The sequence below is a fragment of the Streptomyces sp. NPDC029151 genome (genome assembly GCF_055564315.1).
The window spans coordinates 672,225-727,141 of record NZ_JBVHWQ010000002.1 but is presented as its reverse complement, the minus strand read 5'-3'; the positions used below and the strand labels follow the sequence as shown (position 1 = coordinate 727,141).

53 protein-coding genes, 1 other RNA gene and 1 pseudogene are annotated in these 54,917 nt (G+C 74.5%); 28 read left to right on the top strand and 27 right to left on the bottom strand.

What is annotated here, in order from left to right; translation table 11 throughout:
- Positions 1-48 precede the first annotated feature (48 nt).
- The 6 genes from ACZ4VF_RS11005 to ACZ4VF_RS10980 form a co-directional block, all read right to left on the bottom strand.
- Complete coding sequence (locus ACZ4VF_RS11005) at positions 49-936, bottom strand: ECF transporter S component (RefSeq protein ID WP_467924908.1); 888 nt, start codon at positions 934-936, stop codon at positions 49-51.
- The gene (locus ACZ4VF_RS11000; RefSeq protein ID WP_467924907.1) at positions 933-2,759 is read right to left on the bottom strand and encodes an ABC transporter ATP-binding protein; all 1,827 of its coding nucleotides are present in this window, start codon (positions 2,757-2,759) and stop codon (positions 933-935) included. The genes ACZ4VF_RS11005 and ACZ4VF_RS11000 overlap by 4 nt, the downstream gene beginning before the upstream one ends.
- The gene (locus tag ACZ4VF_RS10995; protein ID WP_467924905.1) at positions 2,756-3,853 is read right to left on the bottom strand and encodes an energy-coupling factor transporter transmembrane component T; all 1,098 of its coding nucleotides are present in this window, start codon (positions 3,851-3,853) and stop codon (positions 2,756-2,758) included. Before ACZ4VF_RS10995 ends, ACZ4VF_RS11000 begins: the two co-directional genes overlap by 4 nt.
- On the bottom strand, positions 3,840-4,544 hold the full coding sequence (locus ACZ4VF_RS10990; RefSeq protein ID WP_467924904.1) for an SCO2322 family protein: 705 nt from the start codon (positions 4,542-4,544) through the stop codon (positions 3,840-3,842). The genes ACZ4VF_RS10995 and ACZ4VF_RS10990 overlap by 14 nt, the downstream gene beginning before the upstream one ends.
- Complete coding sequence (locus tag ACZ4VF_RS10985) at positions 4,541-5,749, bottom strand: prenyltransferase/squalene oxidase repeat-containing protein (RefSeq protein WP_467924902.1); 1,209 nt, start codon at positions 5,747-5,749, stop codon at positions 4,541-4,543. Before ACZ4VF_RS10985 ends, ACZ4VF_RS10990 begins: the two co-directional genes overlap by 4 nt.
- A gap of 590 nt (positions 5,750-6,339) precedes the next feature.
- Positions 6,340-7,398 carry a hypothetical protein gene (locus tag ACZ4VF_RS10980; RefSeq protein WP_467924900.1) on the bottom strand — a complete coding sequence of 353 codons (1,059 nt, stop codon included), beginning with the start codon at positions 7,396-7,398 and terminating at the stop codon, positions 6,340-6,342.
- A 251-nt stretch (positions 7,399-7,649) separates the two neighbouring features.
- On the opposite strand from ACZ4VF_RS10980, the gene ACZ4VF_RS10975 reads away from it, so the two are divergent.
- On the top strand, positions 7,650-8,243 hold the full coding sequence (locus tag ACZ4VF_RS10975; RefSeq protein WP_467924898.1) for a helix-turn-helix domain-containing protein: 594 nt from the start codon (positions 7,650-7,652) through the stop codon (positions 8,241-8,243).
- Between the two features lie 145 nt (positions 8,244-8,388).
- Here the strand turns inward: ACZ4VF_RS10975 and ACZ4VF_RS10970 are convergent, their stop codons facing one another.
- Together ACZ4VF_RS10970 and ACZ4VF_RS10965 are read right to left on the bottom strand one after the other, a co-directional pair.
- Complete coding sequence (locus ACZ4VF_RS10970) at positions 8,389-9,414, bottom strand: MBL fold metallo-hydrolase (RefSeq protein WP_467924896.1); 1,026 nt, start codon at positions 9,412-9,414, stop codon at positions 8,389-8,391.
- A gap of 147 nt (positions 9,415-9,561) precedes the next feature.
- Positions 9,562-9,945, bottom strand: coding sequence for a hypothetical protein (locus ACZ4VF_RS10965; protein ID WP_467924894.1), 384 nt, complete (start codon positions 9,943-9,945; stop codon positions 9,562-9,564).
- Positions 9,946-10,159: 214 nt separating this feature from the next.
- Here ACZ4VF_RS10965 and ACZ4VF_RS10960 point away from each other — a divergent pair, with 214 nt between their 5' ends.
- The 4 genes from ACZ4VF_RS10960 (at position 10,160) to ACZ4VF_RS10945 (ending at position 13,722) form a co-directional block, all read left to right on the top strand.
- Positions 10,160-11,611, top strand: a complete 1,452-nt coding sequence (locus ACZ4VF_RS10960; RefSeq protein ID WP_467924893.1) for an aldehyde dehydrogenase — start codon at positions 10,160-10,162, stop codon at positions 11,609-11,611.
- Between the two features lie 3 nt (positions 11,612-11,614).
- Positions 11,615-11,848: a ferredoxin gene (locus tag ACZ4VF_RS10955; protein ID WP_467924891.1), complete on the top strand. Its 234-nt coding sequence runs from the start codon at positions 11,615-11,617 to the stop codon at positions 11,846-11,848.
- Between the two features lie 125 nt (positions 11,849-11,973).
- Complete coding sequence (locus ACZ4VF_RS10950) at positions 11,974-13,050, top strand: NAD(P)/FAD-dependent oxidoreductase (RefSeq protein ID WP_467924890.1); 1,077 nt, start codon at positions 11,974-11,976, stop codon at positions 13,048-13,050.
- A 51-nt stretch (positions 13,051-13,101) separates the two neighbouring features.
- On the top strand, positions 13,102-13,722 hold the full coding sequence (locus ACZ4VF_RS10945) for a hypothetical protein (RefSeq protein ID WP_467924888.1): 621 nt from the start codon (positions 13,102-13,104) through the stop codon (positions 13,720-13,722).
- A 197-nt stretch (positions 13,723-13,919) separates the two neighbouring features.
- Here the strand turns inward: ACZ4VF_RS10945 and ACZ4VF_RS10940 are convergent, their stop codons facing one another.
- Entirely contained in the window at positions 13,920-14,540 is a 621-nt protein-coding gene (locus ACZ4VF_RS10940) for a TetR family transcriptional regulator (protein WP_467924886.1), read from the bottom strand.
- A 220-nt stretch (positions 14,541-14,760) separates the two neighbouring features.
- Between ACZ4VF_RS10940 and ACZ4VF_RS10935 the strand changes: the two genes are divergently transcribed.
- From ACZ4VF_RS10935 to ACZ4VF_RS10925, 3 genes are read left to right on the top strand one after another with little or no spacing between them, the layout of a single operon-like run.
- On the top strand, positions 14,761-16,185 hold the full coding sequence (locus ACZ4VF_RS10935; RefSeq protein ID WP_467924884.1) for a glycosyltransferase family 4 protein: 1,425 nt from the start codon (positions 14,761-14,763) through the stop codon (positions 16,183-16,185).
- Positions 16,179-16,955, top strand: a complete 777-nt coding sequence (locus ACZ4VF_RS10930) for a class I SAM-dependent methyltransferase (RefSeq protein WP_467924882.1) — start codon at positions 16,179-16,181, stop codon at positions 16,953-16,955. The genes ACZ4VF_RS10935 and ACZ4VF_RS10930 overlap by 7 nt, the downstream gene beginning before the upstream one ends.
- Positions 16,952-18,022 carry a prenyltransferase/squalene oxidase repeat-containing protein gene (locus ACZ4VF_RS10925; RefSeq protein ID WP_467924880.1) on the top strand — a complete coding sequence of 357 codons (1,071 nt, stop codon included), beginning with the start codon at positions 16,952-16,954 and terminating at the stop codon, positions 18,020-18,022. Before ACZ4VF_RS10930 ends, ACZ4VF_RS10925 begins: the two co-directional genes overlap by 4 nt.
- Positions 18,023-18,032: 10 nt before the next feature.
- On the opposite strand, the gene ACZ4VF_RS10920 is transcribed toward ACZ4VF_RS10925, so the two are convergent.
- Complete coding sequence (locus tag ACZ4VF_RS10920) at positions 18,033-18,326, bottom strand: hypothetical protein (RefSeq protein ID WP_014672411.1); 294 nt, start codon at positions 18,324-18,326, stop codon at positions 18,033-18,035.
- 173 nt (positions 18,327-18,499) lie between these two features.
- On the opposite strand from ACZ4VF_RS10920, the gene ACZ4VF_RS10915 reads away from it, so the two are divergent.
- Positions 18,500-19,093 (top strand): hypothetical protein, encoded by a 594-nt coding sequence (locus ACZ4VF_RS10915; protein WP_467924879.1) that lies wholly within the window; start codon positions 18,500-18,502, stop codon positions 19,091-19,093.
- On the opposite strand, the gene ACZ4VF_RS10910 is transcribed toward ACZ4VF_RS10915, so the two are convergent.
- The 5 genes from ACZ4VF_RS10910 to ACZ4VF_RS10890 form a co-directional block, all read right to left on the bottom strand.
- A complete protein-coding gene (locus tag ACZ4VF_RS10910) occupies positions 19,090-20,100 on the bottom strand; it encodes an LLM class F420-dependent oxidoreductase (RefSeq protein ID WP_467924877.1) in 1,011 nt (336 codons plus the stop codon). The genes ACZ4VF_RS10915 and ACZ4VF_RS10910 overlap by 4 nt on opposite strands.
- Positions 20,101-20,205: 105 nt before the next feature.
- A complete protein-coding gene (locus ACZ4VF_RS10905) occupies positions 20,206-21,006 on the bottom strand; it encodes a DUF5336 domain-containing protein (RefSeq protein ID WP_467924876.1) in 801 nt (266 codons plus the stop codon).
- Positions 21,007-21,089: 83 nt separating this feature from the next.
- Positions 21,090-22,067: an N-acetylmuramoyl-L-alanine amidase gene (locus tag ACZ4VF_RS10900; protein ID WP_467924874.1), complete on the bottom strand. Its 978-nt coding sequence runs from the start codon at positions 22,065-22,067 to the stop codon at positions 21,090-21,092.
- Positions 22,068-22,089: 22 nt separating this feature from the next.
- On the bottom strand, positions 22,090-22,740 hold the full coding sequence (locus ACZ4VF_RS10895; protein ID WP_467924872.1) for a class I SAM-dependent methyltransferase: 651 nt from the start codon (positions 22,738-22,740) through the stop codon (positions 22,090-22,092).
- Positions 22,741-22,928: 188 nt separating this feature from the next.
- Positions 22,929-24,674, bottom strand: a complete 1,746-nt coding sequence (locus ACZ4VF_RS10890; RefSeq protein ID WP_467924870.1) for an MFS transporter — start codon at positions 24,672-24,674, stop codon at positions 22,929-22,931.
- A 369-nt stretch (positions 24,675-25,043) separates the two neighbouring features.
- Here ACZ4VF_RS10890 and ACZ4VF_RS10885 point away from each other — a divergent pair, with 369 nt between their 5' ends.
- Positions 25,044-25,583 (top strand): SigE family RNA polymerase sigma factor, encoded by a 540-nt coding sequence (locus ACZ4VF_RS10885; RefSeq protein WP_467924868.1) that lies wholly within the window; start codon positions 25,044-25,046, stop codon positions 25,581-25,583.
- A gap of 26 nt (positions 25,584-25,609) precedes the next feature.
- Positions 25,610-26,401: a hypothetical protein gene (locus tag ACZ4VF_RS10880; RefSeq protein ID WP_467924866.1), complete on the top strand. Its 792-nt coding sequence runs from the start codon at positions 25,610-25,612 to the stop codon at positions 26,399-26,401.
- Between the two features lie 22 nt (positions 26,402-26,423).
- Here ACZ4VF_RS10880 and ACZ4VF_RS10875 read toward each other — a convergent pair whose 3' ends face one another.
- Positions 26,424-27,065 (bottom strand): response regulator, encoded by a 642-nt coding sequence (locus tag ACZ4VF_RS10875; protein ID WP_467924864.1) that lies wholly within the window; start codon positions 27,063-27,065, stop codon positions 26,424-26,426.
- Between the two features lie 104 nt (positions 27,066-27,169).
- On the opposite strand from ACZ4VF_RS10875, the gene ACZ4VF_RS10870 reads away from it, so the two are divergent.
- Complete coding sequence (locus ACZ4VF_RS10870) at positions 27,170-27,787, top strand: TOPRIM nucleotidyl transferase/hydrolase domain-containing protein (protein WP_467924862.1); 618 nt, start codon at positions 27,170-27,172, stop codon at positions 27,785-27,787.
- Positions 27,788-28,062: 275 nt separating this feature from the next.
- A complete protein-coding gene (locus tag ACZ4VF_RS10865) occupies positions 28,063-29,607 on the top strand; it encodes an alpha-L-arabinofuranosidase B (protein ID WP_467924861.1) in 1,545 nt (514 codons plus the stop codon).
- Here ACZ4VF_RS10865 and ACZ4VF_RS10860 read toward each other — a convergent pair.
- Complete coding sequence (locus ACZ4VF_RS10860; protein WP_467924859.1) at positions 29,585-30,868, bottom strand: sensor histidine kinase; 1,284 nt, start codon at positions 30,866-30,868, stop codon at positions 29,585-29,587. The genes ACZ4VF_RS10865 and ACZ4VF_RS10860 overlap by 23 nt on opposite strands.
- Positions 30,869-31,165: 297 nt before the next feature.
- Here ACZ4VF_RS10860 and ACZ4VF_RS10855 point away from each other — a divergent pair, with 297 nt between their 5' ends.
- The 3 genes from ACZ4VF_RS10855 to ACZ4VF_RS10845 are packed head-to-tail and all read left to right on the top strand — an operon-like array spanning position 31,166 to position 34,074.
- Positions 31,166-32,023 carry a MaoC/PaaZ C-terminal domain-containing protein gene (locus tag ACZ4VF_RS10855; RefSeq protein ID WP_467924857.1) on the top strand — a complete coding sequence of 286 codons (858 nt, stop codon included), beginning with the start codon at positions 31,166-31,168 and terminating at the stop codon, positions 32,021-32,023.
- Positions 32,024-32,046: 23 nt separating this feature from the next.
- On the top strand, positions 32,047-33,123 hold the full coding sequence (locus ACZ4VF_RS10850) for a Zn-dependent alcohol dehydrogenase (protein WP_467924856.1): 1,077 nt from the start codon (positions 32,047-32,049) through the stop codon (positions 33,121-33,123).
- A gap of 12 nt (positions 33,124-33,135) precedes the next feature.
- Positions 33,136-34,074, top strand: a complete 939-nt coding sequence (locus ACZ4VF_RS10845; RefSeq protein ID WP_467924854.1) for a 3-oxoacyl-ACP reductase — start codon at positions 33,136-33,138, stop codon at positions 34,072-34,074.
- Positions 34,075-34,408: 334 nt separating this feature from the next.
- Here ACZ4VF_RS10845 and ACZ4VF_RS10840 read toward each other — a convergent pair whose 3' ends face one another.
- Positions 34,409-35,662: a hypothetical protein gene (locus ACZ4VF_RS10840; RefSeq protein ID WP_467924852.1), complete on the bottom strand. Its 1,254-nt coding sequence runs from the start codon at positions 35,660-35,662 to the stop codon at positions 34,409-34,411.
- Between the two features lie 187 nt (positions 35,663-35,849).
- On the opposite strand from ACZ4VF_RS10840, the gene ACZ4VF_RS10835 reads away from it, so the two are divergent.
- Genes ACZ4VF_RS10835 through ACZ4VF_RS10825 form a run of 3 tightly spaced genes read left to right on the top strand, consistent with a single transcriptional unit; the run spans position 35,850 to position 38,787 of the window.
- Positions 35,850-36,695 carry a Nif3-like dinuclear metal center hexameric protein gene (locus tag ACZ4VF_RS10835; protein WP_467924850.1) on the top strand — a complete coding sequence of 282 codons (846 nt, stop codon included), beginning with the start codon at positions 35,850-35,852 and terminating at the stop codon, positions 36,693-36,695.
- A gap of 14 nt (positions 36,696-36,709) precedes the next feature.
- Positions 36,710-37,453, top strand: a complete 744-nt coding sequence (locus ACZ4VF_RS10830) for a zinc ribbon domain-containing protein (protein ID WP_467925609.1) — start codon at positions 36,710-36,712, stop codon at positions 37,451-37,453.
- A 20-nt stretch (positions 37,454-37,473) separates the two neighbouring features.
- Positions 37,474-38,787, top strand: a complete 1,314-nt coding sequence (locus tag ACZ4VF_RS10825; protein ID WP_467924848.1) for a bifunctional RNase H/acid phosphatase — start codon at positions 37,474-37,476, stop codon at positions 38,785-38,787.
- 209 nt (positions 38,788-38,996) lie between these two features.
- Here the strand turns inward: ACZ4VF_RS10825 and eda are convergent.
- Both eda and yaaA read right to left on the bottom strand, forming a co-directional pair.
- Positions 38,997-39,653, bottom strand: a pseudogene (gene eda / locus ACZ4VF_RS10820) (bifunctional 4-hydroxy-2-oxoglutarate aldolase/2-dehydro-3-deoxy-phosphogluconate aldolase); the annotation flags it as partial.
- A gap of 63 nt (positions 39,654-39,716) precedes the next feature.
- Positions 39,717-40,499 carry a peroxide stress protein YaaA gene (gene yaaA / locus ACZ4VF_RS10815; protein WP_467924846.1) on the bottom strand — a complete coding sequence of 261 codons (783 nt, stop codon included), beginning with the start codon at positions 40,497-40,499 and terminating at the stop codon, positions 39,717-39,719.
- Between the two features lie 74 nt (positions 40,500-40,573).
- Here yaaA and ACZ4VF_RS10810 point away from each other — a divergent pair, with 74 nt between their 5' ends.
- Positions 40,574-42,007, top strand: coding sequence for an RNB domain-containing ribonuclease (locus tag ACZ4VF_RS10810; RefSeq protein WP_467924845.1), 1,434 nt, complete (start codon positions 40,574-40,576; stop codon positions 42,005-42,007).
- On the opposite strand, the gene ACZ4VF_RS10805 is transcribed toward ACZ4VF_RS10810, so the two are convergent.
- On the bottom strand, positions 41,994-42,560 hold the full coding sequence (locus tag ACZ4VF_RS10805) for a hypothetical protein (protein ID WP_467924844.1): 567 nt from the start codon (positions 42,558-42,560) through the stop codon (positions 41,994-41,996). The two genes, ACZ4VF_RS10810 and ACZ4VF_RS10805, sit on opposite strands and share 14 nt — an antisense overlap.
- Positions 42,557-43,303 (bottom strand): MerR family transcriptional regulator, encoded by a 747-nt coding sequence (locus ACZ4VF_RS10800; RefSeq protein WP_467924842.1) that lies wholly within the window; start codon positions 43,301-43,303, stop codon positions 42,557-42,559. The genes ACZ4VF_RS10805 and ACZ4VF_RS10800 overlap by 4 nt, the downstream gene beginning before the upstream one ends.
- A 317-nt stretch (positions 43,304-43,620) precedes the next feature.
- Between ACZ4VF_RS10800 and rnpB the strand changes: the two genes are divergently transcribed.
- Positions 43,621-44,034: RNase P RNA component class A (rnpB, locus tag ACZ4VF_RS10795), an RNA gene on the top strand.
- 56 nt (positions 44,035-44,090) lie between these two features.
- Here rnpB and ACZ4VF_RS10790 read toward each other — a convergent pair.
- The 4 genes from ACZ4VF_RS10790 to ACZ4VF_RS10775 all read right to left on the bottom strand — a co-directional run bounded on the left by ACZ4VF_RS10790 (position 44,091) and on the right by ACZ4VF_RS10775 (position 47,809).
- Positions 44,091-44,612, bottom strand: coding sequence for an NUDIX domain-containing protein (locus ACZ4VF_RS10790; protein ID WP_467924841.1), 522 nt, complete (start codon positions 44,610-44,612; stop codon positions 44,091-44,093).
- A gap of 67 nt (positions 44,613-44,679) precedes the next feature.
- Positions 44,680-45,126, bottom strand: a complete 447-nt coding sequence (locus ACZ4VF_RS10785) for a hypothetical protein (RefSeq protein WP_467924839.1) — start codon at positions 45,124-45,126, stop codon at positions 44,680-44,682.
- 143 nt (positions 45,127-45,269) lie between these two features.
- Positions 45,270-47,612 carry a TOMM precursor leader peptide-binding protein gene (locus ACZ4VF_RS10780; protein ID WP_467924837.1) on the bottom strand — a complete coding sequence of 781 codons (2,343 nt, stop codon included), beginning with the start codon at positions 47,610-47,612 and terminating at the stop codon, positions 45,270-45,272.
- A complete protein-coding gene (locus tag ACZ4VF_RS10775; RefSeq protein WP_467924835.1) occupies positions 47,609-47,809 on the bottom strand; it encodes a hypothetical protein in 201 nt (66 codons plus the stop codon). The genes ACZ4VF_RS10780 and ACZ4VF_RS10775 overlap by 4 nt, the downstream gene beginning before the upstream one ends.
- 313 nt (positions 47,810-48,122) lie before the next feature.
- On the opposite strand from ACZ4VF_RS10775, the gene ACZ4VF_RS10770 reads away from it, so the two are divergent.
- Genes ACZ4VF_RS10770 through ACZ4VF_RS10760 form a run of 3 tightly spaced genes read left to right on the top strand, consistent with a single transcriptional unit; the run spans position 48,123 to position 50,553 of the window.
- Entirely contained in the window at positions 48,123-48,815 is a 693-nt protein-coding gene (locus tag ACZ4VF_RS10770) for a tryptophan 2,3-dioxygenase family protein (protein WP_467924833.1), read from the top strand.
- On the top strand, positions 48,812-49,738 hold the full coding sequence (locus ACZ4VF_RS10765; protein ID WP_467924831.1) for an alpha/beta hydrolase: 927 nt from the start codon (positions 48,812-48,814) through the stop codon (positions 49,736-49,738). Before ACZ4VF_RS10770 ends, ACZ4VF_RS10765 begins: the two co-directional genes overlap by 4 nt.
- Positions 49,735-50,553, top strand: a complete 819-nt coding sequence (locus ACZ4VF_RS10760; RefSeq protein WP_467924829.1) for a 4'-phosphopantetheinyl transferase family protein — start codon at positions 49,735-49,737, stop codon at positions 50,551-50,553. The genes ACZ4VF_RS10765 and ACZ4VF_RS10760 overlap by 4 nt, the downstream gene beginning before the upstream one ends.
- 14 nt (positions 50,554-50,567) lie before the next feature.
- On the opposite strand, the gene ACZ4VF_RS10755 is transcribed toward ACZ4VF_RS10760, so the two are convergent.
- Positions 50,568-50,729 (bottom strand): hypothetical protein, encoded by a 162-nt coding sequence (locus ACZ4VF_RS10755; RefSeq protein ID WP_467924827.1) that lies wholly within the window; start codon positions 50,727-50,729, stop codon positions 50,568-50,570.
- A 72-nt stretch (positions 50,730-50,801) separates the two neighbouring features.
- On the opposite strand from ACZ4VF_RS10755, the gene ACZ4VF_RS10750 reads away from it, so the two are divergent.
- From ACZ4VF_RS10750 to ACZ4VF_RS10735, 4 genes are all read left to right on the top strand, one after another.
- Positions 50,802-52,385, top strand: coding sequence for an amino acid adenylation domain-containing protein (locus ACZ4VF_RS10750; RefSeq protein WP_467924825.1), 1,584 nt, complete (start codon positions 50,802-50,804; stop codon positions 52,383-52,385).
- Between the two features lie 157 nt (positions 52,386-52,542).
- Entirely contained in the window at positions 52,543-52,764 is a 222-nt protein-coding gene (locus ACZ4VF_RS10745) for an MbtH family protein (RefSeq protein WP_467924823.1), read from the top strand.
- A gap of 38 nt (positions 52,765-52,802) precedes the next feature.
- A complete protein-coding gene (locus ACZ4VF_RS10740) occupies positions 52,803-53,741 on the top strand; it encodes an ATP-binding cassette domain-containing protein (RefSeq protein ID WP_467925607.1) in 939 nt (312 codons plus the stop codon).
- A gap of 45 nt (positions 53,742-53,786) precedes the next feature.
- On the top strand, positions 53,787-54,809 hold the full coding sequence (locus tag ACZ4VF_RS10735) for an ArsR/SmtB family transcription factor (protein ID WP_467924821.1): 1,023 nt from the start codon (positions 53,787-53,789) through the stop codon (positions 54,807-54,809).
- Positions 54,810-54,917 lie beyond the last annotated feature (108 nt).

Below are 54,917 nucleotides of genomic sequence, written 5' to 3'. Positions count from 1 at the left end.
GTCATGTGGGGTGCTTCACCGCCGCGGTCACCGAGGCGGTACGCGCCCTCACGTAGCGGGACCGTCGAACGTGACCGCCGTCTCGAACGCGGCCCGCCGTGTGGCCCGGCGCAGGGCCCGCAGCACCGCCGGGCCGAGGAGGAGGGTCAGCACGACCGTGCAGAGCGCCCGGCCCAGGTCCCAGCCGAGCGAGGTCGCGACGCAGTACGCGGCGAACCGCGCCAGGTTCACGGCGGCCGGGGCACCGGCGACGAAGGAGATGTTCGACGCGGCGCCGTCCATGAAGGTCCAGCCGGCCAGGTTCATCACGGTGCCGTACGCGAAGGCCGCGAGGAAGCCGTACCCGGCGAGCATCAGCAGCTCGCCGCGACCGCGCAGCCGCACCGCCCCGGGCAGCAGGCCCGCGCCCATGGTGAACCACCCCATCGACAGCATCTGGAACGGCAGCCACGGCCCGACCCCGCCCGTGAGCAGCGCGGACGCGAACATCGTCACCGAGCCCAGCGCGAACCCGAAGCCGGGCCCGAGCACCCGCCCGCTCAGCACCATCAGGAAGAACATCGGCTCGATCCCCGCCGTACCCGCGCCGATCGGCCGCAGCGCCGCGCCCGTCGCGGCCAGCACCCCCAGCATGGCCACGGCCTTCGGCCCCAGATCCGACTCCGAGATCGTCGCCGCCACGACCGCGACCAGCAGGACGAGCAGGCCCGCGAAGAGCCACGGCGCGTCCTGTGCGTGCGCGCTCACCTGCGAGGCGGGCGGGGTGACGAAGGGCCAGCACAGGGCGGCCACACCGACCGCGCTGGTCAGCGCCAGCGCGGCGAGCGAGCGGGGGCCGAGGCGGACGGCGTGCACGCGGGTGCGCGTGCCGTCGGGGGCGGGGGCGGGGGTCCCGGTACCGGTAGGGGGACGGACGCGGGTTCGCGGGCGGTTCATGCCAGGGCCTTCCGTACCTCGGCCACCGTCAGCCAGCGCTGCGGCGCCAGGATCTTCGTCACCTGCGGCGCGAAGGACGGGGAGGACACCACGATCTCGGCCGTCGGGCCGTCGGCGATCACCTCGCCCTCGGCGAGCAGCACCACCCGGTGGGCCAGCTCGGCCGCCAGCTCCACGTCGTGCGTGGCCAGCACGATCGCGTGCCCCTCGGCCGCCAGCCCGCGCAGTACGGCGACCAGGCGGGCCTTCGCCGCGTAGTCCAGGCCGCGGGTCGGCTCGTCCAGCAGGAGCAGGGGAGGGCGTGCGGTCAGCACCACGGCCAGCGCCAGCGCCAGGCACTGGCCCTCCGACAGGTCCCGGGGGTGCGTGTCGTCCGCGATGCCCGGCAGCAGGCCGGACACCAGTGACCGGCAGGTGCCGGGAGCGGCGCCCGCGTCCCGGTCGGCCGCCGCGCACTCCTCGGCGACCGTGTCCGTGTACAGCAGGTCGCGGGGGTCCTGCGGGACGAGGCCGACCTGGCGTACGAGGGCCTGCGGCGGGGTGCGGTGCGGGGTGAGCCCGCCGACGGTGACGCTTCCGGTGGTGGGCGCGAGCAGGCCGACGAGGGAGCCGAGCAGGGTGGACTTGCCGGCACCGTTGCGGCCCATGAGGGCGATGGTCTCGCCGGGGGTCACGGTGAGGCTCACCTGCCGGAGGGCCCGGACGCCGTCGCGGTGCAGGGAGAGGGAGCGGACGTCGGCGATGTGGGGCTGCGGGCCGGCCGGGGCGGCAGCGGCGCGGCGGCGGAAGAGGGAGCGGCGCGGGGAGGAGGCGTCGGGTGACCGGCGCGGGGGCCGGGCGGGGGCGCTTGCCGGGGCCGGCCGGGAGCCTCCCCCGGAGGGGGCACTCCCGGCGCCCGCCTGTGCGGTGGCCGCACCGCTGCCCGCGGCCACGGCGGTCCGAGCGCCCGCGGCCGCGGTGACCGGACCGGCCGCGCCCGACGTTGCCACGGCACGGGTCTCCGCGCGGGCGGACAGCCGTTCCCTCAGGCCGGCGGCCCTGCGGCGGGCGTCCCGTACCGTCAGGGGGAGCGGGGACCAGCCCGCCAGCCGTCCCAGGTCCACCACCGGGGGGAAGACGGGGGAGACGGCCATCACCTCGGCCGGGGTGCCGACGACCGGGGGTTCTCCGGGGCCGGGCAGCAGGACGACCCGGTCGGCGTACTGGATCACCCGCTCCAGCCGGTGCTCGGCCATGAGGACCGTCGTCCCCAGGTCGTGCACCAGCCGCTGCAGCACGGCCAGCACCTCCTCGGCCGCGGCCGGGTCCAGCGCCGAGGTCGGCTCGTCCAGGACCAGGACCCGCGGGTGGGGGGTGAGGACCGAGCCGATCGCGACCCGCTGCCGCTGCCCGCCGGAGAGGGCGGCGATCGGACGGTCCCGCAGCCCGGCCAGGCCCAGCAGGTCGAGGGTCTCCTCCACCCGGCGCCGCATCACCTCCGGAGCGAGGCCCAACGACTCCATGCCGTAGGCGAGTTCGTCCTCCACGGTGTCGGTCACGAAGTGCGCGAGCGGATCCTGGCCCACCGTGCCGACCACGTCGGCGAGGTGCCGCGGCTGGTGCGTCCGGGTGTCCCGGCCGGCCACCGTGACGCGTCCGCGCAGGGTGCCGCCGGTGAAGTGCGGGACCAGTCCGCTGACCGCGCCGAGCACGGTCGACTTGCCGACCCCGGACGGGCCGGCGAGCAGCACCAGTTCGCCCTCCGGCACCTCGAAGTCCACACCGGCGACGGTGGGTTCGGCGGCACCCTCGTACGTCACGCTGACATCCTCGAAGCGGATCACGGGTGCTCCCTGGGGACGAGGGCGGGCAGCAGGGCGAGCAGGACGGCGGCGGCCGGCCAGAGCGGGAGGGCGGGCGCGACGAGGGGCACGACCCCGGGGTGCAGCCCCTGCGGATCGCGGACGGAGGCGAGCGTGAGCAGCGCGGCCACCGCGGCACCGGAGCCGGTGACCAGCCAGGCGCGCGGCCCCCACGGGTCCGGGCGGTACCGGGTCCGCAGCGAACGCCGGCCCCCCAGCCGCAGTCCGGCGAGCGCGGCGGCGACCCCGGCGAGCAGGACGGGCAGCCCGTACGACCCCCCTTCCGCCGTCAGCAGCCCGTACGTCCCCGCGCACACGCCGAGCAGGCCGCCCAGGGTGAGCGCGGCCGTCGTACGGCGGACCCGGGCGGGAACCTCGGCGGTACGGCCGTAGCCGCGGGACTCCATCGCGGCGGCGAGCGCGACCGAGCGCTCCAGCGCGCCCTCCAGCACGGGCAGCCCGACCTGGAGCAGGCCCCGCACGCCCCGGTCCGGACGGCCGCGCAGGCGGCGGGCGGCGCGCAGCCGCTGCACGTCGGCGATCAGGTGGGGCGCGAAGGTGAGGGCGACGACCACGGCGACACCGGTCTCGTACAGCGCGCCCGGCAGGGACTTGAGCAGCCGGGTGGGACTGGCGAGGGCGTTCGCCGCGCCGACGCAGACGAGGAGGGTGGCGAGCTTGAGGCCGTCGTAGGCGGCGAAGACGACCGCCTCGGCGGTGACCCGGCCACCCAGCCGGATGCCCTGCGCCCAGTGCGGGAGCGGCACCTCCGGGAGGGTGAGGAGGGTGTGGGTGCCCGGGATGGGGGAGCCGAGCGCCACCGCGAAGACGACGCGGACGAGGAGGACGGCGACGGCGAGTTTCACGAAGGCCGTGTAGGAGCGGGCCCAGGGGGCGGGGGAGCGGTGCGTGGCCACGACGTAGCCGGAGGCGGCTATGAGGAGGCCGAGGAGGAGGGGGTTGGTGGTGCGGGTGGCGGCGGTGCCGAGCGACACCGCCCAGAGCCACCAGGCGCCGGGGTGCAGGGTGGTCCGGTGGGACCGCCCCGCACGGACGCGAGGGTCATCCCGACGCATCGCGCCGCCGCCGTGCCTGCCACACCGCCGCCGCGGCGAGGAGGGCGACCACCGCCGCGCCGACCGGCAGCCCCAGCGAGGGACCCCCGTCGTCCGCGTCCTTCTCCCCGGCCGCGCTCTTCCCCCGCGCCGTGCTCTTCCCCCCGGCCGCTTCCCCGGCGGAGACCTGCTCCCCGCAGCCCTGGCGCGGATACCCGGCGATCGCGCACAGCAGGGCGTTGGCGTCGTAGCGGAGCGGCTCGGCCACGGCGGCCAGCGCGTCGGCGCTGCTCGCGTCGGCCGGCACCCGCGCGCAGGCCGTGCGGCGGTCCGGCGGGGTCTCATCGGACGGGGCGTCCCCGGGCGTGCCGAAGTCGAGGACGAGGGCGACGCGTTTGCTGCCGGACGCGGCGGGCGTGTCCGCGCAGATGGTGTCGAAGTCCGCCGTACCGCGCGGCCGGCTCGCGTCCGCGGAGTCCGCGCTCACCGCGAACCGGAAGCCCTGGACCGCGCCGTCGTCGGGGCGTACGGTCGCCGGCCCCTGGGTGGCGTACGTCCAGTGGCCGCCGGTGCGCTCCCAGAAGGACCAGTAGCGGTACCCGGCGGCACCCGCCGGGTAGGCGGAGGCGAGGAGCAGCAGGCCGGCGACGAGTGCGGCGAGCACGACGAGCGCGGGCCCGGGCCTGGGCGCGGTACGGCGGACGACGGTCACGGCCGGCGCTTCTTCCGGCCGCTGAGCAGGAAGCCGATGCCGATGCCCGCGACGAGACCGACGCCGACGATCCACCAGACACCGCTCTGGGAGTCCTCCTCCTGCGCGGCCGGCTCGTGCGCGGCGGAGTCCATCCGCGGGGCCGGGCCGAGCGCGTTGAGGGAGCCGACCAGGCTGGTGCCGTCGAAGTCGCCCGGCTGCTCGCCGATCGCGTGGGCGGCGAGGATCAGCTGGGCGTAGGCGGCCGGACCGCTCTGGGTGGCCCAGGGGCCGGCGTTCTTCTCCAGCCAGGCGTACGCCTTCCTCGCGGGCTCCGTCCGGCCGTCCGCGGCGAGCGCGACGACGGCGTCGGCGGTGTTGCCGTAGTCGGGCTGGTCCTTGGCGCCGGGCAGGGAGGAGAGCAGGTGGCCGGTCTTCGCGACGGCCGCGCCCAGGTAGGCGCCGGCGTTGTCCGCGACCTGGGCGCGGGTGAGGTGGCCGGCCTCGGCGCAGGCGTCCTGGCCCGGGGCCTTGCCGGTCTCCGCCACGAAGCCCTTGCCGAGCGCGCCGAGCAGACCGGCCGCCGTCGCGTCCGCGTTGGCGAGCAGCTTGCCCTTCTTGTCCGGCTGGTAGGCGAGGGCGCCGCCGCCGTCCTGGTCGCAGGGGATGGACCAGGCGGGCAGCGCGTCGTAGGGGGACTTGCCGGACGTGCGGACGTCCGCGGGGTCGGTGCCGGCCGCGGCGAGCGCGCCGATGACGACGGAGGTGGAGTTGGTGTCGCTGGGGCCGCCCGGGTAGTAGCTCCAGCCGCCGTCCTTGTTCTGCACGGACTTCAGCCAGTCCACGGCCTTCTCCACGGCACCGCCGTGTCCGCCGGTCGCGGCCAGGGCCTGCACGGCGGCGGCCGTGCTGTTGGTGTCGGCCTTGACCGTGTCGTCGCAGGGTGCCTGGGGAGCGGCGCGGAAGGCGGCGAAGGAGCCGTTCGCGCACTGCTGTCCGGTGAGCCAGTCGACGGCCGCGGTGGCGGGCCGGTAGCCGAGCGTCCGCTGCGCGACCAGCGTGAGCGACTGCCGCCACACGCCGTCGTACGTCGGGTCGCTCTTGCCGTACAGCCCGGACGGGACCGTCACCTTGGGGGACGGGGACGGACCGGCGGCCGTGGCGGGCGCGGCGGCGGCCAGCACGCCTACGGCGGCGAGAGCCGCGGCACTGCGGCGGACGTTCATGGTCGGCGACTGCCTCTCCTGCGGGGAGCCGGGCAGCGCACGGGTGACAACCCGGGCGGCTCGGCTCCGTAGACCTCGACGGTGCCGTGCGCGGCGGGCCGCCGACGCACGCGAGCCGGTCACGTCCCGCCCGGGGCGCCCGGCTCACCGCCTGCGCGGCGGTACGCGGACCGGGGTACCCCTGTTCGAGCCAGGCCGAGAACCTGGCGAAGGACCGACGCCGATTTGCACCGGCTTCCCCCCGTACGGGTGTGATGACGACTCCCGCCACTTTACCGGCCGCCCCGGAGAGGCCGAGGGGTGGCCGTGGGCACAGGGGGGTGGTGAGGGGGGTCACGGTCGGACGGGCCGGGCGGGACCCGGCCGCGGGAGGCGCTCGTCCGTTCCCGCGACGTCCTCGCCGGGCCGGCCGGGGTGTGCCGGGCGCGTGGTGGTGAGACGCCGCCGGGCGCCTTCCGTGCGGGTGCGACGCGGGTGTCCCGCACGTCCGGCCCGCCCGCCACGCACGCCTCGGCCGACTTCCGCACGGGCGCATGCGCCGGCGTGCCGGAGGCACCGACGCCCCCTCACACCCGGTCGGCTGCCCCGGACTAGGCCGCGTGGACGTCCGGCGTCGGGGACACCGTCACCGTCAGGTGGTGGGCCACGCGGCGCAGGGCCGTGTCGCAGTCGGCGGGAGTCTCGGCCGTGACGACCCAGTGGGCCAGGCGGTCCGTGACGTGGGCGTGGGGGGCCGCCGTCACCGGGTCGCCGGGATGGCGGGTGAGGAGGATGTGGTCGATGGACGGGTCGTGTCCGGCGGCGGGGTCCAGGTGCAGGTGGGTCAGGCGGCCGGTCGCGGCCGGGTAGGCGAACTGGACGGCGGCGGCGCGCTGTCGGGTGGGGGTGAGGTCCGGGTGGTCGCCGGTGGCCAGGGCGACCGCGGCCGTGGCGAGGTCGACGCCGGTGGCCCGTTCGACCAGGAGCGGGATCAGGTCGCCGGGCAGGTGCGGGGCGACGGCCAGGACGCGGGGGCCGCGGGCGGTCAGCCGCAGCGTGACGTGCGCGACCGTGTGGGTGAGGCCCAGGGCCCGTACCGTCCGTTCCACGCAGGTGCGCAGGAAACGGTTGTGCAAGAGCCCGTCGTGGGCGTGCACGTGGTGCCGCAGCGGGCTGCGGGCGGGCGGCGGACCCGGCGTCGTACGGGTGAGCGCGACGATGCGGACCTCGTCGTCCAGCACGACCGTCTCGGCGGCCACCAGGGGGCCTTCGCCGCCCCGTACGTCCCCTGCGGGGCCCGTCGTCGGCAGTCGGCCGCGGTCCAGCAGCGTCCGCGACGCGACGGGATCGGCGCAGGCCGCGGCCGTCTCGTACGGCAGGCCCGGTAACCCCAGCAGGGCGGTGATCCGCGCGGCGGTGGTCAGGTGCGCTCCCGACCAGGTCAGGACGCCGGCCACCGGGTGCCCGGCCGCGTACCCGAGCACCGCCTCGGCGGTGGGCGCCTCCCGCGCCGGGTCGGCCGTCAGGTGCCCGGCCAGATACGGGCGGGTCCAGGCGGGCGGATCCGGGTCGACCAGGACCACCGGGCGGGCCGCGGCGATCCGCGCCAGCGGGAACTCGTCGCAGGGGTCCCGGCGGCCGGCCCCGAGGAGCACGACGGGCTGCGCCATGGATGCCTGGACCTTCCTCGGGAGAGGGCGGACAAGAAACACCCCGGGTGCCGCTCCCCCATCGGCGGCACCCGGGGTGGGTCGGATCTTGCTCTCCGTGCAGCGATCCTCACCCACAGCGGCCTCAACTGTCAACGATAGCTGCGTAATCAGGCAGGGAGCCTTGCCGCATCTGGTAGCCGAAGGGGCGAACGGGTAGCCTCGCGGTCAGCCAAGCCGTCGAACGGACGACACGCCCAGGGGGGACCTCGGTGAGTGACGCCTACGCCTCGCTGGCCGAAGTCCTCGACCGGCTGGGCGAGTTGACCGGTCGTCCCGGCAGGCTGCCGGAGGCCCTCGACGTGGCGGGCCTCTCCTACCGGACCGGCATCCCCGTCGGCGTCGTCGTGGAACTCCTCTCCGGCGGCCGTGCCCCGGAGGCCTGTCTGGCCCAACGCGTGCGCCAGCGACTGGACTTCATCCGGGAGAGCCGGCGCCGGCCGGACGGCAAGCGGTACTCGCTGGACGAGCTCGCCAGGATCGCCGGCACCAGCCGGCAGTGGCTGAGCGAGTGGCGCAAGAGCGGCATGCCGAGCCTGGAGCACGCCGACCGGCTGCGCCGCTTCTTCGGCCTCCCCGCGGGTTTCTTCACGGCGGACGAGTCGGAGGCGCTGCACGAGGCGCTGCAACCGGTGCTGCAGAGCCTGGAGGCGGAGGCGGACCCGTTGCTGCGGCTGCGCGAGAGCGGGCTGGTACGCCTGGCCGCCCGGGCCCCGCAGATGAACGCCCGCCAGCTCGCCACCCTCGCCGACCTGGCCGAGATGATCATCGCCTCGGAGCGGGCGGAGGGTGCCGGCGGCGCCTGAACGGTGGCCGCGTCTCAAGGGCCGCGGCGCGAACGGCCCGCCCGCCGGGCACTCCGGAGGCGGCGGCGACGAGCGGAAGCGGCCGTGGCCCCGGCGTTCCCGAGGCGCCGGAAGCGCCCGGGGGGCGAAGTGGACGGCGGGCTCCTCACACCGCCGTGTACGCCACCGGCTCGCTCCCCGGTACCGGCTCCGCGCGGCCCTGCTTCACCAGGCGGCGCAGATGGGACTCGGCCTCCGAGACCGCGATGGTGCGGGAGCCGTAGGGGATGTCGGACCAGGGGCGGTTCCACTGCATGCGCTCGGCGAGCTGCCAGGGGGTGAGGGGCTCGGCGAGGAGGGCGAGGAGGTGGGACAGCCGGCCCTCGTGGTGGTCGAGCAGCGCCCGCACCCGCGCCGGCGCGTCGGTGAAGGGGTGCTGGTGGGCCGGGAGGATCTCGGCGGGCGTGAGCCGGGCGATCCGCTCCAGGGAGTCGAGGTAGTCGCCGAGGGGATCCGTGACGGTGGCGTCGTCGGGGTCCTCGTACAGGCCGATGTGCGGGGTGATCCCGGGCAGCAGGTGGTCGCCGCTGAACAGGCGCCCGTGACCGGGGAGTCGGGCCGGGTGCTCCTCCTCCAGGTGCAGGCAGACATGGCCCGGCGTGTGCCCCGGCGTCCAGACGGCGCGCAGCCGGCGGCCTGGCAGGTCGAGGAGCTCGCCCGGGACGATCTCCCGGTCGGGCAGTGCGGGGGAGAGGCCCGGCAGGGTCCGGCCACGGGGTGTCCGCAGCGGCGCCACGTGCTCCTCGGGCGCTCCGGCCGCTGTCAGTTTGGCCGCCATGTACGAGAACCAGCGTTCCGGCCGGGTCTCCCGCGCCCGGCGCACGATCGCCGCGTCGGCCGCGTGCAGCGCCACCCAAGCACCGGACGCCTCACGCACCCGCGCCGAGAGGCCGTGGTGATCGGGGTGGTGGTGGGTGATGACGACTCCGTGGACCTCCCCGACCGCCGTACCGCACCGCGCGAGGCCCGCCACCAGCGTGTCCCAGGAGCCCGGGTCGTCCCAGCCGGTGTCGACGAGCACCGGGCCCCGGTCGGTGTCCACCACGTACACCAGCGTGTGACCGAGGGGGTTGTCCGGGATGGGCACCCGCACCGACCGTACGCCCCCGCCGTGATCGAACGTCGTCGCCATCCGGATCCCCGCCCTCCGCCCTCGGCCCCGGGCCACCGCCCACTATAACTAGAACAAGTTCCAGTAGGTGCCCGAATCGGCTGTCGCGGACGGCCGTTGGGCCGGTGCCGGCGCCTGGCCGAGCAGGCCGTCCAGTCCCGGCCGGCCTCACAGCCGCCGCTTGTCCCTGAGGTAGGGCAGTACCAGCAAGCGCGGCCTGTTGAAGACCCCGATCAGGATGATCAGCAGCCAGCAGAGCAGCATCCCGCCGATGGCGGCCAGTGACATCCCCGACCAGGGCTCGGTGGGCCGCCGTGTCGGTGAGGCCGCGAGTCCCACGACCAGCCCGGTCACCATGACGGACAGCAGGACGAAGTGCGCCGCGACGACCACGGCACCCCGCGTGAGGGCCCAGCCCGGCGCCCCTCTCGCACTGAACGACCGCGCGACATCGGCAGCGCGCTCGGGATGCCCCCAGAGCCGGGCGGCCACCACGACGTACCTGGCGGCCGGAGCCACGGACACGGCCAGCGCAAACAGGCCCCCGATCACACGCCGACTCCGCTCATCCGTCGCCCGCCCGCAGCCGGTTCAGGATAGGACCTCGTCCCCCCGCGGGACAGGCGCGCGGTGGGTCCAGCCGTGCCCCGCACGTCCGTGGACTCCTCGAACCGGAGCTGATATCAGTTCTGAAACAGCGTCAGAAACCCGTGCCGGGCCGCCGTACGCGGCGGGCGCGGCGCGGTGCGGCGGGAGGCAGTCGGTCATGACCGAGCTCGTGGAACACGGACAGCTGTTCATCGGCGGGGAGTGGACCGACCCGCTGGGCCAGGACGTCATCGAGGTGGTCTCGCCGCACACCGAGGAGGTCGTCGGCCGCGTGCCGCACGCCTCCCGGGCGGACGTCGACCGGGCCGTGGCCGTCGCGCGCCGTGCGTTCGACGAAGGGCCCTGGCCGCGCGCCACGCCGGAGGAGCGGATGGAGGTCGTCACCCGCATCAAGGACGGCATCGCCGCGCGGCACGAGGAGATCGCCCGGGTGATCTCGTCCGAGAACGGCTCGCCGTACTCCTGGAGCGTCCTCGCCCAGGCGCTCGGCGCGATGATGGTGTGGGACGCGGCGATCCGGGTCGCCCGTGACTTCACGTACGAGGAGCGCAGGGACGGTGTGCTGGGCCCGCTCCTGGTCCGGCGCGAGCCGGTGGGCGTGGTCGCCGCGGTCGCCCCCTGGAACGTCCCGCAGTTCGTCGCCGCCGCGAAGCTGGCGCCCGCGCTGCTGACCGGCTGCACGGTCGTCCTCAAGCCGTCCCCCGAGTCCCCGCTGGACGCCTGCCTCCTCGCCGAGATCGCCCGCGAGGCCGGTCTTCCCGAGGGTGTGCTGTCCGTCCTCCCCGCCGACCGCGAGGTCGGCGAGTACCTGGTCGGCCACCCCGGCGTCGACAAGGTCTCCTTCACCGGCTCGGTCGCGGCCGGCAGGCGCGTGATGGAGGTCGCCGCCCGCAACCTCACCCGGGTCACCCTGGAACTCGGCGGCAAGTCGGCGGCGGTGGTGCTGCCGGACGCGGACGTCGGGGCCGCGGTCGCGGGCATCGTGCCGGCGGCGTGGATGAACAACGGGCAGGCCTGCGTCGCCCAGACCCGCATCCTGCTGCCGCGCGCCCGCTACGACGAGTTCGCGGACGCCTTCGCGGCGGCGGCGAGCGCCCTGAAGGTCGGCGACCCGCTGGACCCAGCGACCCAGGTCGGCCCGCTCGTCGCCCGCCGCCAGCAGCAGCGCAGCCTGGACTACATCCGCATGGGCCAGGAGGAGGGCGCCAAGATCCTCACCGGCGGCGGCCGTCCGGCCGGGCTGGACCGCGGCTGGTACGTCGAACCCACCCTCTTCGGCGACGTCGACAACACGATGCGCATCGCCCGCGAGGAGATCTTCGGCCCGGTCGTCTGCCTCATCCCGTACGGCGACGAGTCCGAGGCCGTGAGGATCGCCAACGACTCCGACTACGGCCTCTCCGGCAGCGTGTGGACGGCCGACACCGGACACGGCGTCGACATCGCCCGGCAGGTGCGCACCGGCACCTACTCCGTCAACACCTTCAGCCTGGACATGCTCGGCCCGTTCGGCGGCTACAAGAACTCCGGCCTGGGCCGGGAGTTCGGCCCGGAGGGGTACGGGGAGTACCTGGAGCACAAGATGATCCACCTCCCGGCGGGGGCGTAGCCCATGGGCGACCGCTGGCACGTCGAGGTCGACCGGTCGGTGTGCATCGGCTCCGCCCAGTGCCTCCACCACGCCCCGGGCGGCTTCCGCCTCGACACCGCCCGTCAGTCCCACCCCGTCGAACCGGACACCGACGCGAGCGAACAAATCCTGGCGGCGGCCGAGAGCTGCCCGGTGGAGGCCATCCTGATCACTCTGCCGGACAGCGGGGAGGCGGTGTTCCCGCCGGAGGAGTAGAGGGGTGGACGGCGTCCCTCACAGCGGCCCGCCGCGATGTGACGGGGGTCACACACGCCTCGTGTCACGGCCCGCGGGGCCTTCCTCGTCTCGGGTGCGAAAGGTTGCTTCGACGGGAGGCTGACATGAAGGTCGTGGTGGTGGGTGCCGGTTACGCGGGGGCTTTCGCGGCGAACCGGGTGGCCAAGCGGGTGAAGGGTGCCGAGGTCACCGTGGTCAACGAGCGGCCCGAGTTCGTGGAGCGGATCCGGTTGCACCAGCAGGTCGCCGGGACCGCCGAGGCGGCCACGCCGCTCACGTCGGTGCTGCGGGCCGGGATCACGTCGCGGACCGGGACCGTGGAGAAGATCGGCGACGGTCTCGTCACCCTCGCCGACGGGGAGAGCATCGAGTTCGACCACCTCTTCCTCGCCGTGGGCAGCACGGTGCGGCCGCTGCCGGGCACCGTTCCGGTGGGCACCTGGGAGGGCGCGGAGCAGGCGCGCGCCGCGCTCGCCGCGCTTCCGGCGGGGAGCACCGTCACCGTCGTCGGCGGCGGGGCCACCGGGATCGAGACGGCGACCGAGGTGGCCGAGGCCAGGCCCGACCTGCGGGTGCGGCTCGTCGGGGCGGCGGTCGCCGACTGCCTGTCCGGCCGGGCGCGGCAGCGGGCCCTCGACGCCCTGCACCGGCTCGGCGTGGACGTCGTGGACGACGCGGTGGAGGAAGTGGCCGCGCGGGACGGGGGGTTCGGCGGTCCGCTGCGGCTGCGGTCGGGCCGGGAGATCGGCTCCGATCTGACCCTGTGGGCCATCGTGGCGGGCGTGCCCCCGCTCGCGGAGCGCAGCGGCCTCCAGGTCGACGCGGGCGGCCGGGTCGTCGTGGACGAGTTCCTGCGCAGCGTCAGCGACCCGCGGATCTTCGCCATCGGCGACTGCGCGGGCGTACCCGGCGCCCGGTTCGGCTGCCAGACCGCCGCCCCGCAGGCCGGTGCCGCGGTGGAAGCCCTGGCCCGGCTGGCCGAGGGCCGCGCCCCGGAGCCGTACGCACTGCACTATGTGGCCCGGTGCGTCAGCCTCGGCGGCAAGGACGCCGTGGCCCAGTTCACCGAGCGCGACGACACCCTCCGCGACCGGCACCTCAAGGGGCGCACCGCCGTGCTGTTCAAGAAGGCCGTCTACGTCGGCACGAAGTACGGCACCCGCAAGGCGGTCGGCGCCTGACCGGCGGGCGCGCTCCTCGCGGTTTGGGGGAAGGACCGGGTGGGGAGCGGCGTGCGCGAGTCCGAGGCCGGGCGGCTGACCGAGGTGGCCTGCGCGGCCCGGCACGTCCAGGACCGGCCGGCCGCGGCCGGGCCCCTGGAACGGGTGCTCGCCCGCCACCCGGACGCGCCGAAGAGCCCGGTGCGGTGGTACGACGCCGCGCTCGCCCACCCGTTCCGGCGCGACCGGGCGAAGGCGTACGAGTGGGGCCGCGAGGCCGCCGCCCGGGCCCCGCGCGGGGAGGGCGGCCCGGCGTGCCGGAACCCGGGCGTCGCGGCCACGGGCCGGCGGGACCGGGCCACCGCGCGGCGGACCCGGGAGGGGAGCGGCGTCCCGGGCCCGGACGGGGACGGCGAGACCGACGGGCGGTTCGGCGCCGCCTGTGTACGGCTGGACACGGGCGCGGAGCGGGAGGCCGTCCGGACCGACCGGCTCTGCCCCGCCCGTGGCCGGGTGACGAACGTGCCGGGGGCCCCGGGCGCCGCTTCGGCGAGGTCGTGGTGCACGACGGCGAACCGAAGGGCCGCCGGGTCGCCGACGGCCGCGCGACCGGCTGTTGGCAAATGGTGTGAATTGGACGGTTCCGTCAGGCGACACCCGTTCTATGCTGGTATCAGCCTACGAGGCGAGTGAGGGAGTCCGACCGGAGTAGCCGACTTGGGCGAGACGCTCAGGCATCCGCCCGTGCCGACAGCGACGGTAGGGCTGAGAGGCCGGAAGGCAGCAGTCAGGCCGGAAGGCGACCCCCATCACCTGATCCGGACCATGCCGGCGAAGGGAACCCGTCTCGTAGGTCTTCTTCTTGCCCTCGCGCCCCGGGGGCGGGGCGGTCAGGGACGGGTTCCCGGCTCCGTGAGGTCGATCAGGCGGCACACCGTCTCGATGTCTATCTTCACCTGGGCGATCGAGGCCCGGCCCGACAGCCAGGTGACCAGGGCCGAGTGCCAGGTGTGCTCGATGACCCGGACCGCGGAGAGCTGCTCGGCGGTCGGGTCCGCCAGGCCCATCGCGTCCAGGATGATCGCGGTGGTCTGCCGGGAGACCTGGTCGACCTCCGGCGAGACGCTGCGGTCGGCGAAGGTGAGCGCCCGGACCATCGCGTCGGCCAGGTGCGGCTCGCGCTGCAGGGCGCGGAAGGCGCGCATCAGGGTCTCGGCGACGCGCTCGGCCGCCGTCTCGCCCGTGGGCGGCTTCTTGCGCAGGGTGCCGTGCATGTGCTCCAGCTGGTCCTGCATCGTGGCGACCAGCAGATGCACCTTGGACGGGAAGTAGCGGTACAGCGTGCCCAGCGCCACCTGGGAGGACTCGGCGACCTCGCGCATCTGCACCGCGTCGAACCCGCCCCGGCTGGCCAGCTGGGCACTGGCGTGCAGGATCCTGCGCCGCCGGGCCTCCTGCCGCTCGGTGAGGGGGGAAGAGGCCGGGCGCGAGGTGCTGGCTTCCGCAGGCATGGGTCCCGTTCCGTGACAGTCGGTGAGGGTGTCGGCAGGGCTCGTGATCGGGCGGCGCGACAGGGCCGCACGCCGTGGCACGAATCACCTGATCCACTGCTCACAGCGCCCCTACCTGCCGGTAGATTCAGAGCCTCTCGAACGATCAAGTCTGAAACTTGTTCTAGATTAGCGTCCCGTCGTAGTCTCGCGGGACAGTGCAGGCAGAAGGGGGCACGGAGTGACCGCTGAGGCCCGGGAAGCGGGTGCCGGCCAGGAACCCGCTGCCGACGGCGAGCGACCGCTCGACATCGCGCTCCTCACCTACAAGGGGAACCCGTTCTGCGGGGGCCAGGGCGTCTACGTACGGCACCTCTCGCGCGAGCTGGCCCGCCTCGGCCACCGCGTCGAGGTGATCGGATCGCAGCCGTACCCCGTCCTCGACGAGGGCTACCCGAGCCTCACCCTCACCGAGCTGCCCAGCCTCGACCTCTACCGCCAGCCCGACCCCTTCCGCACCCCGAAGCGGGAGGAGTACCGGGACTGGGTCGACGCCCTCGAAGTGGCCACCATGTGGACCGGCGGCTTCCCCGAACCGCTGACCTTCTCGCTGCGCGCCCGCCACCACCTGCGCGCCCGGCGCGGCGAGTTCGACGTCGTCCACGACAACCAGACCCTCGGCTACGGCCTGCTGGGCGACATCGGCGCGCCCCTGGTCACCACGATCCACCACCCGATCACCGTGGACCGGCAGCTGGAGCTGGACGCCGCCGACACCTGGCAGCGCCGCTACTCGGTGCGCCGCTGGTACGCCTTCACCCGCATGCAGAAGCGCGTCGCCCGCCGGCTGCCCTCGGTCCTCACCGTCTCCGGCAGTTCACGCCAGGAGATCGTGGACCACCTCGGTGTCCGCGGCGACCGCGTCCACGTCGTCCACATCGGCGCCGACACCGACCTGTTCGCGCCGGACCCGGCCGTGCCGGAGGTGCCGGGCCGGATCGTCACCACCTCCAGCGCCGACGTGCCGCTGAAGGGACTGGTGTTCCTCGTGGAGGCGCTCGCCAAGGTGCGCACCGAGCACCCGGCCGCGCACCTCGTCGTCGTCGGCAAGCGCCCGCAGGAGGGCCCGGTCGCGCAGGCCGTCGCGCGGTACGGCCTCGAGGACGCCGTCGAGTTCGTCAAGGGCATCTCCGACGCCGAACTGGTCGACCTGATCCGCTCCGCCCAGGTGGCGTGCGTGCCCTCGCTGTACGAGGGCTTCTCGCTGCCCGCCGCCGAGGCCATGGCCACCGGCACCCCGCTGGTCGCCACCACCGGCGGCGCGATCCCGGAGGTCGCGGGACGTGACGGGGAGACCTGCCTGGCCGTACCGCCCGGGGACGCGGGGGCGCTGGCCGCCGCGCTCGGCCGGCTGCTGGGCGGTCCCGAGCTGCGGGCGCGGCTCGGGACGGCGGGCCGGCAGCGGGTGCTGGAGAAGTTCACCTGGGCCCGCGCCGCCGAGGGCACCGTGGCCCACTACCGCGAGGCCATCGCCCGCTCCGCGGGCCCCGGCCGCGACGCCCGTCCCGCGGCGGGCGACAGCCGTTCCGCGGCTCCCACCCCCGGCCGTTCCGCGGCCCCGGCAAGTGTTGCAGGCGTCTCCTCCGAAAGCAGGGCCTCGTGCTGACCGTCGACTTCTCCCGGTTCCCGCTCGCCCCGGGCGACCGTGTCCTGGACCTCGGCTGCGGAGCCGGCCGGCACGCCTTCGAGTGCTACCGGCGCGGCGCCCAGGTCGTGGCCCTGGACCAGAACGCCGAGGAGATCCGCGAGGTCGCCAAGTGGTTCGCGGCGATGAAGGAGGCCGGCGAGGCACCGGAGGGCGCCACCGCCACGGCGATGGAGGGCGACGCCCTCGCCCTGCCGTTCCCCGACGAGTCCTTCGACGTCGTCATCATCTCCGAGGTGATGGAGCACATCCCCGACGACAAGGGGGTGCTCGCGGAGATGGTGCGCGTGCTCCGGCCCGGCGGCCGCATCGCGATCACCGTGCCGCGCTACGGGCCCGAGAAGGTCTGCTGGGCGCTGTCCGACGCCTACCACGAGGTCGAGGGCGGGCACATCCGCATCTACAAGGCGGACGAGCTGGTCGCGAAGGTCCGCGAGGCGGGCCTGAAGCCGTACGGCACCCACCACGCGCACGCGCTGCACTCGCCGTACTGGTGGCTGAAGTGCGCGTTCGGCGTCGACAACGACAAGGCGCTGCCGGTGCGGGCGTACCACAAGCTGCTGGTCTGGGACATCATGAAGAAGCCGCTCGCCACCCGTGTCGCCGAGCAGGCGCTGAACCCGCTGATCGGCAAGAGCTTCGTGGTCTACGCGACCAAGCCGCACCTGCCGCGTGTCGACGGGGCCGGGGCTGGTGCCGGGGCCGAGACCTCCGAGGCGGCCGGCCGGTGACCACTCCCCGGACAGAACACCTGGTCCTGCCCGGGGTCCTCACCGCCGAGCAGGCCGCCGCGACCGTCGCCGGCATCCTCGCCGGGCAGCGGGAGGACGGGGCGATCCCGTGGTTCCGCGGGCACCACCTCGACCCGTGGGACCACACCGAGGCCGCCATGGCCCTGGACGCGGCCGGTGAGCACGAGGCCGCCGAGCGGGCGTACAGCTGGCTCGCCCGGCACCAGAACGAGGACGGCTCCTGGTACGCCGCCTACGCCGACGGCGCCCACGACGACGTCACCGACCGGGCCCGCGAGTCCAACTTCGTCGCCTACATAGCCGTCGGTGTCTGGCACCACTACCTGTCCACGGGCGACGACACGTTCCTGGACCGGATGTGGCCGGCCGTCTACGCGGCCGTGGAGTGGGTGCTGCGGCTCCAGCAGCCCGGCGGGCAGATCGGCTGGCGCCGCGAGGACGACGGCACGCCGACGGCGGACGCCCTGCTCACCGGCAGCTCCTCCGTCCACCACGCCCTGCGCTGCGCGCTCGCCATCGCCGAGCAGCGGGAGGAACCGCAGCCGGACTGGGAGTTGGCCGCCGGGGCGCTGCGCCACGCCATCCGCCGCCACCCCGAGCGCTTCCTGGACAAGGACCGCTACTCGATGGACTGGTACTACCCGGTCCTCGGCGGAGCGCTGACGGGCGCGGAGGCCAAGGCCCGCATCGAGGAGTCCTGGGACCGCTTCGTCGTCCCCGGCCTCGGTGTGCGCTGCGTGGTGCCGAACCCGTGGGTGACCGGCGGCGAGTCCAGCGAACTCGCCCTCGCCCTGTGGGCGGTGGGCGAGTCCGACCGGGCCCTGGAGATCCTCCAGTCCATCCAGCACCTGCGGGATCCGGACAGCGGCCTGTACTGGACCGGCTACGTCTTCGACGACGACGCCGTCTGGCCCCGCGAGCTGACCACCTGGACGGCGGGCTCCCTGCTGCTGGCCGTGGCCGCACTGGGCGGCCACGAGGCCACGTGCGCGGTCTTCGGCGGCGAACACCTGCCGGCGGGCCTGGACCCGGACTGCTGCGGCTGATCCGCGCCGCTCAGTGCCGGTGCATCCGGTTGGCTATGGCGTGGCCGACGAAGAGGTAGACGACGGCGGCGAGACCGTAGCCGGCGACGACCCGGGCCCAGGCCTCGTCGAACGTGAAGAGGTCGTGGGACCAGCCGGCCAGCCAGGAGGCCGCGTCATGGACGAACTGGACCAGGCTGTTGGCCCGGTTGGCGTCCAGCAGGTACATCAGAATCCACAGGCCGAGGATCAGCGCCATGATGTCGGCGACGACCGCGATCACCGTACCGGCCTGATTCGCGCCGTTGCGATATCGAGGGGACATGCCTATCGGATTGCCGGGCGGGGTGCGGTGAAACCCCCCACACGGCCCGGACACGGCCCGGAGAGGACCCGTACGGGACCCGGACGGCGTCCCCCGGGTGGCGCACCCGGCCGGTCCGGGTGAAGCTGCCGGGGGAAGCAGACCGCTCGGGGAGGACACGTTCGGAGGACCTCGTGCCCGTACCGATACGGCGCCTCATCGTGGCGCTCACCCTGTGCTGTGCCCTGGTGGCCGGTGCCACGGCCTGCGGCGGTGAGCAGGCCGGCAGCACCAAGTCCGGCACGAAGAGCAGTGCGCAGCAGGCCGGGGAGGCGCGGGCCGAGCCCGCCGCCGACACCCCCAGCCCGACCACGTCCGCGGAGAAGCGCAAGTTCGCCAAGACGCGCTTCGTGGTGGACGCGGGCCTCGCCGCCGGCGCGACCTACCAGTGGATCGTGAAGCCGTGGAAGGCCGGCAAGTTCAAGAAGGGCGCCAAGGGCCGCAAGCTGGCCCTGGTCAAGGCCGCCCTGGCCGGCGCCTTCGCCTACAACCGGCTCAAGGCGGCCCAGAAGAACGCCCAGGCCGACCCGACCCTCTCCAAGGCACTCGCGCCCCTCACCAGTGGCATCGAGGCCCTGAAGAACCTGCCGTCCAAGCTCCGCAAGGGCGACGAGAACGCGGCGAGTTCCTTCGACGACGTCATCGGCCAGGTCAAGGACGCGGGGAAGAGCGCCGGCGCCCCGGTCAAGGACCAGGTGCCCTCAGCCTCCCAGCTGACCAAGGGCTAGGAGTTCAGCTCCGCGAGCACCCGCAGGCTGTGCGGGTCCGGTGACAGGGCCAGCAGGTCCGTCACCGGGCCCGCGCGCCACAACTCCAGCCGCTCGGCGATGCGTCCACGGGGACCGACCAGGGAGATCTCGTCGGCGAAGGCGTCCGGCACGGCCAGCACGGCCTCCTCCCGCCGCCCGGCGAGGAACAGCTCCTGGATCCGCCGGGCCTCGGCCTCGTACCCCATGCGGGCCATCAGGTCGGCGTGGAAGTTGCGGGCCGCGTGCCCCATCCCGCCGATGTAGAAGCCGAGCATGGCCTTCACGGGCAGCAGCCCCTCGGCCACGTCGTCGCACACCCTCACCCGGGCCATCGGTGCCACCAGGAACCCCTCCGGCAACGTCCGCACCGCGTCGCCGTACACCTCCGGCCGGCTCGGTGCCCAGTACAGCGGCAGCCAGCCGTCGGCGATCCGCGCCGTCTGGGCGACCATGCGGGGGCCCTCGGCGCCCAGCAGGACGGGGAGGTCGCCGCGCAGGGGATGCGTGATCGGCTTGAGCGGCCTGCCGAGCCCGGTGCCGTCCGGGCCCCGGTAGGGGAGCGGGTGGAACCGCCCGTCCACCTCCACCGGCGCCTGCCGCCGCAGCACCTGCCGTACGGTCTCCACGTACTCCCGGGTCGCGGTCAGCGGCGACCCCGGGAACGGGCGGCCGTACCAGCCCTCCACCACCTGCGGCCCCGACAGCCCGAGCCCGAGCAGCACCCGGCCGCCGGAGAGGTGGTCCAGGGTGAGCGCGTGCATCGCGGTGGCGGCCGGGGAGCGGGCGGCCATCTGGGCAACAGCCGTACCCAGGCGGATCGTCGAGGTGTGCGCGGCGATCCAGGTCAGCGGCGTGAAGGCGTCCGAGCCCCAGGACTCCGCCGTCCACACCGAGTCGTACCCGAGCCGCTCCGCCTCCCGGGCGAGCGGCACATGGCGGGGGTCGGGACCTCGTCCCCAGTACCCGAGTGCGAGACCGAGCCGCATGCACCTGCCTCCTGACGGACCGTCAGTTCCGAGCGGTGCAGGCGACTGTACGACAACGGCCCCCCGCCCGGAAGGGCGAGGGGCCGTCGGTGACCTGCGTCCGGCTCAGCCGCGCTGGATGCCGGAGGTGTCCTGGAGCACCCCGCGGCGCCCGTCCTGGGTCTGCGCGACCAGGGCGGTACCGCGCTGCTCGACCGCCAGGTACCAGGTACCCGGCGCCAGTTCGGCGATCGGCGTCTGCGAGCCGTCCTCCGGGAACAGCGGACGGGTCACCGGCACGGCGAACCAGTACGGCGAGAAGTCCGCGGCCGGGGCCTGCGCCGCCGGGGCACCCGGAGCGGGGGCCTGGGCGGCCGGCGGCTGCTGGCCGAACGGCTGGCCCGGCTGCGGCTGCGCACCGTACGGCTGCTGCGGCTGGGCACCCGGGTAGCCGTAACCGCCGGGCGGCTGGGCGCCGTAGGGCTGCGGGGCGACCGGCTTGGCGGCGGGGACCAGGGGGGCCTGGAGCGCGGGGACCAGCGGAGTGGCGATGGCGGCGGCGGACAGCACGAGAGCGGAGATGAACCCGAGGACGAGACCGGCGCCGGCGTCCACGTTGTCGAGGTCGATCAGCGTCCACAGCAGGAACCAGGCGGCCATGACGGCGAACGCGGTACCGACCGCACCGAGGTCGAGTCCGGCGACCTTCCGCGGCTGCGGCAGGGAGCGGTTGACGACGATGAGGACGGCACCGATCACCGCGCCCATGTAGATGCCCAGGCCGATGCCCAGCGTGTCCCAAGCGTTCTGGCTGTACTCGCCGAAACCGGAGGACAGGCTGGTGAGGTCGAGGAACGACGCGATGAACAGCACCACCGCTGCTCCGATCACCACGCCGTCGCCTCTAGTGAGGGAGCGGATATTCACTTCAGGTCCTTCGTGAGTCGTCTCGTCGTCGGTAGACACTACCGTCCGCAAGATCCGGCTGTCCGGCCGGTTCCGCCCGGCGGTCAGGACCGACGCAGGAAACTCACGATTCCCTCAGAGATCCCCTGCGCGGCCTTCTGCCGCCAGGCTCCGCTGGTCAGCAGTGCCGCGTCCTTGCTATCGCGCATGTTGCCGCACTCGATGAACACCTTGGGAACCGTTGACAGATTGAGACCGCCCAGGTCCGTGCGCGTGACGAGACCGGTACCTTCGCCCAGGTAGTTGGAGGGCGGTTCGCCGGTCTCGCGCAGGAAGGTGCCCGCGATGCGCACCCCGAGGTCGTGGGACGGGCCGACGACGGGACGGGTGTCGGCGGCACCGGCGTGCACGGATCCCGGCAGGATGACGTGGAAGCCGCGGTTGCCGGGGGCGGAGCCGTCGGCGTGGATCGAGACGGCCGCGTCCGCGCGCGCGGTGTTGCCGATCCGGGCCCGCTCGTCCACGCACGGCCCCCAGGCCGGGCTGTCGCCGTCGCGGGTCAGCTTCACCGTCGCGCCCTGCCGTTCCAGGAGCGCGCGCAGCCGGTGGGCGACGTCGAGGCTGAACCGCGCCTCGGTGTAACCGGCGTCGGTGGACGTCCCGGTGGTGTCGCACTCCTTGCGGTTCGTTCCGATGTCCACCTGGCGGTTGATCTCGGCCGGGTGGCGGAAGTTGCCCGGGTTGTGCCCCGGGTCGATCACGACGACCTTGCCCTTCAGCGGGCCGGTGCCGTCCGGCCGGGCCGAGGGGGTGCCGGACACCTTGCCGTCGTCACCGGGAGAGGCGGCCGGGGAGCCAGCCGAGGAGGCTGTACCGGGCGCGGAGGACAGGGGGGAGCCGCTGGAGGCCGGCGCGGGGGAGGCCGTACGGACCTCGGCGCCCGAACCGCCGCCGCCCACCTCCTCGTACACCAGCCAGCCGAGCAGCGCGCCGGGCACCAGCGCGGCGAGCGCCACGGTCAGCGGGCCCCTGCGAGGCCGGCGCTGCCGCGGGGGATCGAAGTCCGGTCCTGTGTACGACACGTCTGCGACTCTAACCGGGGCCTCAGATCCCCGCCCCCGTTCGCCGCAGGACACGCAGCGAGCCGGTCGCCGAGACCTCGGTGAACGCCCCGGAATCAAGGGCCCGCAGGTACACCCGGTACGGCGCCTGGCCCGTGAACTCGTCCTCCGGATGGGGGAAGACGTCGTGGATGACGAGCAGCCCGCCCTCGGCGACGTGCGGCGCCCAGCCCTCGTAGTCGGCGCCGGCGTGTTCGTCGGTGTGGCCGCCGTCGACGAAGACGAACCCGAGCGGGGAGTTCCACACCGCCGCGATCTGCGGGGAGCGGCCGACGAGAGCGACCACGTGCTCCTCCAGGCCCGCCCTGTGCAGCGTGCGCCGGAAGGTGGGGAGCGTGTCCATCAGGCCGATCTCGGGGTCGACCGTCTCCGGGTCGTGGTAGTCCCAGCCGGGCTGCTGCTCCTCGCTGCCCCGGTGGTGGTCGACGGTCAGCGCGGTGACCCCGGCCGTGCGGGCGGCGTCGGCCAGCAGGATCGTGGAGCGTCCGCAGTAGGTGCCGACCTCCAGCAACGGCAGTCCGAGCCGCCCGGCGGTGACGGCCGCGTCGTGGAGCGCCAGCCCCTCGTCGACGGGCATGAACCCCTTCGCCGCCTCGAACGCGGCCAGGATCTCGGGCTGGGGAGCGGCGGGCATGGGGCGCCTTTCGGTCGTACGGCAATCAGGGCGCCCATGCTGCCGCACCCCCGGTCACACGGGTGACGGGGGGTGCGTGCGGCGGTCCCGGAGGAGCCCGGGGCCGGGTCCGGGGTGCGGCTGCGCCGCGCGGGCGCGACCGGCCAGGACGGTGCCGCGGCCGCCGGAGGACAGGGCCGGGGGCCCCGTCAGGCGGTCACGGACTCCCCGGGCAGCGAAAGATCCAGGTCGACGGCCCGCTCCTCACCGGAATGGCTGGCCGAGGAGGCCGACGGCCCGTGCCCGGCGGCCCGAGCGGCCAGCACGTACGCCCCCTGCGCCGGAACGGCCAGCGCGTAGCCGCCGTCCTCGTCGGAGACCGTCGCACCGGCCTGCCGCCCCCGCCGGTCGATCAGGGTGACCTTGGCCCGGGCGACGGGCGCGCCGCCGGCGTCGAGGACCCGTCCCCGGAACCCCCGCAGCACCTCCACGGCCCGCTCCAGGTTGGCCTCCTCCTCGCTGCTCGCCCGCAGCTGCGTGTGCTGCGGCCCCGGCCGTGCGGCCTTCGGCAGGAAGAACGCCAGGAGCAGGCCGACGGCGACCGCGGCGGTGGCGATGAGGAAGGAGACCCGGAAACCGTGCATGGTCGGGACCTCGACGCCGCCCACGTCGTTCGCGGTGTTGGCCAGCACCATGCCGATGACGGCGCTGGACACGGACGTACCGATGGAGCGCATCAGGGTGTTCAGACCGTTGGCCGCGCCGGTCTCCGAGGCCGGGACCGCGCCGACGATCAGCGCGGGGAGCGAGGAGTAGGCGAGGCCGATGCCGGCGCCGAGGACCACCGAGGTGACGACCGTCTGCCAGGCCGCGTCCATCAGGCCGAGGCCGCCGCCGTAGCCGATCGCGATGATCAGCAGGCCGGTGATCAGGGTGACCTTGGGGCCGTAGCGGGCGGACAGGCGGGCGTAGACCGGGGCGGTGAACATCATCGTCAGGCCCAGCGGGGCCACGCACAGGCCGGCGACCACCATCGACCGGCCGAGGCCGTAGCCGGTGGCGGTGGGCAGCTGGAGCAGCTGGGGCAGGACGAGGGAGACGACGTAGAAGCTGACGCCGACCATGATCGAGGCGAGGTTGGTGAGCAGCACCTCGCGGCGGGCGGTGGTGCGCAGGTCGACCAGGGGGGCCGGGACGCGCAGCTCGTACACGCCCCACAGCAGCAGCACGGCGAGGGACGCGGCGAACAGGCCGAGCGTCGTGCCCGACGACCAGCCCCAGTCGCTGCCCTTGGTGATCGGCAGCAGGAGCAGCACCAGGCCGGTGGACAGGCCCAGCGCGCCGAGCAGGTCGAAGGAGCCCTTGGCGCGCATCGGGGACTCCGGTACGGCCACGAGGGTGAGGACGATGGCGAGCGCGCCGAGGCCGGCGGCGCCGTAGAACAGGGCGTGCCAGTCGGCGTGCTGCGCGACCAGGGCGGCGGCGGGCAGGGCGAGGCCGCCGCCGACGCCGATCGAGGAACTCATCAGCGCCATGGCCGAGCCGAGCTTCTCGCGGGGCAGCATGTCGCGCATCAGGCCGATGCCGAGCGGGATCGCGCCCATGGCGAAGCCCTGCAGGGTACGGCCCACGATCATGAGGAGCAGCTGGCTGGTGACCGCGCTGACCAGGGCGCCGACCACCATCACGGCGAGGCTGAGGACCAGCATGCGGCGCTTGCCGTAGAGGTCGCCGAGCCGGCCCATGATCGGGGTGGCCACGGCACCGGACAGCAGGGTGGAGGTGAGGACCCAGGTGGCGTTGCTGGGGGCGGTGTCCAGAAGCTGCGGCAGGTCCTTGATGACCGGCACGAGCAGCGTCTGCATCACCGCGACCACGATGCCCGCGAACGCGAGCACGGGGACCACGGCGCCGCCCGCTCTCCGGGTGGGCTGGTCGGTCGTCGTGTCTGGCATGGGGTGAGGCCTTCCGCGTGTCATAAGTGCCGGGTAAACCTCGTATGCACAGGCAACTATTCCGTTGCTTCGGGCCTCTAACGAAGTCTTGACCTGTTCATGGGTTACTGACGCGGCGTCACGGGGTGGGGCCGGATGCGAGAGGGCCGGGTCGTGGCGGCGGCCAGGTTCGGGGAGGGCCGGGTCGGCGAGGGTCGGGTCCGGGAGAGTTGGGTCGGGAGGGCCGGGTCGGCGAGGGTCGGGTCCGGGAGCGCCGGGTCGGGAGCGCCGGGTCCGGGAGCGCCGGGTCCGCGAGGGAGAAATCCTCGTGCGGACCGGGGCAACGGTTCGGGCGGTCCATGGACTCCTTTAGACATCTAGGAGGTGCCCATGGGGGACGGGAAGCAGACTCGGAACGAGGAGTTCCAGAGCTTCGTGGTCGGCCGCTGGCCGCGGTTGATGCGCACGGCATTTCTCCTCACGGGGGAGCAGCACGCCGCCGAGGACCTGGTCCAGTCGACGCTCGAACAGGTCTACGTGGCCTGGCGGCGGGTCGGCGGCGCGGACGACCCGGAGGCGTACGTACGGCGCGTGATGATCAACGCGCACGCGCGCAGACACCGCCGAAGGCTCAGGGAGTTCCTGGCGCCCAAGGACGACTCCGGCCTGGTGCGCGAGGTGGCCGACAGCGGTGACCGGATCGCCCAGGCCGACGACCGCAGCGCCCTGCTCACGGCGCTCGCGCAACTGCCCGCCCGGCAGCGGGAGGCGGTCGTGCTGCGCTACTGGGAGGACCTGACGGAGACGCAGACGGCGGAGGCGATGGGCTGCTCGGTCGGCACGGTGAAGAGCAACGCCGCCAAGGGGATCGCGAAACTCCGCGCCATACCGGGACTGGCCGACATGGTGACGCACGGAGGGCGGAAGTGATGAGCGCGGACCGGGAGAACCACGACATGACACAGACGGACATCGCCCTCCTGCTCGCGGACGCGGCGGACGAGGTCGAGATCGGCATAGCCCCCGTGCAGGCCGTCGTCCGCGGCGGCCGGCGCCGCAAGGCGCGGCGCTGGGCGGTGGCGGCGGCCGCGGCCCTGGTGCTGGCGGGTTCGACGGGGGCCACGCTGGCCTTCGCCGGGCTGCCCGGAGAGCGCGCCGGCCGGGAGACGCCGATCGCGTCCCGCCCGGCGTCCGCCGAGGAGAGGCATGTGTACGCCCCGCAGCGGACGGAGCTGGCGCGGGGGACCGAGCACGGCAAGGAGTGGCGGGTCTGGGTCGAGGTGTGGGGCGCGCCGCGTGACGCGTGGGAGGCGCACCGGCAGTTCGACGCCATGAAGCGGGTGGGCGTGCGGCCGACGGTGGACAAGGTCGCCGACCTGGTCGGCAAGACGTCGTACTTCTCGATGCGGTCCTACGGCGACGGCCGTGCCCTGGTGGTCATGTTCGACACGCACAGGAGAGTCGACCGCCTGTCGGGCGGCGACCTGCAGGCCGCCGCCGTCAGCCTCGACGAGGTCAGCGCGACGGCCCCCGAACGACTGGTGATCGGGCACGTGGCGAAGACCACCCGGGAGGTCACCTGCCGCTGGAAGGACGGCAGATCGACCGTGGCCCGGCGGGGTGCCGCGTCCGCCGGCCCCGACGTCACCTCGCTGATCCGCCCGGTGGCCGGCTACCCGGGAGGGAACTGGTTCGTGTGCATCGGTCCGGAGGGGACGACCTTCAAGGACGTCGAGGTGACCAAGTGACCCGCCGAGAAGGCGGTGCCGCTCACAGCCAGCCCTGCTGCCGGGCCTCCCGCACCGCCTCGGCCCGGTTGCGGGTGCCGGTCTTGCCGATCGCGGAGGAGAGGTAGTTGCGGACGGTCGACTCGGACAGGTGCAGCCGGCCGGCGATGTCCGCGACGGTCGCCCCGTCCACCGACGCCTGCAGCACCTCGCACTCGCGGGCCGTCAGCGGACTGGGCCCGGCGCTGAGCGCGGCGGCGGCCAGCGCCGGATCGACCACGGTCTCCCCGGTGAGCACCCGCCGGATCGCCGCCGCCAGCTCCTCCACCGGCCCGTCCTTGACGAGGAAGCCGGCCGCTCCGGCCTCCATGGCGCGGCGCAGATAGCCCGGGCGGCCGAAGGTGGTGAGGATCAGCACCCGGCAGTCGGGGGCCTGGTCCCGCAGCTCGGCCGCCGCGTCCAGGCCGCTCGTGCCCGGCAGTTCGATGTCCAGGAGGGCCACGTCCGGGCGGTGGGCGAGCACGGCGTCCACGATGCCGCTCCCCTCGCCCAGCTGGGCCACGACCTGGATGTCCTCCTCCATGCCGAGCAGCAGGGCGAGGGCGCCGCGCATCATGCCCTGGTCCTCGGCGAGCAGCACCCGGATGCACTTCGCGGGCCGGCGGTCCCGGGGCATCTCGTTCATGGGGTCAGCGTACGGCGGGGTTACGGGCACGGTCCTCCTCAGGGGCTGGGCGCCCCGCGGTAATCGCCTACCGCGGGGGCCGGAAAGGGCGGAGACTCGGTTCCATGGCTGACATGGGGGCGTTCCGGGAGGCGGTCACCGCGTGGGCGGCCGGTGGTTCCGGCGAGCCCGCGCGGGAGCTGGCGGGGCGGCTGTCCGTCCGGGCGGTCGTGCTGCTCGAAGGGCTGAGCGACGCGGCGGCGGTCGACGCGCTGGCCGCGAGCCGGGACCGGGACCTGGCGGCCGAGGGGGTCTGCGTGCTGCCGATGGGCGGGGCGATGAACGTCGGCCGCTTCGCGGGCCTCCTCGGACCGTCCGGACTGGGGCTGCGCCTCACGGGGCTGTGCGACGAGCGGGAGCGGGGCTTCTACGCCCGGGGCTGGGAGCGGGCCGGTGCGGCACCGCACGGGTTCTTCGTCTGCGCGGCGGACCTGGAGGACGAGCTGATCCGCGCGCTGGGCGTGCCCCGGGTGCGGGAGCTGGTCCGGCAGGAGGGCGAACTGCGGGCCCTGCAGACCTTCCTGCGCCAGCCCGCGCAGCAGGGCCGCAGCGCGGAGCAGCAGGTGCGGCGCTTCCTCGGCACGAGGAAGGGGCGGAAGATCCGTTACGGCCGCGTCCTCGTCGAGGCGCTCGACCCCGACCGCGTCCCCGCTCCGCTCGACGGCCTGATGGCCCGCCTGTAAAGACTCGGCATGGTCCGCTGCGGCGGGGGTTGACGGCACTCGGCGAGGCCCAAACAATCGCCCCTGCGTTTCTCGCACTTCCCGTCCCCTTTCCGCAGGTGAATGCGTTCGGTATATCGGTCGAACAACGTTCGGGATATCGGACGACGCGTGTCCGTGGCGACGGGCCGCTCACCACGACGACCCCGCCCCACACCGACGAACCCGGCCCCACACCGACGCACCCCGCCCCACCACGACGAACCTCGCTCCCCGACGAACCCGAGGTGCCCACCGTGCTGTTGAGAACCCCCCGCGCACTCCTGTCCCTTCTCGCCGTCTGCGTCACCCTCGCCGCGCTGTTCCTCGGCGCCGGCGCGCCCCCGGCCGCCGCCGCGGGCTCGCTGCCCTGTGACCTCTACGCCGCCGCCGGCACGCCCTGTGTCGCCGCGCACAGCCTGGTCCGGGCGCTCTACACGTCGTACAACGGGCCGCTGTACCAGGTGCGGCGGGCCAGGGACGGGGCGAAGACGAACATCGGGCTGCTGTCCGCCGGCGGGTACGCCGACGCCGCCGCGCAGGACTCCTTCTGCTCCGGTACGACCTGCATCGTCACCGAGATCTACGACCAGTCCCCGCGCCACAACGACCTCACGATCGAGGGCGCCGGAGGGGCCGGGGCGGCCGATGTGGGGGCGCCCGCGGACGCCCTGCCGGTGACCGCCGGCGGCCACCAGGTCTACGGCCTGGAGATCTCCGCCGGCATGGGCTACCGGGACAACTCCACCTCCGGCGTGGCCGTGAACGGGCAGGCCGAGGGGATGTACATGGTGACCTCGGGCACGCACGTCAACAACCGCTGCTGCTTCGACTACGGCAACGCCGAGACCACCAACACGGACACCGGCAACGGTCACATGGACGCCATCAACTTCGGCACCGAGTGCTGGTTCTCACCCTGCTACGGACAGGGGCCGTGGGTCCAGGCCGACCTGGAGAACGGGCTGTTCCAGTCCGACGCCGGCCACAGCAGGAACCCCTCCGACACCGGGACCGGGCCGCTTCCCTTCGTCACCGCGCTGCTCAAGAACAACGGCCGGGACCATTTCGCGCTGAAACGCGCGAACGCCCGGTCGGGCGGGCTGACGACCACCTATTCCGGGGGCGAGCCCACCGCGGGCGGTTACTCGCCGATGCACCAGGAGGGCGCGATCGTCCTCGGCACCGGCGGCGACAACAGCAACGGTTCCATCGGCTCCTTCTTCGAGGGCGTGATGACCGCCGGCATCCCCACCGACGCCGCCGACGACGCCGTCCAGGCCGACATCGTCTCCGTCGGCTACGGCGGCCCGACCGGCAGCACCGGCACGCTCGGCCCCGGCTCGGAGATCTCCCTGCGCGCCACGACCTCCTGCTGCACCGGCGAGTACGTCCGCCACCAGAACGACGCGGCCGTCATCTCCACGGTGACGTCGGGCAGTTCGTCCCTGGACAGGAACGACGCCACCTGGATCGTTCGGCGCGGGCTCGCCGACAGCTCCTGCGTCTCCTTCGAGTCCCGGAACTACCCCGGTGACTTCCTGCGCCACTACGACTACCGGGTCCGCCGGCAGCCCATGGACGGCACCGCACAGTTCCGGGCCGACGCCACCTTCTGCCCGCGGGCCGGCGAGAACGGCACCGGCACCTCGTTCGCGTCGTACAACTACCCGACGAGGTACCTGCGCCACTACGACCACAACCTCTACATAGCGAGCAACGGCGGAGGCAACGCCTTCGACAGCGCCGCCTCCTGGGCGGACGACGTCAGCTGGGCGGTCACAGCGCCCTGGGCGCCGTAGCCGCCGACGGCACCGGCCCGTCACCGCCGGCCGGGAGGTCGGCGGTGACGGTGAAGCCGCCGCGCGGTGCCGGGCCGGCCGTCAGGGAGCCGCCCGCCGCCGCGAGGCGCTCGGCCAGCCCCTTCAGCCCGGTACCGCCCCCGCCCCCGCCGGCGAAGGCGCCCCTGCCGGTGCCCGCGTCCGTGTCGGTGACGGTGCCCGTGCCGTCGTCCGAGACCGTCAGCCGGACCCGCTCGGCGGCCCCTGTCACGGTGATCTCACAGCGGCTCGCGCGGCTGTGCCGGACGACGTTGGTGACCGCCTCGCGCACCACCCAGCCGAGCAGCGCCTCGGTCTGCGGGTCGAGCGGTGCCCCGGTCTGGCGGACCACCACCCGCACGCTCGCCGCGTTCAGCGCCGACCGGGCCCGGGTCAGCTCGGTGGCCAGGCTGCCCTCCCGGTAGCCGGTCACCGCCTCCCGGATCTCGGTGAGCGCCTGCCGCCCCACCGACTCGATGTCCGAGATCTGCGCCAGCGCCGCGTCCATGTCGCGGCGGGCCAGCCGGCGGGCCGCCTCCGACTTCACCACGACCACCGACAGCGTGTGCCCGAGCAGATCGTGCAGGTCCCGGGAGAACCGCAGCCGCTCCTGCTCCACCGCGCGCCGGGCCAGCTCCTCGCGGGCGGCCCGCAGCTCCCGTACCGCCTCGGACAGGCTGAGGATCGCGGCGGTCACCATGGCGGAGATGAAGGTGCCGTAGCCGATGCTGGTCGCGTCCTCCCAGCCGTCCTGGACGGCGGTGACGGCACCGGCGTACACCGCGAGCACGATGCCGGTGCGGCCCAGCCACGGCCCGCGCAGGACGGCTCCGGCGGCCAGGCCCAGCAGCGGGAAGAACATCAGCCAGCTGCCGCCGTAGCCGAGGGCCAGGCCGGTGGTCAGCAGGCCCATCAGACCCAGCGCCACCCGGGTGGAGGCCGACTCCCGCTTGGCCCGGTCGAAGGCGCGGAAGGTGACGTAGACGTAGAGCGAGTTGAAGGCCAGCAGGCCCAGGCCGCCGATCCACGGGTTCGGGGTCCGGCCCTGGAGCAGATGGGAGAAGGAGCCCATGCCCATCAACAGCCAGGGCAGCAGGGCGAAGCCGGTGGGCGGCGGGCCCGGATCGTCCACGGCGGCGCCGCTGCGCCGGGCGGCCTTGGCGCGCCGCATCTCCTCCCGCCACTGAAGCCGTTCCGCCTGCAAGGCCGCCAGCCGGCAGCGCAGTCTCCGCCACCACGTCATCTCGTGTCCCCCGTTCGAAGCCTTCGTCTCTCCCCGCCCGGTCACGGCGGGGGCAGCACAGCGTACGGATCGAACGGTACGGAACGGGGCCCGGCCCCCGGCAGAGACGCCTGTGGGGAGTCCCGCAGTACATTCGTCCCGGGCTGACGCGGCGTCAGGAGCCTTCACAACTGTGGAGCGCTCGGCTATACAGAGGGCGCCGGACTGGAACGCGTTCTAGGTCCGCTCGTGGACGACCTCGGTGCGGCCGACGGTGCGGACGTCCGCACCGAGGTCTTGAGACCCGTCAGGAGCCCCATGCCCATCGACGCAGCCCAGGCACTCGCCGCCGAGCCCCGCTCGGGAGAGATCTCCTGGACGCGCAAGGACGTCCTGCTCTACCACCTCGGCATCGGCGCGGGCGTCCCCGCCACGGACCCCGACGAACTGCGCTACACCCTGGAGTCCCGGCTGCACGTCCTGCCGAGCTTCGCCACCGTCGCGGGCGCCGGCTCGCCCGGGGTGATCAGCGGACTGTCCATGCCGGGCGTCGACGTCGAACTGGCCAAGGTCCTGCACGGCGGCCAGACCCTCACCCTGCACCGCCCCCTCCCGGCCGAGGGCACCGCCACCGCCACCAGCCGCATCGCCGCCGTGTACGACAAGGGCAAGGCCGCCGTCCTCGTCCTGCGCACGGACGTCACCGACGCCGACGGCCCGTTGTGGACCAACGACGCGCAGATCTTCGTACGGGGAGAAGGCGGCTGGGGCGGCGACCGGGGGCCGTCCGCCCGTCCGGAACCGCCCGCGGGGGAGCCGGACCGGGTCGTCGAGCGGCGCCTGCGTGAGGACCAGGCGCTGCTCTACCGCCTGTCCGGCGACTGGAACCCCCTGCACGCCGACCCGGAGTTCGCCAAGCCCGCCGGCTTCGACCGCCCCATCCTGCACGGGCTGTGCACCTACGGCGTCACGCTCAAGGCCGTCGTGGACACCCTGCTCGGCGGCGATGTGAGCCGGGTGCGGTCGTACACCACGCGGTTCGCCGGGGTGGTGTACCCGGGGGAGACCCTGCGGATGCGCATGTGGGCCCGCGAAGGTTCCGTGCGGATCGCCGTGAGCGCCGTCGAACGCGACGACGCGCCCGTCCTCGCCGACACCGTCGTCCGGCATTCCTGACAGACCGCGAGGGGAGCCGCACCATGCGCGCAGCCGTACTGCACGAGACCGGCCAGGAGAAGCTGGAGGTCCTCGACGACGTCGAGGCGGTGGGCTTTGGTCCCGGAAAGGTCAGGGTCCGGGTGCGCGCCACCGGACTGTGCCACTCCGACCTGTCCGCGATGAACGGGGTGCTGCCCCAGCCGGCCCCCTTCGTGCCCGGTCACGAGGGCGCCGGGGAGATCCTGGAGGCGGGGGACGGCGTACGGCACCTGAAGCCCGGGGACCGGGTCGTGTTGTGCTGGCTGCCGGCCTGCGGCGCCTGTCCGGCGTGCGGGCGCGGGCAGACCCAGCTCTGCCTGGCCGGGTTCATGAACGCGGGCACCCCCAACTTCCGGCGCCCCGGCGGCGACCTGTTCGGCTTCGCGGGCACCGGTACCTTCGCCGAGGAGGTCGTGGTCGACGCCGGCTGCGCCGTGCCGATCCCCGAGGACGTGCCCTTCGACATCGCCGCCCTGATCGGCTGCGGGGTGACCACCGGACTCGGTGCCGCGCTCAACACCGCGGACGTCGCGGCCGGTTCGTCGGTCGCCGTCATCGGGTGCGGGGGCGTGGGCATCTCCGCCGTGCAGGGGGCGCGGCTGAAGGGCGCCGCCGAGATCGTCGCCGTCGACCCGGTCGCCTCCCGGCGCGAGTCCGCGCTGAAGTTCGGTGCGACCAGGGCCGTTTCGCCGGAGGAGCTGGCCGGCGAGAAGCAGCGGGTGACCGGCGGCGAGGGCTTCGACTACGTCTTCGAGGTCGTCGGCAGGTCCGCCACCGCCCGCACCGCCTACGAGAACACCCGGCGCGGCGGCACCCTCGTCGTGGTCGGCGCCGGCGCCATGGACGACTTCCTCCAGCTCAGCATGTTCGAGCTGTTCTTCGACGAGAAGCGCATCCTGCCGTCCCTGTACGGCGGCGGCGACGTGCTGCGCTCCTACGCGCGCACGATCGCCCTGTGGCGGGCCGGCCGCGTCGACCTGGCGGGCCTGATCACCCACCGGGTGCCGCTCGCGGGGATCAACGAGGCACTGGACCGGATGCGTACCGGGACCGCCCTGCGCACCTGTATCGAGATCTGAGGAAGCCGGCCGATGTCACTGCCACTCTCGGGACTCTCCGCGATCGTCACCGGCGCCGGGCGCGGGCTCGGCCGGGCCGAGGCCCTGGAACTCGCCCGGCTCGGCGCGGCCGTCGTCGTCAACGACTACGGGCAACCCGGCCGGGACGGCTCGGGCGCGGCGTCGGCGGGCCCCGCCGAGCAGGTCGTCGAGGAGATCCGTTCGGCCGGCGGCACCGCCGTACCGCACACCGGGGACGTCGCCGACTTCCGGCAGGCCGGCGAGCTGGTCCGGCTGGCGGCCCGGGAGTTCGGCAAGCTGGACATCCTCGTCAACAACGCCGGCATCCTGCGCGACCGCATGGTCTTCTCCATGACGGAGGACGAGTGGGACTCCGTGATCCGGGTCCACCTCAAAGGCCACTTCAACACCACCCGCTTCGCCGCCGCGCACTGGCGGGAGCGGTCCAAGGCGGCCGGGGCGGCGGTGTACGGGCGGATCGTGAACACCTCCTCCGAGGCCTTCGTGGCCGGCTCCGCGGGCCAGCCCAACTACGCGGCGGCGAAGGGCGGGATCGTCGGCCTGACCACCTCCACCGCCCTCGCCCTCGCCAGGTACGGCGTCACGGCCAACGTCATCTGCCCGCGCGCCCGGACGCGGATGACCGAGGACGTCTTCGCGGGCCTGCGGGGACCCGACGGGGAACTGGACCCGCTGGCCCCCGCGCACGTCGCCCCGCTCGTCGGCTACCTGGCCTCGCCGGCCGCCGCCGGGATCAACGGACAGCTGCTCGTCGTCCACGGCGGCATGGTGGCCGTACTCGAACGGCCGCGCGTGGCCGCCAAGTTCGACAGCGAGCAGGAGACCTTCAGCTACGAGGAACTCGACGCGCTGCTCACCCCGCACTACGCCGGCCGGCCGGAGGGGGAGACGTTCGCGGCGGCGGAGGTGCTCGGGCTCAGGCGGGGCTGAGGCGCGGCCGGGCACGGCAGGGCGGAGATACGGCGAAGGGGGCGTCCGCCACGCGGACGCCCCCTCTTCTTCACTACCGTCAGGCAGCCGCCTCGGCCGTCTCCTGGACCGGCTTACGGTGCCGGCCGTGCGGAGTCGACTCGCTCTCCTGGGCCGCAACCGGACCCCGGTGCCGGCCGTGGCCGGCGGTCTCGTAAGAGTCGGCAGACAGCTGCTCAGTGGTGCTGGTGTCGCTCATCGGACGTATTCACCCCGTCAACATGATCTTTCGTACAGCCGGGCGAGTGTAACCGGCACACCACGGTGCGAATCCAGGCGCACACGCCAACCGCCACTAGTTCGTTACAAGACGTGCCAGAGGCGCCTGTTGCAACGGCACGGGACGGGTCACGACCGGCACCGGAGCATCCGCTTCCGCAGGCACCGTCACCTCCGCCGCCACCTCCGCCGCCACCCCTGCGGTCACCTCCGCCGGCACGTCCGCCGTCGTCCCCGGGGTCCCGTCGGCCGTACCGGCAGCATCCGCCGCGCCCCTCGCATCCACCGCGCCCACCGCATCCACCGTGCCCGCCGCGTCCGCCACCTGGGACACCCCGCACGGCGTCGCCCGGGTCGCGTACGGCAGCCGCAGCACCCCGTCCCGGGTCCACACCCCGGCCCCCGCGAGCCAGCCCTCGGGTGCCGCGAGATGGCGGACCCGGCGTTCGGCCGGCCGCCAGGTCCCGACCCAGCTGCCGGACGCGCCCTCGATCCTGAGGCCCACCGCGCAGTTCTCCGGCATCAGCACCTGCCCGGGCTGGATCGCGAACGGGGTCACCGCGCACTCCGGCACCCGCAGGCACTCCGGGAACCGCACCGGCAGGGTGCTGCCGAGCACCCCCCAGCCCAGTCGTTCCTCCCCCGGGGAGGGCGCGTCGGAGGAGATCAGCAGCAGTCCGCTGTCCGGGTCGGCGAGCAGCAGCCGGTCGTCGCTGCCGTCCGCGATCTGCAGCAGCGGCGAGACCTCCCCGCGCTCCAGGTCCACCACGACCGTCTTGGTGCGCCCGCCCAGCTCCCGGTCGAGCGCCAGCATCCGCCCGGCACCGTCCAGCCAGACCCCGCCCGAGCAGCGCCCCGGCACCTCGGCGAGCCGCTCGGGCCCGAACGCCCCGCCCGCCACCAGCCACACCGCGCCGGAGCGGGGCCCGGCCGCGAGGGCGTACGCCCGTACGCCCCCCGGCGCCGGCGGCAGCAGGGTGAGCCGGGTGCCGGGCTCCGGGGACTCCACCGCCCCCAGCGGCAGCTCCCCGGTGCCGGGACCGGTCGGGTACAGCAGCGAGAAGGCGTGCCGCCCGGCCACCAGCCGGTGGATCAGCACGCGCCCGTCGCCCATCGGCTGCACCTCGGTGCCGGGCTCCTCCGGCTGGTTGCCGGGCAGCGGTACGGCGTACGGCTCCGGGCCGTCCAGGGTCCAGCGCTCCGGGAACCAGGCGTCGCCCTCGCGCGCGAGCCGGGCGGCGTACGCGCCGTCCGCCGTGATCACGCACCCCGCCTCCGGCACGCCGCCGGTTCCCTCCGTGGACGGAGCTTCGATCGCACAGGCCGTCATCGCTTCGTCACCTCCGGCGAAGAAGCTAGTTTTCGCACGCACAGGCGGGGGACCGGCCATCTCCGGCTTCACACGTACGGGTGGTGCAGAAGCGATTCACCTGAGGAAACCGGGGCGTGTGTGCTGACCGGGGACAGACCGGACGCATGCGGTACAGCCCCGCCGAACAGCCAGGTAGCCTTGGGCCGTGCCCCGTCTGTCTGAAGTCATCGCCGCGCTGGAGAACCTGTGGCCCGCCGAGCGGGCCGAGTCCTGGGACGCGGTCGGCACGGTGGTGGGCGACCCCGACCAGGAGGTCACCCGGGTGCTGTTCGCCGTCGACCCCGTGCAGGAGATCGTCGACGAGGCGGTGAAGCTGGGCGCCGACCTGCTGGTCACCCACCACCCGCTCTATCTGCGCGGCACGACCACGGTCGCGGCCACGCACTTCAAGGGCCGGGTCGTGCACACGCTGATCAAGAACGACATCGCGCTGCACGTCGCCCACACCAACGCCGACACCGCCGACCCGGGTGTCTCCGACGCCCTCGCCGGAGCCCTCGACCTGAGGGTCGTACGCCCCCTCGTGCCGGACCCGTCCGACCCGCACGGCTGCCGGGGTCTCGGCCGCGTCTGCGAACTCGACCACCCGCTCACCGTCCGCGAGCTGGCCGCCCGGGCCGCCGAGCGGCTGCCCGCCACCGCGCAGGGCATCCGGGTGGCCGGCGACCCCGAGGCCGTCGTCCGCACGGTCGCCGTCAGCGGCGGCTCCGGCGACAGCCTCTTCGAGCACGTCCGCGCCGCCGGTGTCGACGCCTTCCTCACCGCCGACCTGCGCCACCACCCGGTGTCGGAGTTCACGGCGGCCGGCGGCGCCGGCCCCCTCGCGCTGCTCGACGCGGCGCACTGGGCCACCGAGTGGCCCTGGTGCGAGCTGGCCGCGGGCCAGCTCGACGAGATCTCCGACCGCCACGGCTGGGACCTCCGCGTCCACGTCTCCAAGACGGTCACCGACCCCTGGACCGCCCACGCGGCGTCCACCACCTCTAGCTAAACAGGAGCCCCCAACTGAACGCCGCGCCCGCCGACCAGATCCGCCTCCTCGACGTCCAGGACCTCGACGTCCGCCTGCAGCAGCTCGCGTACAGGCGGAGGTCCCTGCCGGAGCACGCCGAGATCGAGTCGCTGACGAAGGACCTCACGCAGCTGCGCGACCTGCTCGTGGCCGCGCAGACCGAGGAGAGCGACTGCGCCCGCGAGCAGACCAAGGCCGAGCAGGACGTCGACCAGGTGCGCCAGCGCGCCGCCCGCGACCAGCAGCGCCTGGACTCCGGCGTGGTCACCTCGCCGAAGGACCTGTCCAACCTCCAGCACGAGATCGCCTCCCTCGCCAAGCGGCAGGGTGACCTGGAGGACGTCGTCCTGGAGGTCATGGAGCGCCGCGAGGCCGCGCAGGAGCGGGTGAGCGAGCTGACCGAGCGGGTCGGCTCCGTCCAGGCGAGGATCGACGACGCGACCGGCCGGCGGGACGCGGCGTTCGAGCAGATCGACGGCGAGGTCGCCACGGTCACCAAGGAGCGCGAGGTCGTGGCGGCCTCCGTCCCCGCGGAGCTGCTGAAGCTCTACGACAAGCTGCGCTCGCAGCAGGGCGGGGTCGGCGCGGCCAAGCTGTACGCCCGCACCTGCCAGGGCTGCCGGCAGGAGCTGGCCATCACCGAGCTGAACGAGATCCGCGCGGCGGCGCCGGACACGGTGGTCCGCTGCGAGAACTGCCGCCGCATCCTGGTGCGCACGGCCGAGTCGGGCCTGTAGGGGCGTCGGGGGCGCTGGGCGTGCGGGAGTTCATCGTCGAGGCCGACGGCGGGTCGCGGGGCAACCCCGGGCCCGCGGGCTACGGGGCCGTGGTCCGTGACGCGGCGACGGGGCAGACGCTGGCGGAGGCGGCCGAGTACATCGGCGTCGCCACGAACAACGTCGCCGAGTACCGCGGCCTGGTGGCCGGCCTGCGCGCCGCCCACGCCCTGGACGCCGGCGCGACGGTGCACGTCCGCATGGACTCCAAGCTCGTCATCGAGCAGATGTCGGGCCGCTGGAAGATCAAGCACCCCTCGATGAAGCCCCTGGCCACCGAGGCACGCGCCGTGTTCCCTCCGGACCGGGTCGCCTACGAGTGGATCCCGCGGGAGCGGAACAAGCACGCCGACCGCCTGGCCAACGAGGCGATGGACGCGGGCGCGAAGGGCCGGCAGTGGTCCCCGTCCGAGTCCAGGGCGGCCCTGGACACCCCGCCCGCCGCCCCCGAGCCGCCGGGCCCGCCCGGGGACGCGGCGGGGGGCGCGGCGAGGGCCCGCGCGGCGCTGGCGGAGGGCCGGACCGCCGGCCGGGAGAAGCCGGTGGCGGCTCCTGCCGAGGACGACGTCGAAGCGGAGGCGGTCCGCGCGACGGAGGCCACCGCGGCGGCACCTCCCACCGGGCGGCACCTGCCCAGCAGCCCCGGCTGGAGCGCCGCCCCCGACCTCGGCGCCCCCGCCACGCTCGTCCTCCTGCGGCACGGCGAGACCCCGCTCACCCCGCAGAAGCGCTTCTCCGGCAGCGGCGGCAGCGACCCCGCCCTCTCCGCCGCCGGCCGCGAGCAGGCGCACCGCGTCGCCGAGGCGCTCGCCAGGCGCGGCACGATCCAGGCGGTCGTGGCCTCCCCCCTCACCCGCACCCGTGAGACCGCGGAGATCGTCGCCGCCCGCCTGGGCCTGGACGTGACCGTCGAGGGCGGCCTGCGGGAGACGGACTTCGGCGCCTGGGAGGGCCTGACCTTCGGCGAGGTCAAAGAGCGCCACCCGGACGACCTGAACGCCTGGCTCGCCGACCCCGGGGCCCGCCCCACCGGAGGCGGCGAGAGCTTCGCCGAGACGGCCACCCGGATCGCCGCCACGCGGGACGAGCTGGTCGCCGCGTACGCGGGCCGCACGGTCCTGCTGGTCACGCACGTCACACCGATCAAGACCCTCGTCCGCCTCGCCCTGGGCGCCCCGCCCGAGTCGTTGTTCCGGATGGAACTCTCGGCGGCCTCCCTGTCGGCGGTGGCGTACTACGCGGACGGCAACGCGAGCGTCCGGCTCTTCAACGACACGTCCCATCTGCGTCCCTGAGCGTCCCTGGGCCCACTTGCGTTCCTGGCCCCGTCCCCGGGCCCACTTGCGTCCCTGAGCGCACCTGGGTCCCTGGCCCCGTCCCCGGGCCCACTTGCGTCCCTGTGCGCACCTGCGTCCCTGGGCCCACTCGCGTCCCTGAGCGCACCCTTGTCCCCAGGCCCACCGGCGTCCCCGGGTCCTCCGGCGTCCCCGAGCCCACCTGCGTCCCTGAGCCGGCCGGCGACCCCGAGCCCGGCCGCCGCCCGCGCCAGCCCCTCGATCCGGCCCCAGTCCCGGGCCGCCACCGCGTCCGCCGGGACCATCCAACTGCCGCCGACACAGCCGACGTTGGGCAGGGACAGGTACTCCGGCGCGGTCTCCGGCCCGATCCCGCCGGTCGGGCAGAACCGGGCCTGCGGCAACGGCCCGGCGAGCGACCGCAGATAGGCCGTGCCGCCCGCCGCCTGCGCCGGGAAGAACTTCATCTCCCGCACCCCCCGCTCCAGCAGCGCGACCACCTCCGAGGCGGTCGACACCCCGGGCAGGAACGGCACCCCGGCCCCGCGCATCGCCGCCACCAGCGCCTCCGTCCAGCCGGGACTGACCAGGAACCGCGCCCCGGCCGCCGTGCACGCCGCCACCTGCTCCGGGGTGACCACCGTGCCCGCGCCGACCACCGCCTCCGGCACCTCGCCGGCGATGGCGCGCACCGCCTCCAGGGCCGCCGGGGTCCTGAGCGTGACCTCGATCGCGGGCAGCCCGCCCGCCACCAGCGCCCGGGCCAGCGGTACGGCGTCGGCGGCGTCGGCGAGCACGACCACGGGCAGGACGGGGGCGAGGTCCAGTACGGAGGCAGCCGGAAGGGAGGGCAGCGGCGAGGTCATGCCCTCATCGTGCCCAGCGGCGGCATCACACGCAATGATCGTTGCGCATATTGCAACGCATGCTCAGTGGATCTCGTCCACCAGCACGTCCAGCGCCCACGCCTTGCCCGCCTTCCCGGGCGCCTCCGCCTCCACGGCGTACCCCAGCCCGCGCAGCGCCGTCACCAGCTCGGCGGGATCGCCCGGCGCGGTCCCGGCGGTCAGCAGGCTGCGGACGATGCGGCCCTTGGTCGCCTTGTTGAAGTGGCTGACGACCTTCCGGGTCGGCGCGTGCAGCACCCGTACCGTCGCCGTCCGCCCGGCCACCTCGCCCTTCGGCCGCCACGCCGCCGCGTACGCCGAGGACCGCAGGTCCAGCACCAGCCCCTCCCCGGCCGCCTCCGGCAGCACCTCCGCCATCGGCGCCCGCCAGTGCCCGGCCAGCGCGCCGAGCCCCGGCAGCCTCACGCCCATCGAACACCGGTAGGAGGGGATCCGGTCCGTCACCCGAACCGCGCCCCACAGACCGGAGAACACCAGCAGCGACTCCGCCGCGCGCCGGCGGGCGGCCGCGTCCAGCGTGGCCAGGCCCAGGGCGTCGTAGAGCACACCGGTGTAGACCTCCCCGGCGGGGCGGGTGCCGGCCGTGCGCAGCCCGGCGTTCTTCGCGACCTCGCCGCGCAGCCCCTCGCTCAGCCCGAGCACCTCGCGCGCCTTCTCCCCGTCGGCCGCGCACAGCTCCACCAGCTCGCCGAGCACGGCCTCCCGCGCGGCCGTCAGCCCCGGCAGGGACAGCGACGCAAGCTCCAGCGGGGCACCCTCGCCCGGGTTCGCCTTGCCTTCCGACGGCGGCAGCAGGACCAGCACCACGTACTCCTCACATAGACCTCCGCGCCAGGGTACGGCGTGCCGCCCGCCCGCCCCCGGCCTACGCTCGCTGTATGCCCCGCCGCAGGATCCGCGTCACCGGCGCCCCCGAGGCCCCGCTCCGGGCCGCGCTCACCGCGCTCCGCGCCGAGCTGGGCGTCCCGGAGGACTTCCCGGCGAAGGTCCGGCAGGCGGCCGAGGAGGCGGCCAGGGACCCCGCCCTGCCGCTGGGCGACGCGACGGACATCCCCTTCTTCACCCTCGACCCGCCCGGCTCGCGGGACCTGGACCAGGCCGTCCACCTCTCCCGGAGGGGCACCGGCCACCGCGTCCGGTACGCCATCGCCGACGTCGCCGCCTTCGTCGCCCCCGGCGGCCCGCTGGACGCGGAGGCGCACCGCCGGGTGACCACCCTGTACTTCCCCGACGAGCGGATCCCCCTGTACCCCGCCGTGCTCAGCGAGGGCGCGGCCAGCCTGCTGCCCGGCCAGACCCGCCCGGCCGTGCTGTGGACGGCCGACCTGGACGAGGAGGGCCGCACCCTCGCCGTGGACGTGCGGCGGGCCCTGGTCCGCAGCCGGGCCCGGCTCGACTACGCGGGCGTGCAGCGCGACATCGACGCCGGGACGGCCGAGGAACCGGTGGCACTGCTCAAGGAGGTCGGGGAGGCGCGGGAGCGGCTGGAGGCGGAGCGCGGCGGCATCTCCCTGCACGTGCCCGAACAGGAGATCATCGAGTACGACCACGCCTACGCGCTGCGCTACCGCGCCCCGCTGCCCGCCGACGGCTGGAACGCGCAGCTCTCCCTGCTCACCGGCATGGCCGCCGCCGATCTGATGCTCACCCACGGCACCGGCGTCCTGCGCACCCTCCCGGCCGCCCCCGACGGGGCGGTGGCCCGGCTGCGCCGTACCGCGATCGCCCTGCGCATCGACTGGCCGCACCACATGTCGTACGCGGCGCTCGTGCGCCACCTGGACCCGTACGACCCGCACCACGCGGCCTTCCTCCAGGAGTGCACCAGGCTGCTGCGCGGCGCCGGGTACACCGTCTTCCGGGACGGCGAGCCGCCCGCGCACACCCTGCACGCGGCCGTCGCCGCGCCCTACGCCCACTGCACCGCCCCGCTGCGCCGCCTGGCCGACCGCTACGCCTCGGAGCTGTGCCTCGCCGCCGCGGCCGGGCAGTCCCCGCCCGACTGGGTGCTCGCCGCGCTGGACGCGCTGCCCGCGCGGATGGCCGAGGGGTCCCGGCTCGCGGGCACCGTCGAACGGGAGTGCGTCGACCTCGTGGAGGCGGCCCTGCTCAAGGACCGGGTGGGGGACGTCTTCGACGGCTGCGTGGTGGACGTCGACGAGCACGAGCCGACCGTGGGGACCGTCCAGGTGCTCACCCCGGCGGTCGTCGGCCGTGTCGAGGGCGACCACCTGCCGCTCGGCGAACGCCTCGGCGTCCGCCTCGCCCGGGCCGACCCGGGCACGGCGAAGGTCCTGTTCACCGTGGCGTGAGGGCCTGCACGAGGGCGCCGGGGTCGTCGGCGTGCAGCCGCACCGTGCCGACCCGCCGGCGGCGGCCGAGGAGGCTCGTGTGGACCACCGGCTCGGCGAGTTCCAGCGTCACCGTGGTCCGGGAGCCGACGGGCAGGTCCAGGGCGTCCCCCTCCGGCTGGTGCGTGGTCCGGGTCTCCCGGCGTACGGCGGCGATCCCGGCCAGCGGGATCCGCAGGTCCACGTGGGCGCCGTACCGCACGCGCAGCGCGTCCGGGGTCAGCACGTGCGGGCGGACCACGGAGGCCGCGTGCAGGCCGACGACGAACAGCACCGTGTAGACGTCCAGCACCAGCATCACGTCGTGCGCCACGGGCATGTCGCGCAGCATCACGGCCACCCCGGCCGTCTCCACCACGCACACGAAGGCCAGCCCCAGCATCGTCGCGCCCTGCCCGCGCGCGTACCCGAACGCCCGCCCGCCGGCGGTGCCGTGGGTCCGCCGGGCCAGCCACAGCACCAGCCCGGCGAACAGCCGCATCTCGTGCCGGGCCAGCCGGTACACCACCGTCATCCTGCCTCCCCCGTAAGAATCTGCAGCGTACGACGAACCACCTCGGCCTGGGCCGGGGCGAAGTCGGCGTAGAGGGCGCTCAAGAACCCGCTCTCGCCGACGGCGACACGACCCGTCACCAGCCCGGCGGGTACGCAGTCGGCCAGCGCCCGTGCCGCCCGCTCCACGCGCGGGTCGTCGGGCGAGGCGTCCGCCAGCGCGTCCAGCAGCGCGTACGCCCGCCGGGCGCGCGCCACCGCGTCCGGGTCGTCCAGGGCGCCGCGCAGCACGGAGAACAGCCGCTCCCGCTCCTCGGGCGGCGCCCCCGCGTCGACCAGGGCCAGGATCTCCCGGTCCTTGGCGGCCATGGGGGAGTCGCCGGCGGGCAGCGCGGCCAGCAGGCCGGCCAGCCGGGGGGACACGGGCCCCTCCGCGGGCAGCTCCCCGGCCTCCAGCAGCACCCGCAGCCGCTGCCGCCGCTCCCGGATCTCCGCCTCCTGCCGGGCCAGGTCCGCGTCCAGCTCGGTCAGCACCTCGGCGAGGTCCTTGCCGGCGTCGTCCGCGAGCACGTCCCGGACCTCGCCGAGACCGAGGCCCAGCTCCGTCAGCCGCCGGATCCGGGCGAGGACGACGGCGTGACGCAGCGTGTACCGGCGGTAGCCGTTGGACAGCCGCTCGGCTTCGGGCAGCAGGCCCAGATGGTGGTAGTGCCGCACGGTCCGCGTCGTGACGCCGACGGCGGCGGCGAGTTCTCCGATCCGCATGGGATCAGTACAGACGTTGACGTTACGGCGGGGTCAAGAGCGGGCGCTCCGGGTGCCGGGCGCCGGGTCGGGTGGGGCCGCGGCCTGCCCGGCCGGAGTCGGGCCGCGGCCCGCCGGGTGCGGAGCCGGCGCACCAGGGGCCGGCCAGGCCCTCACCGCCCGTCCGTCGCCTGCCCAGGCCGTGAAGGCGTCCGGGCGGACGAGGAGCCCCCTGGGGCGGGGCCGGCCGGGCAGGCGGTCGGCCGGCGACCAGGGCGGGAGGGCGGCCGGCGGTCCACGGCGCGGTGGCCGACCGGTACCATGGTCGGCACGGCAGACGAGCCGGGCGGACGGCCGCGTGGAGTTCCCTCAGGGGGCTTCCCGAGGAACGTCCGGGCTCCACAGGGCAGGGTGGTGGCTAACGGCCACCCGGGGTGACCCGCGGGACAGTGCCACAGAAAGCAGACCGCCGGGGATCTCGGTCCTCGGTAAGGGTGAAACGGTGGTGTAAGAGACCACCAGTGCCCAGGGTGACCTGGGCAGCTAGGTAAACCCCACCCGGAGCAAGGTCAAGAAGGGGCCGCCTTTCGCAAGAGGGGCGTCCCTGCGCGGACGATCGAGGGCTGCCCGCCCGAGTCCGCGGGTAGACCGCACGAGGCCGGCGGCAACGCCGGTCCTAGATGGATGGCCGTCGCCCCGGCGTCCGCGAGGACACCGGGGAACAGAACCCGGCGTACAGCCCGACTCGTCTGCCGCCCGGGGCTACCGGCCGGCGAGACGCAGGCCAGGTGCCGGGGGATGCGCATCCTCATGTGAGGGGCGCGCCGTCGCGGAGGTACAGCGGCCGTCCCGCGTCCACTGCCTTCAGAGCGTGCTCGAACCGGCGCCGGATGCGGTCCCGGAGGCGACCGGCGGCTTCGGCGGCCGTGACGAAGGCGGCTTCGGACAGCTCGTCGTCTCGTGGCCGTAGCCGTTCGGCCTGGTCCTCGTCCAAGGTGCCACCGTCGAAGATGAAGGCGAGCTGATCGTCCCAGGGACCGTGCGGGGCCACCCAGTCCACCACCAGCAGCCCGAGCAGCGTGAGCCGTATGCCGAGTTCCTCCATCAGCTCACGGCGTGCCGTGTCCTCCGGCGGCTCGTTGGCCTCCGCCATCCCGCCGGGCAGATCCCAGCCCGGTTTGTAGGTGGGGTTCACCAGGAGCACACGGCCGTGCGGGTCCCGCAGCAGCACATCGGCCGCCACGCGCTTGCGGGCCTGCTTGGCGTTGCCTTCCGCGAGGTACGCGTTCCAGGCGGCCGTGTCGGCGGGGTCGGGTGGTGTGGGTCTCATGGGGTGGTCCGTCCTGGGACAAGCCCGCTCCCCGGACAGGGCGGCCCGCCGTTCGTGTGCCGGGCCGTCAGCGGTACCTCTCGTAGTCCCAGAAGCGGCGGGCGGAACGGGCCTGTCGGAGCTGGAGGACGGCGCCGGCCAACAGCGCGTGGGCGGCTGTCGATCGTGGCACGGGGTCGAGTCGGGGGGAGCCGGCCGTGACCTGGGCCTGGTCCGCGAGGTCCGACGCCGCCTCCAGTGCTGCGTGGACGCGTGAGCGGTGCCAGGCGTCCCGGTCGTCCGGCAGGTGTCCGTCGGACGTGTTCTCCACCGCCTGGGCGAGGGCGCGCACGGCCTCTTCCAGCGTCGTCTCGTTCATGAACACGTCCGCGTCGCCCGGATCACACGTCTCCTTCAGGTGCCGGTCCAGCCACCCGCCGTCCCGTACCGCGGTGTGTATCTCCTCCAGCAGGTCGTTCCAGGTGGAACGCAGGAGCGGCACGATCGCTTCGGGCATCAGGTCGTCGTCACGCATGCGGGGCAGTGTGCCCGGGGGTACGCGGTACGCACCACCGCGGCGGCGTCCGTGAGTTGCGCGGGCGCCGGTACGAGCGCTGTGGCGCCGGGAGTCCGAGCCGGCCCTTCCGCCCCTCGGCCCCGCTCCCGCGCATGCGGGCCTCACACGAACAACGGCACCGGATTCAGCTCCTCGTACGCCGTCGGTTCCGCAAGGCGCCCGAGTGCCACCGGTACGTCGAACAGGCGGCCCGGGGCGAAGCGGGACCAGAAGTGGCGTAGGCCCGGGATGATCACTTTCACCACCGGCAGGTCCAGGTCGGGGCGGCGCTGGTCGAGGACCAGGAGGTCCAGGCCCTTGGCGCGGACCAGGTCGGTGACGGCGTGGACGTCGTCCAGGAGGTCGGGGTGGTGCGGGGTGTGCCAGTGGGCGGGGGTGCGCGGGGCCTGGCGGGGGTCGGGGGTCAGGTAGGGCTGGTCGGTCACCGTGGCGTGCTGCCACCAGTGGCGTGGTTCGGGGTCCTGGATGCGGTAGCCGGAGCCGTCGGGGCGTGCGTCGCAGACCGCGGGGAGGAGCTGGCCCATCTCGGTGAGGGCGCGGCGCAGGGCGATCCGGGGGTCGAAGTGGGCGCCGAAGCCGAAGATGACGTCCTCGGCCGGTTTGTCGCGGCGGCGGGAGAGCGCCGCCATGACCGGGATGCCGAAGTCCGAGGTGAGGTCGAGGACCCACAGGTCCCGGTGGACGCCGTGGTAGCCGTCGCGCAGCCGCTCCACGTACGGCTCGTCGAAGGCGTCCAGGTCGACCGCGGGCTGACGGGTGCGGTTGTACCACCACAGGGCGACCGCGTCCCGCTCGACCAGTTCGAGGAAACCCTGCAGGAGGGCGTCCTCGGGGCTGCTGCCGGCGGCGTTGCCGTTGGAGTCGGCCCACAGGCCGTCGTCGTGTTCCGGTCCCGTGCCGGCGCCCGTGAAGTAGAGCAGGGACGTGGGCAGCAGGCGCCGGGTCCGGTGGGTCAGGGACCAGACGGGGGTCCAGTCGGTGGGCCGGTTCTCGTCGAAGGGGGTGCTCACGTGCTGGAAACGGGAGTGCGCGGCGTTCCAGCGCTCCCGCTCGGCGAACTGGCGCCGCGCGTACAGCTGGCAGTCGTTCGGGTGCACGGCCACCGGGCCGAGGTCGCGGTAGGAGGCCCGGACCACCGGTTCGTCGCCGTGGCGGGTCCCGCTGTAGCGCTCGACCGCCTCGCACAGGGCGCTGGTGCGGGCCTCCGTCTCGGTCAGGCCCTTGCCGCCGCTGAGCGCGCGCAGTCCGGAGCGCAGCCCGGCGAGCGTCGCGGACCCCATCGCGAGGTTGTGGCCGGAGACGTAGGAGGTCACGAAGTCGGGGCAGCCGCCCGCCGGCCGGATCTCCTTGACGACGCCGGTCACCGGGTTCACCAGATGGCCGTACCGGCTGAGCATCTGCCGGGCCGTCAGCGCCCGGTGGCCGCTGCCGTCGGTGACCGCCTTCGGGCGTGAGACGGGCCGGAACGGGGCGCGCACCTGCCGGGCGACCAGACCGGGGTCCCCGCACACGGGGCACTGCGGGCGCCGGCTCACCGGGTGCGAGGCGGTGCGCAGCCGGACCGTGTCCAGCGTGCGGATGTGCCCCTGCTCCGGATCGCGCACCCCGGCCAGCCACTTCGCCGTCTCCAGGACGGCGATGCCGGCGGCCAGGGTGCGTCCGGTGGTCAGGGACGCGACGGGGCGGGGGAGCGGTCCGTCGAGCCCGAGGGCCCGCTGGACCGGCACCTCGGACCGGCGGTGCCCGCGCAGCCGTACGGAAAGGCAGTGCCAGCAGGGGCTCTCGGCGTCCGCAGGCCGGAACAGCGGGCCGACCCAGGGGTCCGCGCCGCACAGCGCGGCCAGCAGCCAGGGCCGCCCGGAGGCGCGGTGGGCGGCGTCCACGGCGGCGAGTTGCGGTGCCAGGTAGTCGTCGCACAGGACGAGGGACAGGTCGGCGTCGCCCCCGGGCGGGGCGAGGGTGATCCCCTCGGCGCGGCAGGCCTCGATCACGGCGGCCGGGGACACGCCGGGCAGCGCCTCGATCGCGACGGTGGCGCCCGCGAGGGCCGTCGCGGCGCGGCCGCCGTCGAGGCCGATCAGGTCCCAGTAGGCCTCGGCCGCCGGGTCCGTGTGCCGCTGCCCGGGAGCGCTCCAGCGCAGCAGTCCCGCGCCGTCCAGGGCGCGCAGTGCCGCCTCGGCGTCCTCGCCGCCGAGGACCGGGGCGGCCTCGCTGAGGACCGCGCTCGGGCTGCGCGAGCCGTCGAGGAGCGGTACGAGGACCTCGGCCTGGGGGCCGTGCAGTGCGGTCACGCCGCGGCGTGACACCAGGTAGGTGGCGTCGTCCGGCAGGACCGTGGGGCGCAGATGGCCCTTGAAGCCCACCAGGACGCCGTCCCCCGTGTCGAGCACGGGGGACCGGTCCGTCCGTCCCGACCGCTCCGTCCGTCCTTCGGAAGGTGTCATGCGTCGAGCCGTCCCGCTCTCCGCGCGGCGGCCGGGACCAGGGTCTCGGCCTGGATGCAGAACGTGGAGAGCACGACCGTGTGGTCCGCCACCGAGTCGAGGTCCTCGATCACGAGGGCGGCCCGGGCGGGGCGGGAGGAGACGGTGCCGTCGGCCCCGACGGCCTTCAGCTGGATCCCGGAGGAAAGCATGTCCATGACAGTGTCCCTGGTGGTGAGTCGTTCCTGGCGGTGAGAGGTGTTTCGCCGTTCCTCGGCTGTGCCCTGCGGTGCTCCTGGGAAGATTCTGCGAAGTCCGCGCAACTGCGCCCAGTGCCGGTGTCATCACTGCGAGATGAAGAATTCATGCGGCTCGGGCGCCGGGCGGTCTCAGGTGGTCCTTTAAGGCTCCGCTTGATCACGGTGATCCGGGGGCGGACCCGTGGTTACGCTCGCGGAACCACCCCACCCGCCCTGTCCGCGTCCCCTCTCCGGGCTTCGTACGCGAGGACACGCGAGGAAGAAGGCCCCTGTGAACGCCGTGACCACAGCCCCGCCCTACGGCCAGGTGCTCCGGCTCGACGAGCTGTTGAGCGCCGCCCGTGTCCACGACGACGACGTGGACCACGTCCTCTTCATGGCCACGCACCAGTCCTGCGAGATCCTCTTCGCCGTCGTCACCCGCCACCTGGAGGAGGTGCGCGCGGCGCTCGACGCGGGCGACGCGGACCTGGCCGTGCGCCGGGCCGCCCCGCTGCCCCGGATCATGTCCGTGCTCACCGGGCACTTCGACGTGCTGGCCACCCTCACCCCGGCCGCGTTCCAGGACATCAGGACCGCCCTCGGCGACGCCAGCGGCTTCCAGTCCGCGCAGTGGCGTGAGATCGAGTTCCTCTGCGGCCTGCGCGACACCCGCTACCTGACCACGGCCGGGTTCACCGAGCAGGACCGGGCCCGGCTGCTCGCCCGGCTGGAGGAGCGCTCGGTCGCGGCGGCCTACCGGGAGTTCGCCGACGGCTGTGCGGACCGCGCCGCCGTCGAGCGGGTGCGCCTCGCCCTCCTGGAGTTCGACGAGGCCACGGCCGTCTGGCGGGCCCGGCACGGCGCGCTCGCCGAGCGCTACCTCGGCACCGCCGCCGGCACCGCCGGGTCCGAAGGCGCCGCCTACCTGTGGCGTGCCGCCCTGCGCAGGGCCCTGCCCGAGGTCTGGACACCCCTGTCGTGACCTCCGCCAAAGTGACCTCCGCCAAAGTGACCTCCGGCGCCGTGACCTCCGGCGCCGCGGCCTCCACTGCTGCAATCCCCGCTGCCGCCGCCCCCTACCCCGCCCGCACGGACCTCGACCGCGCCTACTCGCCCAGCTCGCGCGTCACCGACCTCGACGTCCACCTCACCCGGTACGCCGGCGACAGCGCCCGGGCCCGCGCCGAGCTGACCGCCCACCTGGACCTGCCCTGCGGTCCCCGGCCCGAGCAGCGGCTCGACCTGTTCCCGGCCGCCGACCCGGCCGCCCCGCTCTTCGTCTTCGTGCACGGCGGCTACTGGCAGGAGCTGAGCAAGTCCGAAGCCGCCTTCGCCGCCCGGGACTTCGTGGCCGCCGGCATCTCCTTCGCCGCCCTCGGCTACGGCCTCGCGCCGCGCCACCGCATGCGCGACATCACCGCCTCCGTCAGCGACGCGCTGTACCGCGTCGCCACCGGACGCGCCCGGCTCCCCGTCCGGCCCGGCGCCGTTCACCTCGGCGGCCACTCCGCCGGCGCCCACCTCGTCGCGAGCGCGCTGCTCGACGCCGGCGACCGGCGGGCACCCGGCACGTTCGCCTCCGCGACGCTGCTCAGCGGCGTCTACGACCTGGAACCCCTGCGCCACACCTACGTCAACGACGCCCTCGGCATGGACGCCGCCGAAGCCCGCGACTGCAGCCCGCAGCTCCGCGTGCCCGCCTGCCTGCCCCCGCTCGTCGTCGCCCTCGCCGAGAACGACACCGACGCGTTCGCCGCGCAGCACCACCGCTTCGTGGCGGCGGCCCGCGCGGGCGGCACCGAGGTGACCGATCTCGTCGTCCCCGGACGCCACCACTTCGACCTCCCCTTCGACCTCGCCGATCCGGACACGCCGCTGGGTGCCGCGGTGCTGCGGATCCGGTGAGCGCGCCGGGCCCCGTGAGCCCGGTGCGCCGGTCGCTGGTCCAGGAGCTGCTGCCGCCGTACGCCGCCGGGGCCGAGACCCGTGCCGACGCCCCGGCCGAGCTCCTGTTCCCCGAGGAGCGGGCCGCGGTCGCCGGGGTGAGCGAGGGGCGGCGCCGCGAGTTCACCACGGTCCGCGGCTGCGCCCGGCGCGCCCTGGCCGCGCTCGGGCACGCCCCCGTGCCCCTGGTCCCGGACCCCCGGGGCGTACCGCGCTGGCCGGCCGGGGTCGTGGGCAGCATGACGCACTGCCGGGGGTACCGGGCCGCCGTGGCGGGGTGGCGACGCGACGTGGGGGCCCTGGGCGTGGACGCCGAGCCCTCGCTCCCGCTGCGCGAGGGCGTGCTGCACACCGTCTCGCTGCCCGGGGAGCGTGAGCGGATCGCCCTGTTGCAGGCGGAGCACCCGCACGTCGCCTGCTGGGACCGGCTGCTGTTCTGTGCCAAGGAAGCCGTGTTCAAGGCGTGGTTCCCCCGGACCCGGCGCGAGCTGGGCTTCCGGGACGTGGTGGTCACGTTCGACGGGGCCGGACGGACGTTCCGCGCCACCGTCGTCACCGGCGAAGGCCCCGGCACAGGTCCCGACGAAGGCTTCGGCGAAGGTCCCGGCGAAGGCTTCGGCGAAGGCCCTGACGGAGGCCCCGGCGAAGGCTTCGGTGAAGGCGCCGGCGAAAGCTCCGGCGAAGGCCCCGGTCAGGGCCGCGACTTCGGCGGCCGCTGGGTCGCCCGGGACGGGCTTCTCGTCGCGGTCGCCTTCGCCGGCGCGGCTGACCGGTGAGTTTCGGCGGGGACTTAAGGGCGTGGTGAGGGCGGCACCGCGGTTTTTACGCTGGCGTCGCCCGGAAGTCCGCGCCGGTTCTCCCGCCCCCGTTCGTCCCCGCCCGTTCTCCGCCTCATCAACGTCATCACCATCATCACCGTCATCACCTTCACCGTCATCACCTTCACCGTCATCACCCTCACTCCCTCACCGTCCGCCCCCGCCGGTTCCCGCCCGTTCGCCCCGTCGCCGTCCCAGGAGCAGCCATGGCCCACGTCCCGCATCCCAGCTCTGTGTCCGGCGCGGTGCGCCCCGTCGCGGAGGCGTCCGTCGTCCACATGATCCTCCGGCACGCGCGGACCCGGCCCGACGCGCTCGCGGTGCGTTCGACGCAACGACGGCTCACGTACCGGGAGTTGTGGCGCAGAGCCCTCGTCGTGGCGGCGGCCCTGGACGAGGCCGGGGTCGGCGCGGGGGACCGGGTGGCGCTCCTGGCCGGCCGTACCCCGGACACCGTGGTGGGCGCCCTCGCCGTGATGGCGCTCGGCGCGGCCTACGTGCCCATCGACCCCGAGCACCCGGGCGACCGTACCGCCGCGGTGCTCGCGGGGGCGGCCCCCGCCGCGCTGCTGCACTCCGGCCCCGGCGGGACCGAGGACCTGTCCGCGCCGGCGTCGATGCCGTACGTCGACATCGCCGCCCTGCCGGACGCCGACGCACCCGGTCTCCCGGGCGCCCTGCCGGGCCCCGAGGACATCGCGTACATCGTGTTCACGTCCGGCTCGACCGGTACGCCCAAGGGTGTCCGGGTGCCGCACGCCTCCCTCGCCAACTACGTCTCCTGGTGCGGCGACCTGGTCGGCTCCGAGGGCATGGGCAGCCCGCTGTTCGGCAGCCTCGGCTTCGACCTGGCGATGACCTCGCTGTGGGTGCCGCTCTCCCAGGGGCGCACCGTCGTGACCGTATCCGGGCTGTGGGACCAGCGGACGCTGTTCGGCGAGCGCCCGGACGACCCGTACACCTTCGTGAAGATGACGCCCTCGCACGCCCGTTTCTTCGACGTCCTCGCCGAGCCGCCCCGCTACGACCGGGTGACACGGCTGCTGATGTTCGGGGGCGAGGGGCTCGACCCGGCGCTCGTCGCCTCCCTGGGCGACCGCCTCGACGGGGTCCGCCTCGTCAACCACTACGGGCCGACCGAGACCACCATCGGCTGCTGCGCGTTCCGCTTCGACCGTACGACGGTGCCCGCGACGCCCACCGTGCCGATCGGCCGGCCCGCCTGGAACACCCGGGCGTACGTCGTGGACGAGCAGTTGCGTCCGGTACCGGCCGGCAGCCCCGGTGAACTCGTGATCGCCGGGCGGGCGGTCGCCGCCGGCTACCTCGACCCGAAGCGGTCGGGGAACCGGTTCATCGACGAGGCCGAGCTGGGCGGGCCCGCCGGGCGCGCCTACCGCACCGGTGACGTGGTGGAGCTCCGCCCCGACGGCACGCTGCTCCACCTGGGGCGCGGGGACGACCAGTTGAAGGTCAACGGCCACCGGATCGAGCTCGGCGAACTCCGCCACCACGTGCTGTCCGTGCCGGGCGTCGCCGACGCCGCCTTCGACATCGTGCGCGGCCCCATCGACACGCTGGAGCTGTTCGTACGGCCCGTCGCGGCCGGCCCCGCCGGCGGCCCGGCCGGTGGTCCGGGCGGCGACCTGGCCGGCACGGTCCGCACCGCGCTCGCCTCGGTGCTGCCCTCGGCCCTGGTACCCGAGGCCGTGTACACGGTGCCGGAGATCGTCGTGAACGCCAACGGCAAGTGCGACGTGGCGGCGACCCGCTCCCTCGTGCTCGGGTGAGTCGTCCGTGCTCGGGTGAGTCCGCCGTGCTCGGGTGAGTCCGCTCGGGCGGCCGTCAGCGACTGGTCAGTGATCCGTCAGCGCGGGTCGGGATCCTTGGAGATGCCCGGACGACACGAACGGGCGACCGAATCGGACACGACCTGGAGCGTGCGACGTGGCGAACCCCTTTGACGACCCGGACGGAACCTTCCTGGTGCTGGTCAACGACGAGGGCCAGCACTCCCTGTGGCCCGCCTTCGCGCAGCGCCCCGCCGGCTGGACGGTGGCCCTGGACGAGACCTCCCGCGACAAGGCGCTCGCGTACGTGGAGGAGCACTGGACCGACCTGCGCCCGCGCAGCCTGCGCGGCCCGTCCGCCGACGCCCCGGCCGCCTGACGGGTCCGGCCCGGGGCGAGGGAGCGGCGGTGACAGCGGTGGAATGGGCGATCGAGGCCGAGGGCCTGTACAAGCGGTACGACCGGCGGCACGTGTCCGGCGGAGTCGATCTGGCGGTGGCCCCGGGCACCGTGCTCGGCCTGCTCGGCCCGAACGGGGCGGGCAAGACGACCACCGTCAGAATGCTCTCGACCCTGCTCGCACCCGACGGCGGCCGGGCCCGGGTGGCCGGGTACGACGTGGTGCGCGAGCCGGCCGAGGTGCGGCGGCGCATCGGGCTGGCCGGGCAGTACGCCGCGGTGGACGACATGCTCACCGGGCGGGAGAACCTCGCCCTCATCGGCACCCTGAACCATCTGGGACGCCGGGCCGCGCGCGCCCGGGCGGCCGAGTTGCTCGACCGGTTCGAGCTGACCGCCGCCGCCGACCGCCCGGCGCGCACCTACTCGGGCGGCATGCGACGCCGCCTCGACCTGGCCGCCTGCCTGGTGGCCACTCCGTCGGTCCTCTTCCTCGACGAGCCGACCACGGGCCTCGATCCGGTCAGCCGCTCCCAACTGTGGGACGCGGTGCGCGCGTTGGTGGCCGACGGGGTGACCGTGCTGCTGACCACCCAGTACCTGGAGGAGGCCGACGTCCTCGCCGACCGGATCGCGGTCATCAACACCGGCCGTGTCATCGCCGAGGGCACCCCCGAGGAGCTCAAGCGCAAGGCGGGGGAGGAGCGGCTGGAGGTGTCCCTCACCCGGCCGGAGAGCGTGGCCCGGGCCGCCGAGGCGCTGCGCCGGGTCGCCCCCGGCGAGCCCTCCGTGGACGCCGAGGACGGCACCGTGTCGATCGTGCTGAGCGACGGCATGGAGAGCATCGAGGCCGCCGCGGCCGCGCTGCGGCAGGCGGACGTCACCGTCGCCGACTTCGCCCTGCGCAGGCCCACTCTGGACGACGTGTTCGTCTCTCTCACCGGCAAGTCGGTCTAGACGTACGGCGACCGACGCCAGCAGCACATCCACGGGGGCTTTCCTATGCAACGCATCCACTTCACCCCTGCCGATTTCGCCCGGGTCCGGCTGCGCACGAGTGCCGGCCCGGTCGTGGAGAGCGCCTTCGCGTACGGGCTGCTCGGGCGCGGTGTCAGCGCGCCGTTCGCCCGCTGGCGCAGCCAGGTCGGGGAGCGGCTCACCCAGTGGCCGCTGCCGCTGAGCGGTGGCAGCGCCGCGCCCGGCCTCGACGGACTGCTCGACCTCATCGAGCACAGCGCCCGCAGCGTCAGCACCGAGACCCCCGCCGCCCGGGCGGCGTCCGGGCCGCTCTTCCATCCGGCGGCCGGCGACCTGTCCCTGGTGTGGCGGGCCGCCGTGGCCCCGTACTGGGAGCAGCTGCTGCACTACCTGGAGGCGGAGTGCGAGGCCCGCGGCCGTGTGCTGATGGCCGGCGGGGTCGAGCTGCTCCTGGCCACCCTCCACTCGAAGATCACCTGGCGGGCCCCGGTCCTGGAGATCGCGGACGGCCCGGACGAGGACGTCAGCCTCGACGGCCGTGGCCTGGTCCTCACGCCGTCCGTGTTCCTGGCCCACCGGCCGGGCCGGATCACCCGCCGCCGCGCCGAGAACGGCCCGGTCGTGCTCGCGTTCGCCGCGCCGCCCGACACCCACCAGGCCGCCGGTCTGTGGGACGAGCCCGACGACAGCGGGCAGTCGCTCGGCGCGCTCGTCGGACAGACACGGGCCGCCGCGCTGCACGCCCTGCGCAGCAGCTGCACGACCAGTCAGCTCGCCGACCGGCTCGGCATCTCCGCGGCGGGCGCCAGCCAGCACACCGCGGTGCTGCGCCGGGCCGGCCTCATCACGACCCGCCGCATCCGCAACATGGTGCTGCACACCCTGACCCCGCTCGGCGTGGCCCTCCTCAAGGGCATGTCCCCGCGCCCGGCGGCCCCCACCGCCGTACGCGCCGCGGCCCGCCGCCGTCCGGCGGGCGCGGTGGTACGGCACCGGGACCCGCACCCGGTCGTCGACCTGACGGCACGCACGACGCCGGCGGCCTGAGCGGCCCCGGCCCCGCGGACAGCGGGGGGGGGGGGGGGGGGGGGGGGGGGGGGGGGGGGGGGGTTGGGGGGGGGGGGGGGGGGGGAGCGGGGGGGGGGGTAGCCGCCC

Coding starts and splice junctions, on each gene's coding strand:
- ACZ4VF_RS10890 (WP_467924870.1), bottom strand. CDS start 24,674: ATGCCAGACACGACGACCGACCAGCCCACCCGGAGAGCGGGCGGCGCC.
- ACZ4VF_RS10805 (WP_467924844.1), bottom strand. CDS start 42,560: ATGACGGTGGTGTACCGGCTGGCCCGGCACGAGATGCGGCTGTTCGCC.
- ACZ4VF_RS10735 (WP_467924821.1), top strand. CDS start 53,787: ATGCAACGCATCCACTTCACCCCTGCCGATTTCGCCCGGGTCCGGCTG.
- ACZ4VF_RS11005 (WP_467924908.1), bottom strand. CDS start 936: ATGAACCGCCCGCGAACCCGCGTCCGTCCCCCTACCGGTACCGGGACC.
- ACZ4VF_RS10750 (WP_467924825.1), top strand. CDS start 50,802: ATGGCCCACGTCCCGCATCCCAGCTCTGTGTCCGGCGCGGTGCGCCCC.
- ACZ4VF_RS10940 (WP_467924886.1), bottom strand. CDS start 14,540: ATGCCTGCGGAAGCCAGCACCTCGCGCCCGGCCTCTTCCCCCCTCACC.
- ACZ4VF_RS10895 (WP_467924872.1), bottom strand. CDS start 22,740: ATGCCCGCCGCTCCCCAGCCCGAGATCCTGGCCGCGTTCGAGGCGGCG.
- ACZ4VF_RS10800 (WP_467924842.1), bottom strand. CDS start 43,303: ATGCGGATCGGAGAACTCGCCGCCGCCGTCGGCGTCACGACGCGGACC.
- ACZ4VF_RS10970 (WP_467924896.1), bottom strand. CDS start 9,414: ATGGCGACGACGTTCGATCACGGCGGGGGCGTACGGTCGGTGCGGGTG.
- ACZ4VF_RS10850 (WP_467924856.1), top strand. CDS start 32,047: ATGCGCGCAGCCGTACTGCACGAGACCGGCCAGGAGAAGCTGGAGGTC.
- ACZ4VF_RS10845 (WP_467924854.1), top strand. CDS start 33,136: ATGTCACTGCCACTCTCGGGACTCTCCGCGATCGTCACCGGCGCCGGG.
- ACZ4VF_RS10880 (WP_467924866.1), top strand. CDS start 25,610: ATGACACAGACGGACATCGCCCTCCTGCTCGCGGACGCGGCGGACGAG.
- ACZ4VF_RS10755 (WP_467924827.1), bottom strand. CDS start 50,729: ATGACGGTGAAGGTGATGACGGTGAAGGTGATGACGGTGATGATGGTG.
- ACZ4VF_RS10960 (WP_467924893.1), top strand. CDS start 10,160: ATGACCGAGCTCGTGGAACACGGACAGCTGTTCATCGGCGGGGAGTGG.
- ACZ4VF_RS10855 (WP_467924857.1), top strand. CDS start 31,166: ATGCCCATCGACGCAGCCCAGGCACTCGCCGCCGAGCCCCGCTCGGGA.
- ACZ4VF_RS10790 (WP_467924841.1), bottom strand. CDS start 44,612: ATGAGACCCACACCACCCGACCCCGCCGACACGGCCGCCTGGAACGCG.
- ACZ4VF_RS10775 (WP_467924835.1), bottom strand. CDS start 47,809: ATGGACATGCTTTCCTCCGGGATCCAGCTGAAGGCCGTCGGGGCCGAC.
- ACZ4VF_RS10920 (WP_014672411.1), bottom strand. CDS start 18,326: ATGTCCCCTCGATATCGCAACGGCGCGAATCAGGCCGGTACGGTGATC.
- ACZ4VF_RS10950 (WP_467924890.1), top strand. CDS start 11,974: ATGAAGGTCGTGGTGGTGGGTGCCGGTTACGCGGGGGCTTTCGCGGCG.
- ACZ4VF_RS10860 (WP_467924859.1), bottom strand. CDS start 30,868: ATGACGTGGTGGCGGAGACTGCGCTGCCGGCTGGCGGCCTTGCAGGCG.
- ACZ4VF_RS10810 (WP_467924845.1), top strand. CDS start 40,574: ATGCCCCGCCGCAGGATCCGCGTCACCGGCGCCCCCGAGGCCCCGCTC.
- ACZ4VF_RS10785 (WP_467924839.1), bottom strand. CDS start 45,126: ATGCGTGACGACGACCTGATGCCCGAAGCGATCGTGCCGCTCCTGCGT.
- ACZ4VF_RS10780 (WP_467924837.1), bottom strand. CDS start 47,612: ATGACACCTTCCGAAGGACGGACGGAGCGGTCGGGACGGACGGACCGG.
- ACZ4VF_RS10840 (WP_467924852.1), bottom strand. CDS start 35,662: ATGACGGCCTGTGCGATCGAAGCTCCGTCCACGGAGGGAACCGGCGGC.
- ACZ4VF_RS10955 (WP_467924891.1), top strand. CDS start 11,615: ATGGGCGACCGCTGGCACGTCGAGGTCGACCGGTCGGTGTGCATCGGC.
- ACZ4VF_RS10995 (WP_467924905.1), bottom strand. CDS start 3,853: ATGCGTCGGGATGACCCTCGCGTCCGTGCGGGGCGGTCCCACCGGACC.
- ACZ4VF_RS10910 (WP_467924877.1), bottom strand. CDS start 20,100: ATGCGGCTCGGTCTCGCACTCGGGTACTGGGGACGAGGTCCCGACCCC.
- ACZ4VF_RS10885 (WP_467924868.1), top strand. CDS start 25,044: ATGGGGGACGGGAAGCAGACTCGGAACGAGGAGTTCCAGAGCTTCGTG.
- ACZ4VF_RS10980 (WP_467924900.1), bottom strand. CDS start 7,398: ATGGCGCAGCCCGTCGTGCTCCTCGGGGCCGGCCGCCGGGACCCCTGC.
- ACZ4VF_RS10870 (WP_467924862.1), top strand. CDS start 27,170: ATGGCTGACATGGGGGCGTTCCGGGAGGCGGTCACCGCGTGGGCGGCC.
- ACZ4VF_RS10985 (WP_467924902.1), bottom strand. CDS start 5,749: ATGAACGTCCGCCGCAGTGCCGCGGCTCTCGCCGCCGTAGGCGTGCTG.
- ACZ4VF_RS10875 (WP_467924864.1), bottom strand. CDS start 27,065: ATGAACGAGATGCCCCGGGACCGCCGGCCCGCGAAGTGCATCCGGGTG.